Annotated in this window: 58 protein-coding genes and 1 tRNA gene (2 of these 59 only partly in view); 30 read left to right on the top strand and 29 right to left on the bottom strand. The window is 58.0% G+C overall.

Features of this window, described 5'->3' with window-relative positions; all coding sequences use genetic code 11:
- Window positions 1–746: the 3' portion of a DegQ family serine endoprotease gene (locus tag BLV67_RS09445; protein ID WP_065929115.1), read on the top strand. Its footprint begins 694 nt before the window's first position; the window shows 746 of its 1440 coding nt (coding positions 695–1440); the start codon falls outside the window, past its left edge; it ends in the stop codon at window positions 744–746.
- Window positions 747–813: 67 nt separating this feature from the next.
- On the opposite strand, the gene BLV67_RS09440 is transcribed toward BLV67_RS09445, so the two are convergent.
- Window positions 814–2247 (bottom strand): M48 family metalloprotease, encoded by a 1434-nt coding sequence (locus BLV67_RS09440; protein WP_069788546.1) that lies wholly within the window; start codon window positions 2245–2247, stop codon window positions 814–816.
- Between the two features lie 95 nt (window positions 2248–2342).
- Here BLV67_RS09440 and BLV67_RS09435 point away from each other — a divergent pair, with 95 nt between their 5' ends.
- Window positions 2343–2582, top strand: a complete 240-nt coding sequence (locus BLV67_RS09435) for a sulfurtransferase TusA family protein (protein ID WP_010212198.1) — start codon at window positions 2343–2345, stop codon at window positions 2580–2582.
- A gap of 30 nt (window positions 2583–2612) precedes the next feature.
- Complete coding sequence (locus BLV67_RS09430; RefSeq protein WP_017137334.1) at window positions 2613–3683, top strand: AI-2E family transporter; 1071 nt, start codon at window positions 2613–2615, stop codon at window positions 3681–3683.
- Between the two features lie 38 nt (window positions 3684–3721).
- Here the strand turns inward: BLV67_RS09430 and BLV67_RS09425 are convergent, their stop codons facing one another.
- Window positions 3722–4195, bottom strand: coding sequence for a peroxiredoxin (locus BLV67_RS09425; RefSeq protein WP_069788547.1), 474 nt, complete (start codon window positions 4193–4195; stop codon window positions 3722–3724).
- A gap of 10 nt (window positions 4196–4205) precedes the next feature.
- On the bottom strand, window positions 4206–4766 hold the full coding sequence (locus BLV67_RS09420) for a glycine cleavage system transcriptional repressor (protein ID WP_074854443.1): 561 nt from the start codon (window positions 4764–4766) through the stop codon (window positions 4206–4208).
- A gap of 273 nt (window positions 4767–5039) precedes the next feature.
- Between BLV67_RS09420 and dapA the strand changes: the two genes are divergently transcribed.
- The 5 genes from dapA (at window position 5040) to BLV67_RS09395 (ending at window position 8728) form a co-directional block, all read left to right on the top strand.
- A complete protein-coding gene (gene dapA / locus BLV67_RS09415) occupies window positions 5040–5918 on the top strand; it encodes a 4-hydroxy-tetrahydrodipicolinate synthase (RefSeq protein ID WP_056857365.1) in 879 nt (292 codons plus the stop codon).
- A 17-nt stretch (window positions 5919–5935) separates the two neighbouring features.
- Window positions 5936–7051: an outer membrane protein assembly factor BamC gene (bamC, locus tag BLV67_RS09410; RefSeq protein ID WP_065929118.1), complete on the top strand. Its 1116-nt coding sequence runs from the start codon at window positions 5936–5938 to the stop codon at window positions 7049–7051.
- A gap of 4 nt (window positions 7052–7055) precedes the next feature.
- Window positions 7056–7814, top strand: a complete 759-nt coding sequence (locus BLV67_RS09405; RefSeq protein ID WP_069788548.1) for an MBL fold metallo-hydrolase — start codon at window positions 7056–7058, stop codon at window positions 7812–7814.
- Between the two features lie 27 nt (window positions 7815–7841).
- Window positions 7842–8555: a phosphoribosylaminoimidazolesuccinocarboxamide synthase gene (gene purC, locus BLV67_RS09400; RefSeq protein WP_065929120.1), complete on the top strand. Its 714-nt coding sequence runs from the start codon at window positions 7842–7844 to the stop codon at window positions 8553–8555.
- An 83-nt stretch (window positions 8556–8638) separates the two neighbouring features.
- Window positions 8639–8728, top strand: a tRNA-Ser gene (locus BLV67_RS09395).
- Between the two features lie 190 nt (window positions 8729–8918).
- Here BLV67_RS09395 and BLV67_RS09390 read toward each other — a convergent pair.
- From BLV67_RS09390 to BLV67_RS09380, 3 genes are all read right to left on the bottom strand, one after another.
- A complete protein-coding gene (locus BLV67_RS09390) occupies window positions 8919–10415 on the bottom strand; it encodes a hypothetical protein (RefSeq protein ID WP_069788549.1) in 1497 nt (498 codons plus the stop codon).
- Window positions 10412–14434: an NACHT domain-containing protein gene (locus tag BLV67_RS09385; RefSeq protein ID WP_141722777.1), complete on the bottom strand. Its 4023-nt coding sequence runs from the start codon at window positions 14432–14434 to the stop codon at window positions 10412–10414. The genes BLV67_RS09390 and BLV67_RS09385 overlap by 4 nt, the downstream gene beginning before the upstream one ends.
- 1480 nt (window positions 14435–15914) lie before the next feature.
- Entirely contained in the window at window positions 15915–16166 is a 252-nt protein-coding gene (locus BLV67_RS09380) for a helix-turn-helix domain-containing protein (RefSeq protein ID WP_069788550.1), read from the bottom strand.
- A 110-nt stretch (window positions 16167–16276) separates the two neighbouring features.
- On the opposite strand from BLV67_RS09380, the gene BLV67_RS09375 reads away from it, so the two are divergent.
- Window positions 16277–16582, top strand: coding sequence for a hypothetical protein (locus BLV67_RS09375; RefSeq protein ID WP_069788551.1), 306 nt, complete (start codon window positions 16277–16279; stop codon window positions 16580–16582).
- 327 nt (window positions 16583–16909) lie between these two features.
- The gene (locus BLV67_RS09370; RefSeq protein ID WP_069788552.1) at window positions 16910–17806 is read left to right on the top strand and encodes a helix-turn-helix transcriptional regulator; all 897 of its coding nucleotides are present in this window, start codon (window positions 16910–16912) and stop codon (window positions 17804–17806) included.
- 946 nt (window positions 17807–18752) lie between these two features.
- Here the strand turns inward: BLV67_RS09370 and BLV67_RS09360 are convergent.
- Together BLV67_RS09360 and BLV67_RS09355 are read right to left on the bottom strand one after the other, a co-directional pair.
- The gene (locus BLV67_RS09360; RefSeq protein ID WP_069788554.1) at window positions 18753–19160 is read right to left on the bottom strand and encodes a hypothetical protein; all 408 of its coding nucleotides are present in this window, start codon (window positions 19158–19160) and stop codon (window positions 18753–18755) included.
- A gap of 325 nt (window positions 19161–19485) precedes the next feature.
- Complete coding sequence (locus BLV67_RS09355; protein ID WP_069788555.1) at window positions 19486–20010, bottom strand: RIP homotypic interaction motif-containing protein; 525 nt, start codon at window positions 20008–20010, stop codon at window positions 19486–19488.
- A gap of 205 nt (window positions 20011–20215) precedes the next feature.
- Between BLV67_RS09355 and BLV67_RS09350 the strand changes: the two genes are divergently transcribed.
- Entirely contained in the window at window positions 20216–20758 is a 543-nt protein-coding gene (locus BLV67_RS09350; RefSeq protein ID WP_069788556.1) for a recombinase family protein, read from the top strand.
- Window positions 20759–21030: 272 nt separating this feature from the next.
- Here the strand turns inward: BLV67_RS09350 and BLV67_RS09345 are convergent, their stop codons facing one another.
- The gene (locus tag BLV67_RS09345) at window positions 21031–21834 is read right to left on the bottom strand and encodes a HEPN domain-containing protein (protein WP_069788557.1); all 804 of its coding nucleotides are present in this window, start codon (window positions 21832–21834) and stop codon (window positions 21031–21033) included.
- A 117-nt stretch (window positions 21835–21951) separates the two neighbouring features.
- Here BLV67_RS09345 and BLV67_RS09340 point away from each other — a divergent pair, with 117 nt between their 5' ends.
- Window positions 21952–22500: a helix-turn-helix domain-containing protein gene (locus tag BLV67_RS09340; RefSeq protein WP_069788558.1), complete on the top strand. Its 549-nt coding sequence runs from the start codon at window positions 21952–21954 to the stop codon at window positions 22498–22500.
- 95 nt (window positions 22501–22595) lie between these two features.
- On the opposite strand, the gene BLV67_RS09335 is transcribed toward BLV67_RS09340, so the two are convergent.
- Window positions 22596–24059, bottom strand: a complete 1464-nt coding sequence (locus tag BLV67_RS09335) for a site-specific integrase (RefSeq protein WP_069788559.1) — start codon at window positions 24057–24059, stop codon at window positions 22596–22598.
- A gap of 239 nt (window positions 24060–24298) precedes the next feature.
- Between BLV67_RS09335 and mntA the strand changes: the two genes are divergently transcribed.
- On the top strand, window positions 24299–24694 hold the full coding sequence (mntA, locus tag BLV67_RS09330; protein ID WP_069788560.1) for a type VII toxin-antitoxin system MntA family adenylyltransferase antitoxin: 396 nt from the start codon (window positions 24299–24301) through the stop codon (window positions 24692–24694).
- A complete protein-coding gene (gene hepT / locus BLV67_RS09325; protein WP_069788561.1) occupies window positions 24684–25133 on the top strand; it encodes a type VII toxin-antitoxin system HepT family RNase toxin in 450 nt (149 codons plus the stop codon). Before mntA ends, hepT begins: the two co-directional genes overlap by 11 nt.
- Before the next feature lie 69 nt (window positions 25134–25202).
- Here hepT and BLV67_RS09320 read toward each other — a convergent pair whose 3' ends face one another.
- Entirely contained in the window at window positions 25203–25490 is a 288-nt protein-coding gene (locus BLV67_RS09320; protein WP_069788562.1) for a type II toxin-antitoxin system RelE family toxin, read from the bottom strand.
- Window positions 25480–25719, bottom strand: coding sequence for a type II toxin-antitoxin system RelB/DinJ family antitoxin (locus BLV67_RS09315; protein WP_069788748.1), 240 nt, complete (start codon window positions 25717–25719; stop codon window positions 25480–25482). The genes BLV67_RS09320 and BLV67_RS09315 overlap by 11 nt, the downstream gene beginning before the upstream one ends.
- Before the next feature lie 528 nt (window positions 25720–26247).
- Here BLV67_RS09315 and BLV67_RS09310 point away from each other — a divergent pair.
- The gene (locus BLV67_RS09310; protein ID WP_069788563.1) at window positions 26248–26514 is read left to right on the top strand and encodes a DUF6124 family protein; all 267 of its coding nucleotides are present in this window, start codon (window positions 26248–26250) and stop codon (window positions 26512–26514) included.
- Window positions 26515–26588: 74 nt separating this feature from the next.
- On the opposite strand, the gene BLV67_RS09305 is transcribed toward BLV67_RS09310, so the two are convergent.
- Together BLV67_RS09305 and BLV67_RS09300 are read right to left on the bottom strand one after the other, a co-directional pair.
- Entirely contained in the window at window positions 26589–27815 is a 1227-nt protein-coding gene (locus BLV67_RS09305; protein WP_069788564.1) for an MFS transporter, read from the bottom strand.
- A gap of 384 nt (window positions 27816–28199) precedes the next feature.
- Window positions 28200–29072, bottom strand: coding sequence for a DUF6216 family protein (locus tag BLV67_RS09300; protein WP_069788565.1), 873 nt, complete (start codon window positions 29070–29072; stop codon window positions 28200–28202).
- A gap of 274 nt (window positions 29073–29346) precedes the next feature.
- Here BLV67_RS09300 and BLV67_RS09295 point away from each other — a divergent pair, with 274 nt between their 5' ends.
- From BLV67_RS09295 to BLV67_RS09275, 5 genes are all read left to right on the top strand, one after another.
- Entirely contained in the window at window positions 29347–29601 is a 255-nt protein-coding gene (locus BLV67_RS09295; protein ID WP_065929127.1) for a hypothetical protein, read from the top strand.
- Window positions 29602–29744: 143 nt separating this feature from the next.
- Entirely contained in the window at window positions 29745–30296 is a 552-nt protein-coding gene (locus BLV67_RS09290) for a cytochrome b (RefSeq protein ID WP_069788566.1), read from the top strand.
- 40 nt (window positions 30297–30336) lie between these two features.
- A complete protein-coding gene (locus BLV67_RS09285; protein WP_069788567.1) occupies window positions 30337–30888 on the top strand; it encodes a tetratricopeptide repeat protein in 552 nt (183 codons plus the stop codon).
- A gap of 60 nt (window positions 30889–30948) precedes the next feature.
- Window positions 30949–31446: an RNA polymerase sigma factor gene (locus tag BLV67_RS09280; protein ID WP_065929130.1), complete on the top strand. Its 498-nt coding sequence runs from the start codon at window positions 30949–30951 to the stop codon at window positions 31444–31446.
- Complete coding sequence (locus BLV67_RS09275; RefSeq protein ID WP_069788568.1) at window positions 31443–32210, top strand: anti-sigma factor family protein; 768 nt, start codon at window positions 31443–31445, stop codon at window positions 32208–32210. The genes BLV67_RS09280 and BLV67_RS09275 overlap by 4 nt, the downstream gene beginning before the upstream one ends.
- 374 nt (window positions 32211–32584) lie before the next feature.
- Here the strand turns inward: BLV67_RS09275 and BLV67_RS09265 are convergent, their stop codons facing one another.
- The 4 genes from BLV67_RS09265 to BLV67_RS09250 all read right to left on the bottom strand — a co-directional run bounded on the left by BLV67_RS09265 (window position 32585) and on the right by BLV67_RS09250 (window position 34621).
- On the bottom strand, window positions 32585–32794 hold the full coding sequence (locus BLV67_RS09265) for a cold-shock protein (protein ID WP_065929133.1): 210 nt from the start codon (window positions 32792–32794) through the stop codon (window positions 32585–32587).
- Window positions 32795–32964: 170 nt separating this feature from the next.
- Window positions 32965–33843: an SMP-30/gluconolactonase/LRE family protein gene (locus BLV67_RS09260; RefSeq protein ID WP_069788749.1), complete on the bottom strand. Its 879-nt coding sequence runs from the start codon at window positions 33841–33843 to the stop codon at window positions 32965–32967.
- Window positions 33844–33893: 50 nt separating this feature from the next.
- Complete coding sequence (locus tag BLV67_RS09255) at window positions 33894–34208, bottom strand: type II toxin-antitoxin system RelE/ParE family toxin (protein ID WP_065929134.1); 315 nt, start codon at window positions 34206–34208, stop codon at window positions 33894–33896.
- Window positions 34205–34621: a ribbon-helix-helix domain-containing protein gene (locus BLV67_RS09250; RefSeq protein ID WP_083269449.1), complete on the bottom strand. Its 417-nt coding sequence runs from the start codon at window positions 34619–34621 to the stop codon at window positions 34205–34207. Before BLV67_RS09250 ends, BLV67_RS09255 begins: the two co-directional genes overlap by 4 nt.
- Before the next feature lie 209 nt (window positions 34622–34830).
- On the opposite strand from BLV67_RS09250, the gene BLV67_RS09245 reads away from it, so the two are divergent.
- A complete protein-coding gene (locus BLV67_RS09245) occupies window positions 34831–35733 on the top strand; it encodes a LysR family transcriptional regulator (RefSeq protein WP_065929290.1) in 903 nt (300 codons plus the stop codon).
- Here BLV67_RS09245 and BLV67_RS09240 read toward each other — a convergent pair.
- Together BLV67_RS09240 and tcuC are read right to left on the bottom strand one after the other, a co-directional pair.
- On the bottom strand, window positions 35725–36483 hold the full coding sequence (locus tag BLV67_RS09240) for a substrate-binding domain-containing protein (RefSeq protein ID WP_065929135.1): 759 nt from the start codon (window positions 36481–36483) through the stop codon (window positions 35725–35727). The two genes, BLV67_RS09245 and BLV67_RS09240, sit on opposite strands and share 9 nt — an antisense overlap.
- Complete coding sequence (gene tcuC / locus BLV67_RS09235) at window positions 36483–37787, bottom strand: MFS transporter (RefSeq protein ID WP_065929136.1); 1305 nt, start codon at window positions 37785–37787, stop codon at window positions 36483–36485. The genes BLV67_RS09240 and tcuC overlap by 1 nt, the downstream gene beginning before the upstream one ends.
- Window positions 37788–37984: 197 nt before the next feature.
- Between tcuC and BLV67_RS32925 the strand changes: the two genes are divergently transcribed.
- Window positions 37985–38131 (top strand): hypothetical protein, encoded by a 147-nt coding sequence (locus BLV67_RS32925; RefSeq protein ID WP_017137360.1) that lies wholly within the window; start codon window positions 37985–37987, stop codon window positions 38129–38131.
- Window positions 38132–38254: 123 nt separating this feature from the next.
- Here BLV67_RS32925 and BLV67_RS09230 read toward each other — a convergent pair whose 3' ends face one another.
- Window positions 38255–38647 (bottom strand): VOC family protein, encoded by a 393-nt coding sequence (locus BLV67_RS09230; protein WP_069788569.1) that lies wholly within the window; start codon window positions 38645–38647, stop codon window positions 38255–38257.
- A gap of 221 nt (window positions 38648–38868) precedes the next feature.
- Between BLV67_RS09230 and BLV67_RS09225 the strand changes: the two genes are divergently transcribed.
- Both BLV67_RS09225 and BLV67_RS09220 read left to right on the top strand, forming a co-directional pair.
- Complete coding sequence (locus BLV67_RS09225; RefSeq protein ID WP_065929138.1) at window positions 38869–39804, top strand: LysR substrate-binding domain-containing protein; 936 nt, start codon at window positions 38869–38871, stop codon at window positions 39802–39804.
- 163 nt (window positions 39805–39967) lie between these two features.
- Window positions 39968–40330 (top strand): 5-carboxymethyl-2-hydroxymuconate Delta-isomerase, encoded by a 363-nt coding sequence (locus tag BLV67_RS09220; protein ID WP_058419580.1) that lies wholly within the window; start codon window positions 39968–39970, stop codon window positions 40328–40330.
- Window positions 40331–40333: 3 nt separating this feature from the next.
- Here the strand turns inward: BLV67_RS09220 and BLV67_RS09215 are convergent, their stop codons facing one another.
- The 3 genes from BLV67_RS09215 to BLV67_RS09205 all read right to left on the bottom strand — a co-directional run bounded on the left by BLV67_RS09215 (window position 40334) and on the right by BLV67_RS09205 (window position 44600).
- Window positions 40334–41269, bottom strand: coding sequence for a LysR family transcriptional regulator (locus BLV67_RS09215; protein WP_069788570.1), 936 nt, complete (start codon window positions 41267–41269; stop codon window positions 40334–40336).
- Window positions 41270–41535: 266 nt separating this feature from the next.
- Window positions 41536–42978 (bottom strand): aldehyde dehydrogenase family protein, encoded by a 1443-nt coding sequence (locus tag BLV67_RS09210; protein WP_069788571.1) that lies wholly within the window; start codon window positions 42976–42978, stop codon window positions 41536–41538.
- Window positions 42975–44600: a 5-guanidino-2-oxopentanoate decarboxylase gene (locus BLV67_RS09205; protein WP_069788572.1), complete on the bottom strand. Its 1626-nt coding sequence runs from the start codon at window positions 44598–44600 to the stop codon at window positions 42975–42977. Before BLV67_RS09205 ends, BLV67_RS09210 begins: the two co-directional genes overlap by 4 nt.
- A gap of 110 nt (window positions 44601–44710) precedes the next feature.
- Between BLV67_RS09205 and BLV67_RS09200 the strand changes: the two genes are divergently transcribed.
- Window positions 44711–45580: a LysR substrate-binding domain-containing protein gene (locus tag BLV67_RS09200; RefSeq protein WP_069788573.1), complete on the top strand. Its 870-nt coding sequence runs from the start codon at window positions 44711–44713 to the stop codon at window positions 45578–45580.
- 114 nt (window positions 45581–45694) lie between these two features.
- On the opposite strand, the gene BLV67_RS09195 is transcribed toward BLV67_RS09200, so the two are convergent.
- Window positions 45695–46309 carry an NAD(P)-dependent oxidoreductase gene (locus tag BLV67_RS09195; protein WP_058419585.1) on the bottom strand — a complete coding sequence of 205 codons (615 nt, stop codon included), beginning with the start codon at window positions 46307–46309 and terminating at the stop codon, window positions 45695–45697.
- Between the two features lie 34 nt (window positions 46310–46343).
- Window positions 46344–47210 carry an MBL fold metallo-hydrolase gene (locus tag BLV67_RS09190; protein WP_069788574.1) on the bottom strand — a complete coding sequence of 289 codons (867 nt, stop codon included), beginning with the start codon at window positions 47208–47210 and terminating at the stop codon, window positions 46344–46346.
- A gap of 104 nt (window positions 47211–47314) precedes the next feature.
- Between BLV67_RS09190 and BLV67_RS09185 the strand changes: the two genes are divergently transcribed.
- Together BLV67_RS09185 and BLV67_RS32920 are read left to right on the top strand one after the other, a co-directional pair.
- Entirely contained in the window at window positions 47315–48220 is a 906-nt protein-coding gene (locus BLV67_RS09185; RefSeq protein ID WP_056857325.1) for a LysR family transcriptional regulator, read from the top strand.
- A gap of 99 nt (window positions 48221–48319) precedes the next feature.
- Entirely contained in the window at window positions 48320–48496 is a 177-nt protein-coding gene (locus BLV67_RS32920) for a hypothetical protein (protein WP_017137373.1), read from the top strand.
- A 78-nt stretch (window positions 48497–48574) separates the two neighbouring features.
- Here the strand turns inward: BLV67_RS32920 and BLV67_RS09180 are convergent, their stop codons facing one another.
- Complete coding sequence (locus tag BLV67_RS09180) at window positions 48575–49450, bottom strand: helix-turn-helix domain-containing protein (protein ID WP_065929145.1); 876 nt, start codon at window positions 49448–49450, stop codon at window positions 48575–48577.
- Between the two features lie 181 nt (window positions 49451–49631).
- On the opposite strand from BLV67_RS09180, the gene pobA reads away from it, so the two are divergent.
- The gene (gene pobA, locus BLV67_RS09175; RefSeq protein ID WP_065929146.1) at window positions 49632–50825 is read left to right on the top strand and encodes a 4-hydroxybenzoate 3-monooxygenase; all 1194 of its coding nucleotides are present in this window, start codon (window positions 49632–49634) and stop codon (window positions 50823–50825) included.
- 67 nt (window positions 50826–50892) lie between these two features.
- The gene (locus BLV67_RS09170) at window positions 50893–52419 is read left to right on the top strand and encodes an MDR family MFS transporter (protein WP_069788575.1); all 1527 of its coding nucleotides are present in this window, start codon (window positions 50893–50895) and stop codon (window positions 52417–52419) included.
- Between the two features lie 132 nt (window positions 52420–52551).
- Here BLV67_RS09170 and BLV67_RS09165 read toward each other — a convergent pair whose 3' ends face one another.
- Both BLV67_RS09165 and BLV67_RS09160 read right to left on the bottom strand, forming a co-directional pair.
- The gene (locus BLV67_RS09165; RefSeq protein WP_069788576.1) at window positions 52552–53388 is read right to left on the bottom strand and encodes a cache domain-containing protein; all 837 of its coding nucleotides are present in this window, start codon (window positions 53386–53388) and stop codon (window positions 52552–52554) included.
- A gap of 50 nt (window positions 53389–53438) precedes the next feature.
- Window positions 53439–54203, bottom strand: coding sequence for a transporter substrate-binding domain-containing protein (locus BLV67_RS09160; RefSeq protein WP_069788577.1), 765 nt, complete (start codon window positions 54201–54203; stop codon window positions 53439–53441).
- Window positions 54204–54559: 356 nt separating this feature from the next.
- Between BLV67_RS09160 and BLV67_RS09155 the strand changes: the two genes are divergently transcribed.
- Window positions 54560–55574: the 5' portion of a glutamine synthetase family protein gene (locus BLV67_RS09155; protein ID WP_069788578.1), read on the top strand. The gene runs 356 nt beyond the window's last position; only the first 1015 of its 1371 coding nucleotides appear in the window; the start codon lies at window positions 54560–54562; its stop codon lies beyond the right edge, outside the window.

Raw genomic sequence — 55574 nt, 5'->3', positions numbered from 1 at the left:
TGGGGATCAACTCGCAGATCTACACCCGCTCCGGTGGCTTCATGGGCGTGTCCTTTGCCATCCCGATCGACGTGGCCATGGACGTTTCCAACCAGCTCAAAAGTGGTGGCAAAGTCAGCCGTGGCTGGTTGGGTGTGGTGATCCAGGAAGTGAACAAAGACCTGGCTGAATCGTTCGGCCTCGACAAGCCGGCCGGTGCCCTGGTCGCGCAGATCCAGGACGACGGCCCTGCTGCCAAAGGCGGCCTGCAAGTGGGCGATGTGATCCTGAGCATGAATGGCCAGCCGATCATCATGTCCGCCGACCTGCCACATCTGGTGGGTGCCTTGAAAGCCGGCAGCAAAGCCAAGCTGGAAGTGATTCGTGACGGCAAGCGCCAGACCGTTGAGCTGACCGTCGGCGCGATCCCGGAAGAGGGTGCAACCCTGGATGCGTTGGGCAACGCCAAACCCGGCGCTGAACGCAGCAGCAATCGCTTGGGCATTGCCGTGGTTGAATTGACCGACGAGCAGAAGAAGAGTTTCGACCTCAAGAGCGGTGTTGTTATCAAAGAAGTCCAGGACGGCCCGGCCGCCCTGATCGGCCTGCAGCCGGGCGACGTGATCACCCACCTGAACAACCAGGCGATCAACTCCACCAAGGAGTTCACCGACATCGCCAAAGCGTTGCCGAAGAATCGCTCGGTGTCGATGCGCGTGCTGCGTCAGGGGCGTGCAAGTTTCATCACCTTCAAGCTGGCCGAGTAATCCGCTAGTTCAATAAAAAGCCCCGCTGTCGGTTAACGAAAGCGGGGCTTTTTTGTGGGCGATGGTTTTAGCTCATCATCCCTTTCACCAGGCGTTCCTGTTCGATCAGCTCACGCTGGCGCGCGTCGATGCGCGAGGACAGTGGGAAGTTGTTGCCGGCCCGACGCTTGGCAAAGTCCAGTTGCTGAATAGCCTGCTTGAAGTCACCCACCAGTGCAAAGTACTCGGCACGCGCCTGATGCAGGCCAATGATATTGCCGGACAGGCCGCGAGTCTCTGCCACCTGGTACCACACATCCGGATCATCGGGGCGCGACTTGAGCAACCCGTCCAAGGCTTTTTCAGCATCGGCCGTACGGTTCTGCTTGAGCAGCACATCAATGCGTATCTGATTCAGCGGGTAGCTGCCGGGGTACTGGGCCAGCATCCGATCAGTACGTTGCTGGGCATCCGGCAGGTGGTTGCTGTCGATATCCAGCTCGATCTGCGCCAGGTTGTAAGTAATGTCGTTGGGCGCCTTGGCCAGCAGCGGCTGCAAGCTTTCCCGCGCCTCTTTGAACTGGGTACCCTTGATCTGCGCGATGGCCAGCCCATAACGCGCTATATCGTTTTTCGGGTTCTCGTCCAATTGCGCCTGGAAGCGCTTGGCGGCCAGCCCCGGCGTGTCTTCGTATTGCAACTGCACCCGTGCGCGAATCAACTGGTAGCGCAAGCTGTCTTCCTTGCCGCCCTGCTTGGCTTGCTCGGCACGGTTGCGGGTATCGGCGATCCGCGATTCGGTCACCGGGTGAGTCAGCAAAAATTCCGGTGGCTTGGCATCGAAACGGTATTGGCGCATCAAACGTTCGAACATGGTCGGCATGGAGCGTGGGTCGTAACCGGCTTTTTCCAGATTAAGAATGCCGATGCGGTCAGCCTCTTGTTCGTTCTGGCGTGAAAACCTGCGCTGCTCCTGGATCGCTGCCGCCTGGCTGCCCGCAATTGCGGCAATGCCGGCATCGCCCGCACCCGCTGCCGCCGCGATAATGCCGCCGAGCAGGGCGGCCATCATCGGGATCTGCATGCGCGACTGCGCTTCCACACCTCGCGCAAAGTGGCGTTGGGACAAGTGAGCCAATTCGTGAGCGAGTACCGAGGCATATTCGCCTTCGGTCTGGGCATTCAGAAACAGGCCACCGTTTACCCCGACAATCCCGCCGGGTGCGGCAAAGGCGTTGAGTTGCGGGCTGTCGATGAGGATGAACTCCAGGCGCCGGTCATTCACCTGGCTGGTCTCCACCAGCGTGTACACGCTGGTTTCGACGTAATCCTTGAGCTGCGGGTCATTTAGCTGCGAGACCTGGCCCCGCAGGTAGGCCAGCCATGCGCGGCCCAGTTGGAATTCCTGTTGCGGCGAGACAATGGCAGAACTGGCGTCGCCGAGTGACGGCAGGTCGTCAGCGAAGGCCGGGGAGGCCAGCAGGCAAGCCAGCGTCAGCAGGGTAGGGCGCAAAAAAGTCATGCACAAAGCCTTTCGACAAAGAGCTTACTGTAGCCGGACACTGAGCTTCGGACCAGATATTCTAAGCAGCCCAAACGCATGCCTGGAGCAAACCGATGACCGACGCTGTAGCCTTTGACGCCGAACTCGATGCCAGTGGCCTCAATTGCCCGCTGCCCCTGCTCAAGGCCAAGCTGGAACTCAACCGCTTGGCCAGCGGTGCCGTGCTCAAGGTGATCGCCACGGACGCGGGCTCCCAGCGGGATTTTCGCACCTTTGCCAAACTGGCCGGGCACACCCTGCTGCACGAAGAAGATGCCGCCGGTGTGTACCGTTACTGGTTGCGCAAGGCCTGAACTGTTCGCCCCACCACCCGAGGTTGATTGATGTTCAAAGTGTTACGAGACTGGATTCAGCGCTATTTTTCCGATGAAGAAGCGGTGGTGCTGGCCGTCCTGCTGTTTCTGGCCTTTACCGCCGTGCTCACCTTGGGCGGCATGCTGGCGCCGGTACTGGCGGGCATGGTGCTGGCGTACCTGATGCAAGGCCTGGTCACTACCCTGGAGCGTCTGCGTTTGCCTGGCGGTGTGGCGGTTGGGCTGGTGTTTGCCCTGTTCATGGGGCTGTTGGTGGTGTTTATCGTCGTGGTGCTGCCATTGCTGTGGCATCAGTTGATCACCTTGTTCAACGAGTTGCCGGGCATGCTCGCCAAGTGGCAATCGCTGTTGCTGCTGTTGCCGGAGCGTTATCCGCACCTGGTGTCGGATGAGCAGGTGTTGCAGGCCATTGAAGTGGCGCGCGGCGAAATCGGAAAATTCGGGCAATGGGCGCTGACTTTTTCCCTGTCCAGCCTGCCGCTCCTGGTCAACATCATGATCTACCTTGTGCTGGTGCCGATCCTGGTGTTTTTCTTCCTCAAGGACCGCGCAATGATCGGCCGCTGGGTCAGCGGCTATCTGCCGCGTGAACGGGCGCTGATCACCCGAGTGGCCGAAGAAATGAACCGGCAGATTGCCAATTATATTCGCGGCAAAGTCATTGAGATTGTGATTTGTGGCGGCGTGACCTACATCGCGTTTGTCGCGCTCGGGCTGAACTACGCGGCGCTGCTGGCCTTGCTGGTGGGCGTATCGGTGGTGGTGCCGTATGTGGGCGCGGTGGTGGTGACCGTGCCGGTGATGTTGATCGCGTTGTTCCAGTGGGGCTGGAGCGATCAGTTCATCTACCTGATGGCGGTGTACGGGATTATCCAGACCCTGGATGGCAACGTATTGGTGCCGCTGCTGTTCTCTGAGGCCGTCAACCTGCACCCGGTGGCGATTATCTGCGCGGTGCTGTTGTTTGGAGGGCTATGGGGGTTTTGGGGTGTGTTTTTTGCAATCCCGCTGGCGACGCTGTTCAAGGCCGTGCTGGATGCGTGGCCGCGGCAAGAACCGGTGGTGGCGCCTTTGTTGTAAACGCTTGGGGCGAACTAAAGGTTCGCCCCAATTATGCTTCAAACCTTATTCAATGCCTGCGCCGCCGTCAGCACCGCATCCACATGGCCCGGCACTTTCACACCACGCCATTCCTGACGCAGCACGCCATCCTTGTCGATCAGGAACGTGCTGCGGTCCACGCCCAGGTATTCCTTGCCGTACAGCTTCTTCAGCTTGATCACATCAAACAGCTGGCAAACCGCTTCATCCTTGTCGCTGATCAGCTCGAAGGGGAATTCCTGCTTGGCCTTGAAGTTCTCGTGGGACTTCACGCTGTCTCGCGACAGGCCAAACACTTCGGTGTTGGCGGCCTTGAACGCGGCGTAGTGGTCACGAAAACCCTGGCCTTCGGTTGTGCAACCCGGGGTGCTGTCCTTCGGGTAGAAGTAGATCACCACTTGTTTGCCCTTGAGGGCTGCCAGGCTGAACGTCTGGCCGCTGGTGGCCTGGGCTTCGAAATCGGCCACGGGTTTGTCGATGGCTACCGGCATAGGTACTTCCTTATATTGGGTTCTGTGGGCGCCATGGCTCGATCAGAGCGTCGAGGTTCAGGGCATCGGCGAAATCCAGGAACTGGTCACGCAGCCAACTGATCTGCACGCCGGCCGGCAAGGTCACGGTGAACGTGGCGTTGAGCATGGTGCCGCCGGTTTGCGGGGCCTGGTAGGTGTCGCAGGTGAGGTTTTCCAGCTCTACGTTGTGGTCGATGAAAAACTGGCACAGCTCATTGACGATGTCCGAGCGGTAGGCCGAGCTGACATACGCCACGTAAGGCAGGGCCTGCGGGCGGTTTTCCAGGGCGGCGCTGCGCACCACGTTGACGGTGAAGTTGTGCTTCTTGGCCAAGCCCGGCAGGCCGGTTTCGAGGCGCGCCAGGGCGTCCCAGCTGCCGGAGATCTGCAGCACCAACGCGCTGCACTCGCCGTGGCGGGTGAGGCGCGAGGTCACGACGGCGCAGCGGTTCTCATGGCTGGCGCGGCACAGGACGTTGGTCAGCTCCATGGGGTTGGCGCCGAGGGCACTGATAACAAGGAATTGTTCGCGAACTGTGGGGGTGGACATGCAGCCTTCCTAAAGCGATGAGCGGTCGATACCGTGTGGGCCGTATCGATCAAAGGATGAAGGGTAGCGAAAACCATCGCCAAGGGCTAGGAGGTGGCGTTTTCATTACGCGATCGGTCTGATTTCAGCGTGCTTCAAGCCGCGCTTTGGCCCAATGATGGCATTGCCCGTCGTTTAGTTGCCCCAGAACGCATCCTCAGGCGGTACTTCGCTTGTACAAGCATCTTGGCGCCAGTACCATTACGGCTCTCTTTTTCCGGCAGGAGCGGTTGCATGATTGCGGGCAGTATGGTGGCACTGGTCACACCCATGGATGCACAAGGTCATCTCGACTGGGACAGCCTTGGCAAACTGGTGGACTTCCACCTGCAAGAAGGCACCAACGCCATCGTGGCGGTCGGCACCACAGGTGAATCGGCCACCCTTGACGTGGAAGAACACATCCAGGTCATCGAATTCGTGGTCAAGCGCGTGGCGGGCCGCATTGCCGTAATCGCCGGCACAGGCGCCAACTCGACCCGTGAAGCGATCGAGCTGACCAGGAACGCCAAGAAAGCCGGCGCCGATGCCTGCCTGCTGGTAACCCCGTACTACAACAAGCCGACCCAGGAAGGCTTGTACCAGCATTTCAAGGCCATTGCCGAAGCCGTCGACATCCCGCAGATCCTCTACAACGTTCCTGGCCGCACGGCCTGCGACATGAAGGCCGAGACCGTAATTCGCCTGTCCACCGTGCCGAACATCATCGGCATCAAGGAAGCCACCGGCGACCTGCAGCGTGCCAAGGACATCCTGGCCGGCGTGAGCAGCGACTTCCTGGTGTATTCCGGTGACGACGCCACGGCGGTTGAGCTGATCCTGCTGGGTGGCAAAGGCAACATCTCGGTGACCGCCAACGTCGCGCCGCGCGCCATGAGCGACATGTGTGCTGCCGCCATCGCCGGTGACGCCGTAAAAGCCCGTGCGATCCACGAGCAACTGATGCCGCTCAACAAAACACTGTTTATCGAATCCAACCCTATCCCCGTGAAATGGGCGCTGTTTGAGATGGGCTTGATGCCGGACGGTATCCGTCTGCCGCTCACCCGGCTCAGCGAAGCCTGTCACGAACCGCTGCGACAGGCCCTGCGCCAGTCCGGCGTCCTGGTTTAATTGAGGAAGCACTACGCATGAAGCGATTGGCCGGACTTTCCGCACTTGCCTTGATTATCTCCAGCACCAGTGGCTGCGGTTGGGTATGGGGCCCGGAAGGTTACTTCCGTGACCGCGGCAGCGATTACCTGGAAGCACAAGCAACCAAACCGATGCAATTGCCGCCGGACGTCAACGTCGCCAAGCGCCTTGACCCGTTGCTGCCAATTCCGCGCAACGTCGCCGACGACACCACCAAGGGTGAGTACGTGGTGCCACGCCCGCAGCCGATCTCGGCCGTGGCGGACGCCAGCGACTACAGCCTGCAAAAGAGCGGCGACAACCGCTGGATCATGGCTCAGCGCCCTCCGGCTGAAGTCTGGCCGGTGGCGGTGCAGTTCTTCCAGGACAACGGTTTCAGCATTGATCAACAACGCCCGCAGACCGGTGAGTTCACCACGGCCTGGCAACACGGCAGCGAACTGTCCGCCAGCATGGCCAAGCGCCTGCAGGCGAGCGGTGTAGCGCCCGACAGCGAAGCCCGTGTGCGTGTGCGCATCGAGCCAGGCGTGCAGCGTAATACCAGTGAAGTCTACGTGGTCAGCGCCGAGCGTCCTGCCGGCAGCACTGCCAACGTCGACTTCACCCCGCGCTCGGTCAACATGGGTGTAGACGCCGCGTTGGTCGACGAGATGCTGGCCAGCATGAGCCGTATCTCCGAGAAGGGCGGTTCGGTTTCCCTGCTCGCCGCCGGTAACTTCGACACGCCTAACCGCGTCAGCCTCACCGAAGACGGCAGCGGCAACGTGGTGCTCACCCTGGGTGAAGACCTCGACCGTGCCTGGGCCAGTGTTGGCCGCGCGTTGGAGCAAGGTCCATGGCGCGTTGAAGACATCAACCGCAGCCTGGGCCTGTACTACATCAACGTAGCGGAAAAGGCCGAGAAGAAAGACGACGAACCAGGTTTCTTTGGCAAATTGTTCGGCAGCAAGCCGACCAAGGAAGAGATCGAAACCCGTGCCGAGCGCTACCAGGTTCGTTTGAGCAAGGTGGGCGAGAGCGTACAAGTGACCGTCGAGAAGAACATCAACACCGTTGCGCCGGCTGAAACAGCGCGCAAAGTGTTGGGCGTGATTCAGGACAACCTGGGCTGATCCGATGCGTTTTGCCGTTCTCGGCAGCGGTAGCCAAGGGAACGGCACGCTGGTCGCACATGACGACACGTATGTGCTGGTGGATTGTGGTTTCTCGTTAAAAGAAACCGAGCGGCGCCTGCTACGCCTGGGGGTTCACCCCTCGCAGCTGAGCGCAATTGTGGTGACCCACGAACATGCCGACCACGTGCATGGCGTGGGTTTGCTGTCTCGGCGCTACAATCTTCCGGTGTACCTGAGTCGCGGCACCTTGCGCGGGATGCGCAAACCCATAGAACCCGCCGGTTTCCTGGCCGGTGGCGAGACGCTGCAGGTCGGTGCGTTGAGCATCGACGTAGTTGCCGTAGCGCATGACGCCCAGGAGCCTACGCAGTATGTATTCAGTGGCGGTCAGCGGCGTTTCGGCGTGCTCACCGATCTGGGCTCCTACTGTTCCAAGGTGCTGGGCGGTTACCGTGACCTCGATGCCTTGATGATCGAGTCCAACCACTGCCGCGACCTGCTGGCACGAGGGCATTACCCCTACTTTCTCAAGCAGCGGGTAGGCGGCGAGCTGGGACATTTGAACAACCACCAGGCGGCGTACCTGGTGTATGAGTTGGGCTGGCAAGACTTGCAACACCTGGTCCTGGCCCACCTGAGCAGCAAGAACAACCTGCCTGCGCTTGCGCGGCAATGTTTTGTCGACACCCTCGGGTGCGACCCGGACTGGCTGCAACTGGCCGATCAAGATTCAGGGCTCGACTGGCGACACATCGCCTAGCCCACCATTTAGCAAGCGGAGCCCATCATGGAAAAACGTGAAGAACTCTACCGCGGCAAAGCCAAGTCGGTATACAAGACCGACGACGCCAACCGCCTGATCCTGCTGTTTCGCAACGACACCTCGGCGTTCGACGGCAAGCGCATCGAACAGCTCGATCGCAAGGGCATGGTGAACAACAAGTTCAACGCCTTCATCATGCAAAAGCTCGAAGCGGCCGGCGTTCCGACCCAATTCGACAAACTGCTGGGCGACAACGAGTGCCTGGTCAAGAAGCTCGACATGATCCCGGTCGAATGCGTCGTGCGTAACTACGCCGCCGGCAGCCTGGTCAAGCGCCTGGGCGTGGAAGAGGGCCTCAAGCTCAATCCTTACACGTTCGAGCTGTTCCTGAAGGACGACGCCAAGGGCGACCCGTTCATCAACGAATCCCACGTAGTGGCATTCGGCTGGGGCACCGCTGAGCAACTGGTACGCATGAAGGAGTTGTCCCTCAAGGTCAACGACGTGCTGAGCAAACTGTTCGACGACGCAGGCCTGTTGCTGGTCGACTTTAAACTCGAATTCGGCGTGTTCCACGACGGCACCATCGTCCTGGGCGACGAATTCAGCCCGGACGGCTGCCGCCTGTGGGACAAAGCCACCAAGAAGAAGATGGACAAAGACCGCTTCCGCCAAGGCCTCGGTGACGTCATCGAAGCCTACGAAGAAGTCGCCAATCGTCTCGGCGTACCGCTGTAATCGACGCAAGCATCTGATAGCACGGAAAAAAATCACTTTTTTGGTTTGCTTTCGCGAAACACACTGTTATGATGCGCGCCGTTGGAGAGATGCCAGAGTGGCCGAATGGGACGGATTCGAAATCCGTTGTACCTTCACCGGTACCTAGGGTTCGAATCCCTATCTCTCCGCCATACTTAGAAAAGCCCCGTAGATCAAGGTCTCGGGGCTTTTTGCATTTCAGAATTCTACGTAATGATTCTACGTAAAATACATCACCTGCAACGCCCTTTGTGGCTTCTTCTTGCGTCGATTGGCAACTGCAACACTTTTGCCGATGCTGCCACAGAAGTGGCCGCTAAGATCTAGAGAAGACAAACGTTTTTAAGCGATAGGGCATGGGAGTAGGTCACGGTCGGAATCCCAACAAATTCGGATGAAGGAGCACGAATGGCAGCACATGTGGGTCTCCAGCGGCAGTACATGACAGCGCTGAGCACGAATGCTCCGCAAGTCACCGTGCGAGCAGTGCCTGTCCTGCCCGTCCTCCGTGAAGGAAGCGATCAAGCAGGTCGATTGCAAATCTCCCTTCGCGACACCTGCGTTCCGCGCCGCCTTCCAATAGTGGAAATTGCACATGCTAGGCGTGGTTGCCCGATCACTCTTGTAAAACCAAGAGGTACCTGTAACTACGACGTACTCCGAAGGTGCTCCAGGTTCACCGGAGTGTATTACGAATGTTCTTCTCCCTCCGATGACTATTCGGGCAGCAGTTGAGCCGGGAAGTGGGGGGATCTCAGCGCTACTGTGTTGGCGGACTTGTGCTTGTGGGAAGCCGGGAAACTGATCTAAAGACCTCGGTATAAGGGGAAGGCCCAGCCTGGCTCTGAGGCGCTTCTCAAGATCGTTCCCTGCCTGCTCAAGAGTTGTAAGGAAATCCTCAATTCGCTCACTTCCTTTGGGTTCTTCTGCCCAGCGGTCCAAGTCCAGGATCGCGAACCACCTATTGCTGCTCTTGACTAGCATAGCCGGATAGACGGAGCGTGTTGGATACTTCTTGCGCTCTGCGCCTGTTGTCGCCGATGTTGCCACCATGACCGCTCGGTAGCAGTCTCCAATCTTGTCTGGAGGCAGAAATTCGAGTGCCTCCGGCACATCTAATGCGAGTGGGAGCGTATCAACCAGCCGGCTCCGGTGCAGCATCTCAAATAGTTCTACATGACGCAGTAGGATTTCGTCACCATTGGGAAAGCAATGCACGCGTTCTGTGATCGGTTGGCCAGGCGTGACGAAGCAAGCAATGGGCTCCTCAAAAACGATGACCCAATTTCCAGCGGTAATCACAACCCTACGAAGTGTTCTCCTACCGAATTCGTTCAGAGCAGAGACATAGCTATGCAAGTCTTTGAGGTATTCCGCCCATTCCGCAATAATGCCTGATCCCCTTTGAGACTTATCCTTGAGTGCGAACAGAGCTTCGCAGATGAGTGTCGCCATATTTTTCGCGTCAAGCTCAGAACCTCTCGCACGTCGAGGTTTTGGGATATCAAAACCTTTAGCCTCGACGATTAAAACCGGAGCTCTATCGGTCGGCGATACACCTAAATAGTCAAAATACAGACGATCGTTGTTTGCGCTATATGCTCTTGCCTCTTCAATGACTTGTCCCGGGTTATCCGGATTCCAGTCAAGCGCCCGCAAGAAGTGATCTATGAGGAAGCGTCGCGTCGGACGCTCCAGCATGGAGGCAGGCATCGACTCCGGCGCTACGCTCTCGGCAGTTGCGTACTGATTCCGGAGATACGCCTCTTCTCGCCGAAACTGCTGCATTCCCGTACGTAGCTTCTCGGCGAACGCGCCGGTTTCTGCGAGCAACTTCACCGTAGCAAATCCGGTAGCTCGTAGAGCAACTTGAGTGCTTCTGGCCACCCCGCGCTGGAAAACAGTTCAAGGACGCTCACGAGACGAGCGCGGCGACTCACATCATCAAATGCGGCCCGGTAGTCAGCGAGGTAGCGACGTACCAAGCGGACGACGGAATCGAGCGCCAGGCTTTCATAGTGATAGCCGTCACTGGCGGCGGGCCCGACCACCAGCGCGGCGACCTTGTCGAACACCAGATCGGGCGAAGCACCTGCAAGATGGTCATATAGCTCGACAAGGTGATAAGCGACAGCTGAGTTGCCGGATAGGGCTATTCGATCAAGAATGCCTTCATATTCGGCCAGGAAGTTGCGCATCACTCCTTCATCGCCAAGACCCGCACCGTTTCCGCCGGTCTTTCCGTTCTTGAATGCACCAGAACCGAAATAAAGCTGATTGCAACTATGCTCCATCAAGCGAAGACCGGCCTTGTATTGTCGCTCAGCAGCGATGCGTTGCGGCTCGGTACTACAATCATCCATCAGATCCAGCTTGGCTGCTCCCAAAGCATCGCCAGCCGAGTCAACGATGGCGCGCAATACTTCTCGGGCCCGACTCTGAATTTCGCTATCGCGGTCAGTAGCGTCGTTTTGATAACTGGTAAAGAGTGGGCCGCGAAGCCACGAAACCAATGGCCACAAAAAAGCGTCGGAGTCTTCGAGCGTCCGAACCCAATTCAGTATCCATCCATGAGCAATGTTTCTTCCACCTACTATCCACAAACGGGATGCCATGCTGGCGATCGCCTCATAGAAATCACCCTGCCGGCTTTCCTCTTCCTGCCGGTGGGGCAGCCTAGCGAGAATCCCGCTTATGAATTCTTCACAACGTTCAGGTGCTACTTCGGCAAGGCTGAAAAGAGGGCCACCGATAAAGAAACCTATCACTCCGATATCAATCTCTTCCGCTGCAACCTTCGCCGCCATCCTCCACATGTGATCGCGATCCACTTCCCACAGAGTGTTCAATGACTGCACAACTTGAAGGCGAACGGCTGGTGCGGGGTCATCAAGAGCGCGGATAAGCTGGTCTCGTAAGCTCTCCGCGTTTGAGCTACTGAAGGCGGCCAAGCTCATATAGCTTGATGCGACGTAAACGCGCACATCCCAGTTCCCCCAAGACATGAGGCCGGAGTCGTTGGAATTTCGTGCCTCGGGAAAGGGGTTGACTGCCATCCGATCCAAGATTGCGATGAGAGCGGTTAAGGACGGATGACCCAGTCGGATCTCGCTGTAGTGCTCCGACTGGACGATCTTCTCTACTGCATTGCTGACTGAGCCCCAACTGGCTTGAAGTACCCGCTCATGGGGCGGTGGCGCGGTCAACTGGTCGATTGTGGTTATGACAGTAGCGGTCAGCAACCAGAGTTCGGCGATTGACTCCGGCGTGTCCAACCCGTCGGCGTTGCGAATCAGCGCGTCTAAAGGACGCACAGTTCGCCTCAGCTCAGCGTCGGAGCCTTCATCTAAATCGACTCCATCCCCCTTGAGCAAGCTGTCAGTGAAGTCTTCCGATCTGCCCCAGCCCAGCTTCATCGTCATGTGGGGTCGATTGCCAGTTAGTAGTCCTTGTTGCTCCAGCTCAGTACGCAACTCCCTGAGAGGACTCTCGGCGAGGGACTCGTCCGTAAGGATGGAAAGAAAACGCGCTGCACGGGATTGCCAGATTCGACGTTCATTCTCGTCAGCGCTTCTTACGTTTTCCAGAAGCACAGCTTCGAAATTGCTCCTTTCGGAAACCGACCGCCTTGGAAATACCGCAGCGAGAAAGGTAACCGCATCCCTGACTACATCAATCAGTTCAAGCATGTCATTTGAGGTGGCAATTGGCCATAGCAGGTCGTCTGCCACTCCTGGGCGTTCAGCTGCTATACCAATGATCCGCGCCCAAACCGAAGCTGCGGCTGTCTCTGACATAATTGTATGGATTGAGGCTACAAAGTCTGCATCTGAACATTCCAGTAAAAACTTCACATAGCTGTCAAGTATCTCACTCCCTGGCTGTCCACCATTACGCTCACTGCTTTCTCGCCATTGCTGTAGGGATAGGCTGTCCTCCAAGATGAGCAGTGCATGGTCACCACCGATTGCCACTTTCCGCGGTTCCATAGATCGCAAGTACGAGCGACGATCTGCTGCCAACCCTAGCGTTGCCCGGTTGACGGCAAGGGTGCCGCTGCCGGGCTGATGTGCGAGAAATGACGGGAGAGCCTGTTGTAGGTGCCATCGCGCGTGTTCGTAGTCCTGCCGTTTGTTTGATCGCAATGGCATTATTCGACTGACACTGCCACCCATCCAACTGTCACCTTCTGCAGGCGCCGCACGGTCAAACAACACTTCATAGATTTCCACCGCGAACCCTGGGTCGCTCTTGAGGATGGTTAGAACGCCTTCTGCCAACCATGGCGCCTCTTCATGAGCGTGCTTTGTGAAACGAGGTTCCTGAAGAATGCGAGACAAGAGCTTTCTCGACGCTGTTATGTCGGAATTGAAAGATTTGGTCACCATACGAATAGCGCTCGAAGCAAGATTCGGGAGTGGGGGCTCGAATTGCCAGGCAAGCGAAAGCAATGCGCGCGCCGCTTCTCCAAACTTAAGTGCGAACGCTCGATCAGCGAAGTCACCGCGCTCACTGAGTGTGAATAACAAAAACCTTGCGGCGTCGGCATAGAGTCGGTGCGCCGAGAGTGCAGCCTGAACTGCCACTTCGGCCCAAGACAACATTGCCGAGGAGGACGGTGCGCCTTTGTCTGCAAGGCTCATGCCGACAAATCGCGAGAGCCTCGACAGGGCGGGGCCCATAATATCTGCCTCAATCTTGTCACGAAGAAGATCGCACAGACCTTGAGCATCGGCCGGAGACTCAACGTGTTCCGCCACGGTTCTAAGCGCAACGCTTGCAACAACTGGGTCTATGCCGTTAGCGCTGGTGATCGCTATAGTCAATGCCCAGGTGCTATAACGGCCTGGAGCGTCATCGCGCCAAACGCGCTCCATCGCGAATTTGAGCGAAGGCCCCAGCAGAAGCCCGATTGCCGGGTCTTCAGTGACCTGCGCCTGCAGTCTGTGTGTGTCGGTCCAGTCCAAGTAGAAGCGACCCGCGACATGATCGAAAAGAACGTGATGGGCAAAATGGACACGGTCGCCCGATGCCACAAGTACCCCACTCCGCAGAACGTCGTCGAGCGCCTCGTGCCCGATGTCGATCTTTCTGACGGTGAGGCGCCGACGGTCAATCATTGCCTTGACGGAAGCGGCAACTGCGGTTTGAAGTCGGCTCGACGACAACCGTTGATCCTCGTACTCCTCTAGTAACTCCGACTGCGTCGCAATGCTGCGGATGCTTGCGGCAGCCGTCCCTCCGTCGATCAACTCACTCGCAATTGATAGGTTGAAGACGTTCTTGAGTAGTTCACGCAAAGACGGCGGAGCATGACCTAACAGCTCACCAAGTTGCGTACTCCGCTCCGTCAGTCCAGCAAGCTCGTCATCGTTAAGACGTGGGATCTTGAAGTGTCTCACACTCTCCAGGCCTGGCTCCGCATAGTCTGTTGATGGTGGTGCCCCAACCATTGCCTCACGGAAACGCCTGCCGTTTCGCAAATCGAAAGTGCGGATTGACGCGAGCACTGACCATCTTTCGCCCAGCGTGCGTAATACATCCTCAATGAACCTGGCGAAGAGGCTTTCTGATGGGCCGCCCCGCGAAGCATCCAGTGCATCAATAATTAGGAGTCCGGGGCTGCTACCCGGCCAGTTATGCAGGACATCGAGAATAGGTGCTTCTAGGTCAAAAGTTGTTCGCAAAGTATCGAGTGTAGTCACGCCATACAGGTCATCTACCGATAGGAATACGGTCGGAAGCTCGCTACGCAGTCGCTCCTGCGCCAGTGCTACTAAAACTCCCGTTTTCCCCGCGCCGGGCTCTCCGATGACCAAAAGGCTTCCTTCCTCTGCAGCCGCCTTGAGTATCGGCATGCATCCTCGCGGAATCGCAACGCCTCCATCGATTGTCAAGCGGGAGTGCCGCTCCAGTCGAGCCACCTCCGTCTGCGTTCGCTTTGTCAGGCGCGCAATATCTGCGTCGAACATCGGCGCACACAGGTCCTCATGTCCAGCAGTGCGTAGCAGATGCAGAAGCCCCCCTTTGTCTGTTGGCGCGCCACTTCGTACAAGTCGGCGGACAATTCCGTTCAGGGTTTCTAAAGGCGCATTACCCGCCTCTTCTCCGCCAAACAAGCGCACTCCTAAAGTACGAGCGCATTCGCGGAGATCGCTACCAGTCTCGAAGGCGTCGAAGCGCACTATGTGCAACAGCATTGCAAAGCGAGCCAACTCTTCGTCCGGCACGACACCGCTGCACTGTACCGACCACTCTGCATTTGCGCGATCACGCAGAATGTCGAGTGCGGAACGCTGGCAATTACTTACACGGGCGTAGACCTCCGACCAAGTGCCGCCTGTGTCGAACATCCGACATGCGGATTCTAAATTGTTCAAGGAGGCCGGCGCGTCATTCGCAACCGCTAAGACGGCTGACGTTCGTGCGGGATCGACATAGGACGTGAGTGTCGTCTGGGAAACAACAAAGCGAACTAACTGGGAGATCGTCGATGCTAGGCCAGATTCGGAAGAGTTGGATAGTCTAGGTCGTGTCTTGCATTGGACAAGGATCACGCTGCCATCCGAGAGAGTTACCTCAATGTCGTCGAGTCCAGTGCCGGTTTCAAATTGGAGTTTGATAGGAAAAGCTCCCACTCCTAGGCCGAAGCGACGTCCAACAGGAGTGGCCGTCACAAGATGACTGGCGAACCACACACCAACTGCAGCACCGAAGTCCATTCCTGCTTGGGTTGCCCTGCCTCCAGCCGGTGGCGTAGTAGTTATCAATGCAGCTTCCTCCATTCCCTTTGGCAGCATCCTACAGTTGCGTCTTTCGAGTGACCAGATGTCCGACCCTAAAGTGGCCATCCGACCGAATAGATATGCTCATACTCTTCGACGTCGCGACCTGCACGAGGAACGCACGAGCTCGAAGGCTCAGCGAATCAGGAACGACGGCTGCTAACACCCTGTGGCAACCACTAGATGGTCAAGTCGATGGTGCTTAGGTCGTATGTGAAGATTGAATGATCGCTTTCAGACCAGAGGCTATGCCTGCTATTGGCCGATTGCAGCCTCTCGTGAGGGGCTGGGCGTCAACGTCTGGAAGTTGTGTTGGTACAAAAGTGGTACGCGGCTTTCAGGTCGGCTCTATAGGGCAAGGAATACGTGGACTACTGGATTAGTAGTTCCAATCCATCCTTGTACGTACCCAGATTAGACCTGTGGGTGGGCGGGAGAAAATTCGGTACTGCTCGTATACCTAGGCAATCGCTAAGGAAAGGTCGGCCGCGTAAGCCGAGCTATGAATGCGGTTTCCGCCATCGAGTGGGTACGTTTGGTCGTATGTGTAGCCTTATCCTTCCTCTGCCAGTAATTCTTCAAGCTCAATTGCCAGCTTCGTAAGCTTAACTCCAAGGACGTTGCACAAGTCGCGGACCTGTACTACATCCAGGCGGCGTGTCCCGCTTTCAACGTCGCTCATGAAAGATTGCGGGCGCCCCAGCGCTTTTGAGCACTGGACCTGGGTCAGACCTGCCTCGTCTCGGTATTTCTTCAGCAGTGACAGGAGTGCAGCGTGCTCACGTCTGTAGATCGTTTTAGGCATGGTCGTCAGCTATGGAGATTAGCTGCTCAACCTATATCTGCTTTTCAGATATCTGAATTTCAGATATTTTGTCCGCTCGACAATCCAGTGTTTATTAGGTGAGCACAGTCATGAACGAACGAATCTACGTGCTGAACGGCCAGAAGAAGACCACCAATCACATTCTGCATCTCCTCCTTTGCATACCTACAGCCGGGTTGTGGCTAGTGTTTTGGTTTCTTGTCGCCATGCAGAATAGTAGGCATAACAAAAGAATTGATAAGAAGATCGCTCGAATACTGGAGCACAAAGAATCTGGGAAGTCCGACGTGGAAGCGTACCAGGCTATTCGCAACGAGGATCAATACAAGAACAAAGCGTTGTTGATCATCATTATCGTGATCGTTTTCATTGTCTATCTAAACTCTCGTCACTGAGTGGCGTTGGCTAAGAAAGGGGGGGGAGTTGGATTTGTAAGCCTCTGCTGGCCTCTTAGTCGTCGCGTATGCTGTAAAACGAAGTTTGGGCTGTCTGGTAAGAGTAAGGCTCTCATATCGCACTACAGGAGCTTGAAAGTGTAAAGTTGCTTGACAGATATGGTCTTAAAATGCATATTAACCGCTTTCCAGAAAACCAGAACCGAACGATCTCGACTAGCCCCAGTGCAACGTGAGACGTCGATTTCCTGCCGTCTGGAATTTGACCAAACCAACCAACCGAGGCACTCGCCTATGAATTGAACTACTACACAGGAGCCGAACAGTATGCTTACGTTTACCCTTCGTTTGACCCCCGGCACAATCGCTGCCAACCAAGACGCTATTGCCCCAAGTCCCGATATTCGTTTAACGCTTGCCAATCATTCCACGACAGTTGTTGACGGGATAGTCTTCGACAGAGTTACGGGAGAAGTGCTAGGGCGGTATAACCTCTCGGAGTACGCTCCCGAACCGTTCGATTGTTCAACCCCATCGTACGAAGAGGCTACTGTGTTCGTAATGGACGAAGACGGAAGCCCTGTCGGCATTGCTATAGCGAACAAAAACGACAACAGATATACCCCAAGAATCGTTACACTGCCCACTACTTGTCTCCCTTTGAATGCAGAGAGAGCGGTCAGGAAAGGTCGTAATTCATCGATAGTACAGAACCCACTGTATGCAATCATGCGTGCAGTGAAAATCGAAGAAGTATGTACTCCTTGGCTGGACGATTACATTCATGGGGCAATCAATGTCGGCCCAGGAGTAATCAACGGCAAATACAGCGTCTCTCCTGCTGACGTCGCTATACTACTCCGTCAGCCAGAGATTTCAGTGGAAAGCGCCTCAGGCTGCCTACTGAACCATGATCACGAGCCGATGAGCATTCGGCAGATTCAACGTGTTGTCGAGGCGGCAAGAATTTCCTTGAGAGGAGTCGCACTGTACTTGGAACGCCACCCAGAAATACTTGCTAGGTTAGACTTGACGTTTGATTTCAACACGCTCTGGCCTAGTGCTTCGGCGGAAGTGAAGCCGCTAGGTCAAAGGGAACATTCGAAGCGCCAAGACGTAATGCGCATGCTGGGGCAAGGTGAAGGCATAAAAGCGATTGCCCGACAGACAGGTGTATCAAGGAATACTGTCCGAAAATGGAAAGAAGAACTTATGGCTGAATGAACCTGATTACTCACCCTTGATGGGAAGAGTATCAAGGGGGGGGCAGTAACTTGAATTAACGACAGATATATAAGGGAGCTATTCGCACAGTGCGGAGCACTACGGTGGACTCACGCGTGGATTGCCGTTAGTCGTATCGTCCCGATTCCGGATCAGCCCATCAGTAAATACATCCAGCATCACCACAACCCAAAAAGCTTTTGATCTGGATCTTGATACACCGAAGGTGATGGGCAACAGTTGTCAGCGAGCGCTGACGGAAAACTACTGAATGCGAACGCATTCGTTTATGCACGAAAAATCTAAGAGCAAGATCAAAGGCAAGAGCTGTTCTGTGGTGATTTCTTTATGTATGACTTCGGTTGGACTGGAAGTCCGGTGGCGATATGTCCACCGGAAGGTGGAGGCAATGGAGGTGAATCAACTTTACAGCTCGCGCTGTTACCACCCTTGTGCTTGGTGGGGCCATACGGTGACATATGAAGTGGAGTCGCCACCTTGGGAGCGGTAGCTAAGGTATCTAGGGAAACGTCCTAGGCCGGGGCCTACAGCATGACTTTCGTGGACAGTAAACCATCGTCCCGGTGATGCTTTTACAGCGGCGCTGTGGGTAGTCCTATACCCTTAGGGCAAGCGTCCATCACAGAGAAGATTTCAATGGTGCATTGCACGGCGATATCCCAGCTAAAGGAAGCTACGGCCCTCCAGCGCTTGAGGTTTGAAATGTCACTCCGCAAACAAGGCTGGCAGCGAGTAACTGGTTACTCAGTCTGGACTACCTCCTACCAAGATGAATTGAACCGGGCACCCATTGCCAAGAAAGTAGACCAAGCCTTGAGGCAGGCTGCTCACCACGCCAAATTGGCTACCATCGCTTACGTGGTGCAGATTGGTGATAGTCCGCTGATCCAAGTCTCGTAGGCCATACAGCGTGAGATGTAGACGGTTATGCAGCCTTGGGGCGAAAGCCCCGGTATATCCACCTTGTGGTGGTAAATACGCTGAAAATGACGAGGTTAGTGATTGCCCATATACCTAGAATGGTCCCAGCCCAACCTAGGCGCCTAACAGGCAATCGCTCTACTTCATCGCTGTATTCGATTGCCGTCTTCCTGTAGGTCATCACCGCATCATCTTTTTTCAAGTCGAGGCAGAGTGATGGTGGCGTTTCTGGTGCTAGCTTGTGGCCTTGATAGTAGAGGTTGCAGTCGCCCCAAAACTTTAGTCGTGCCTGATACCTGTCTTTGACCTCGGATTGGCTAGGGTAGGAATCCACCCCGCCTAGGGTAATCGCGGCAAGCAGGATTACTGCAACCGCAACCCACAGCCTTTGCCACCCGTTCAATCGTTCCATTCGCCAGTGCTCCTTGGTCATAGGCATGATTATCCATGCTGGCACCGTAACGTCATACCGTTTTGGAAACCTCTTGATAACCTGGACAAAACCCACTCGAAACCAGTGCGCGATGTGGGCGTTGTTTCTAAGATTGACTTTGTGGCACGTCTGAAGCCCTCTGTTTCCGTAGGGGGCAACGTTAATTTGCTTAGCTCGGGTCCATGCTGACGCCCAAATCGAGGTTTTCACACTAAAACGCCCGTTCTGAGCCGGAACCACCGTTTTCCTGCAAGGCCAAGGCGGCGATAGCCTCCGGCCCCGAAGGGCCGAAAGGGAGAAGTAATCAGCTCAGTAGGCCGAGAGCCACGGGAAGTGTTGCACCAACAGCGGCAGAAACTAGTGGGTGTGCAAGGAAGGCATTGAGCTTGTTCTTCGCTTCCTCTCGCTCTTCCTTAGGGGCGTCCGCGTTGTCTATTGAGGTAAGCACCTCTTTCAGGGCTACTTCAAGATTCTGGACGTTGTGGTCGCCAATCTGGATGCCGGTCGATCCGTGGATGTTGATGTTATTGGTGGTGACGGAAGGCTGCGGCTTGGGGAGGGCGGAATCCTTTGTAATTGTCAGCTCGTAATGGGGGTCAAAACGAGAGTGGGAGTGTCCACCGCTGTAGTATTCGAACTCGTTAATTGTGTAGACGAATTCCTGTCCGTGCACCTTGCGAACGATCTTGTCGCCTTCGGTGATTTCCAGCTCGACCTGGAAAAGCCTAAGGGGGGTGGTGCTGAAAGCACATGCGTACGGTCCGCGACGTTTTCCGTTGTGCTCAATGTAAACTAGGTCATTGCCTGGATCTTGTAACAAGAGATTCATCTAAATCATTCCTGCTGCGTATGTTAAATCGCCACCATAGCTTGATGAGGGTCAATGGATCAATTTTTAGATTGTATTCATTTGGGTATACCCTTGAGACCGCTCGTCGGTGAATACAAGGATAGTATTCAATAGGGTTTGTTTTTATTAATGAACACGGACATACTCAAACCTCTAGAGTTAAATGAATACAGAGGGGAGAGTAATGGCGAGCATCGGCTACATTCGAGTTTCATCCACCGACCAAAACACCGCTCGCCAGTTGGAAGGTGTTGCCCTGGACGAAGTGTTCACAGACAAGGTGTCAGCGGCCAACACTGACCGCCCCGAACTACAGGCAATGCTTCGCCATGTTCGCAAGGGCGACGTTCTCCACGTCCACAGCATCGACCGGCTAGCCCGCTCATTGGAAGACCTGCTAGCCCTTGTAAAGGGGCTCATTGGTAAGGGCGTGGCAGTCTCGTTTCACAAGGAACAACTTCACTTCACCGGCGAAGCCAACCCCATGCAGGAGCTAATGCTGGGTCTGCTGGGCAGTGTTGCTCAGTTCGAGCGTGCGTTGATTCGTGAGCGTCAGGCAGAGGGCATCGCCAAGGCAAAGGAGAAGGGTGTCTACAAGGGACGTGTTAAGTCTGTGGACGATGACGCTATCCGCAAGGCAATGGCAGAGGATGGGGCGAGCTTCCGCAAGGTGGCAAAGGCCCTTGGTGTCAGCTTGAGCACCGTTCAGCGGGCAATGAAAGCCTGACCGTAACGCCTACAGAGCCCGCCAGGAGCGGGCTTCGTTGCACCAGATACAAGTGACAGCACTCGGCTCAACGCCTGCCAGAAGCGAGCCCAGCGGCACCCAACACACGACTTATTTTCAGGAAGCAACAGCTTTCGATGACCGTCAGCGTCCACCGTTGAGCCGTTCCAGCAAATTTCTGGGGGGGGCTTGGTTATTTCCCCCCGCCACAAGCCAATCGCCCATTGAGTTGCGATCCTAGTTCAGCGGCGGGCAATAGATATGGCTGAAAATCACCTCTTCTTGGTAGCAGCTAACGTTTCAAAGGCTTCCAGTGCCCCGGCAGGCAATCTGATTAACTCGCTCACAGGGCGTGCGATTTCAGGATGAAGATACAGGGGCGAATTTATAGCGACAAAAGGGTTCAGCCCTGCACCAGGGGAAATAGGTTCATCATTGCCGAACATTGCATTACGCCAGACAAGGCCCTCATGGGCGGGTTTGCCTTCTTCTGCTAAAACTTTCTCCAGCAATCCATTAGGGATGTAGCCGTCAGTTGGAGCACCTTCAAGTCTTTCTCTAAGCTCCGCGAGGTTGGCTAGGAGTACAGACTCGTTTGGCGTGTCGTTGTAGTGCTTTATACCCAGCGGGACGCAATACTGTCGGAGTCGCCAAATGAGCGCGTCGAGCCCCGGCAGTTCGTCGTGAAGCAAGAAGACTGAGGATACTAAATACCTATCGCCCTCCGAGTCAGCTAGATGCTCGAAGACTTTTCGCTCCCGGTCGGGAAGCGAAATATCGAATCGCAACCGTTCATTTACGAGCCGCAAGCCCTTGTTGAGGTCATGTCCTACATTCTTGGAACTAACCCTGCCCAGCAGGAGCATGCACTTCAAATACTTCTCGACCGCCTGCAAACCGGACCAAATAGCTTGAGTCGGCAGACTGGCCCTGAGTGCGAGTCGTGCAGCTATATAATCGCCATCCCCTATATCCCTGAAGCTTCTGATAGCTAGATCGTTGATCCATGCGCTCTCTGTGGGTGTCTGATACCCGGCAACAAATTCGTCCAAGGTCCTTTTCATATTGGTGCCCATCTTCGCCTCGTGCTCGATACGGTTTCAGTCTGAGTATGCACACCTGACACGCTGTGCACCCGCGACTTTCGTAAATGCTATCCTCTCGCCACTAAATCAGGGATGGCGCGCGGACAAATGTCTATATGGACCTTCAGTTTAAAGAAATCTGTACTCCTCCCCATCGGCGGCATCGTCGCTACTTGGCTTCTGACTAAGATTCTTGATGCCTATCTCGACATAACGATTCTGGCAAACTTGTGGGGCTGGCTTGTCCAGCGTAGTGAGTGGCTTTTTCAGGAGGTTCCGATGCCCCTTTGGCTTTTGGTGTGTACGACCATCTCTGGTCTGAGCGTCATTGCCGCGCTTGCGTACGCACTGATGGAGCTACGGCGATCAGAGTGCGAAATTCACCGGCTGAGGCATCCAGTAGACACGCCCCTGAACGACCTTGAGCATATGGTATTGATGACGATTGCAGGCTTTCTGGAGAACAACATGCACGCTAGTAGAAGGGATCTTCAGGAGCGCGTCGGTACAACACCGTTACCAGTACAAGCTGCTCTAGATGTCCTGACCACACGCGGCCTTGTCGGTGATGAGCTGGCTGGTAACGCGGTTTATATTGGCCTCACCCCAGCAGGGCGAAGGTATGCGCTGCATCCGGATAATTTAAGACGGACTTAGTTGTTCTCTGCAAGCCTTCAGATGCTGGACGTTTTTATGCCTTCAAGGATTGTGTCGGCGGGTGGTTGTGAGCTGTAGGATTCAGTCAAGGGCAGCTAACTGCTTGGGATCGTGGGGAGCTTCTTGATCGCGGCAAGCTTCTGTTTGGGTGATGAGCCCTTGCTGTAAACGTCAAACGTCACCGTTCCCGATTCATGACCGGCTAGCTCTCTGATCAATCTGTCTGGCACATCTGCTCGCACTAACTGGGTGATCACCGTCGCACGAATCGAGTGGAATACGTGCGTACGCCCAAACCCATTGGCCGTTTTCAATCTGCCAAATGCCTTGCTAAGAGCGTCTGACCGAATGCCGTATTTGTTTTTGCTTTCGGACGGTATTAAGAATCCATCGGTAGAGGTGTCGGCAAGGCGAGCAACGAGCCTCTTTAGCTGCGGATGAATAGGGACCTGTCTGATTCCCGCGACAGTCTTTGAGTCCGTGATATCGAACATTGGCACGCTTTCGATAGTGATCAAGTTCTCCGTGCGAAGCTGGCATAACTCCTCGATTCTGCCGCCGCTGAGCGCTCCCAATAGGATCAAGTCTGCAAGTGTGTTTAGGCCCTGCTCCTTTGCCGCCGTATGAAGGGCGCCAATTTCTTCGATGGTGAAAGCTTTCCGTGCTGCTTCCTTCTTTGCCTTGCCCTTGACGGTGGGCAGGGTGTGCTTTTCGAACGGGTTAACTTGGCCTTTAAAGGTCTGTCGCCACTGCGGTTCATGCGTGCAAGCCCATTGCCAGAACTGGCTGCCAGCGAGCAGGTATTGCTGCTTGGTTTTGCTGCTTAGCGTCATACCTTGCAACCAAGTGCTAACTGCATCGAAGTCGAGAGGACTACCGGATTGTTGAAGATGGTCCGATAAGCTCAACAGCTTCGCTTCCTGCTGGTTTACCGTCTTGAGTGCCACGTGATGTTCAAGGCGGTATGTGCGGAATGCTGCCAGACGTGTCTTGGTGATAGGGGAGCGAGCTTTGTAACTGGTAGGGTCTTTGATCAGGACTGCCAGTTCGTCCTTCTGATCAGGGGTTAGGTTGTGACTTTCGGTCAATCGTCTTCCCACAAACCCCTTGAACAGGTCGGCTAGGTCATCCTCAAGTTTGATCATCCCCATTGGCTCACCCCTGCGGCGCTCAATCATCGCTTTAAGGGCTGCTACTACCTCCGGGTTTTCCATCGCCTGCTTCACCGCTTCGGGATCAGGCTCTGGCAGAGGTGGGATTTTCTCGCCGATTCTTTCCCGTTTGGCGCTAGTCGCCATTTGGTCAAGTTGCTCAACCATCATGGCTACGTTGTCTTGCCAGCCATCCTGCAACTGTTTGCCTTGCCGTGCGATTTTTATCTGACTTTTCCAAGCGTGAAGGATAGGTAGGCGACGGTATAGGGCTTCTTCTCTCGATCCCGTTTTCAACGATTGGGATAGCACCTTGCGACCGCCAAATGCTTCCCGCACGTCCTTGGGGACGTCCAGCCTTACGTGGTACGTGCCGCCTTGGAGTTCTAGGTTGTTTGCCTTTGCCATGATCATCTACCAGCGGCCAATTCTACGTAAAGATTCTACGTAGATTCACATGGAAAGCCTTGTGGTACAATGGTTGCTGGGTTTTTTCGTGGTGTGTGGCGAGTCCCTATCTCTCCGCCATTATTGAATAACGAAAAACCCCCGATAACTTAATTGTTGTTGGGGGTTTTTTGTTTGGGGCAGAAATGTCGAGGCGATTTCTGCTACGGTCATTCATCAGATGACACGTGGAGCGCAACATGAACGTTGAGCAAGTGTTGGCTCACTTATTGGCCGGTATTCCTGATCTGATCGCGGTTTATGTCTTTGGCAGTCAGGCGACAGGCGAGGCACATGCTGACAGCGATCTGGACTTGGCAGTGCTTGTTGCGGGCTCTGTGGATCCGCTGCTGTTGTGGCGGTTAGCTGGAGAGCTTGCTGACATTGTGGCGGTGCCCGTTGATTTACTCGACCTGCGGGCTGCGTCCACCGTCATGCAATATCAAGTCATAACAACAGGGCGCAGGCTCTGGAACAAGGACGGCCAGGCAGGTATTTTCGAGAGTTACATCCTCAGCGAAAAAACCGAGCTGGACACTGCAAGGGCAGGGTTGCTGGCCGATATCCAGAAGGAAGGAAAAGTGCATGGTCGATGATGTCCTCATCAACAAAGCGTCGAGCATTGAGCGTTGTGTCGCTCGCGCTCGCGAGGAATACGACAAGGACCCTGCCAGTTTCGCTACTGACTTCACCCGTCAGGATGCGGCGATTCTTAATATTCTGCGTGCGTGTGAGGCTGCTCTGGATATGGGACAGCATCTAATTCGACGTGAACGACTGGGTGTTCCTCAGGGCGCTCGAGACGTGTTTGAGTTGCTGTCACGAGGCGGTTGGGTCCAATCGTCTCTGTTGACCAACCTGAAAAATATGGTCGGTTTCCGCAATATCGCAGTGCATGAGTATCAAACGCTTCAGTTGCCGATCACTGTTGCAATCATCACTCAGCATTTAGGTGATTTTCTGGCGTTTAGCGCCTTTATCCTGACTAAGGATGCAGGGCAGTCAGCGATTGTCACAGATACTGGGTTCATTTGAACGAGCTTGACTTGGCCTCCGTGGGCTTTCTGTTCGAGCGCAATCTTGCGAAGGATGTCGGATCTACTGCTAGCTCAAACGCTCGCCCGCTTTACGATAAGCCTGTTCACGCTCCCGTTTATCAATGGCCACCACCACCACTGTGATTTCCTGATCGATCACTTGATAAATCAGCCTGTAACCACTGCTACGTAGCTTGATTTTGTAGCAGTCGGGCAGGTCATGCAGGCGATTGGCTTCAATGCGTGGGTTGTTCAGGATGGCCACCAGCTTCTTCTTGAGCTGCTGACGAATGGTGTCGCCGAGCTTTTGCCACTCCTTCAATGCACGCGCATCGAAATCAAGGCTATAGGTCATCTATAGAAACCTTTACCCGTTGAGGTGATGCCAATCGTTCCCGGACGGTGGCCATCAACTCTTCATCTTCCTCAGTCATCAGAACGGGCTTGAAAGGTAGCTGGCCGCGGTCCGCCACGTATTGCAGGGCCTGGCGCATCAGTTCGGAAGGTGTAACGCCGAGTTTTTCCAGTTCGCGATAGGCGCGCGCTTTCAGGTCGTCATCGATACGGATGCTTATAGTCGCCATGGGAAAGATGCTCGTGTAATGACAATGGTCATTACAGTGGACCAGGAAAGGCCTATTGGCAAGTTTGTCGGGACGTATGGCGTTCGCATACTCCCTTGTCAGCGCATCACAATGTCCATGTGTCATAGAAGCTCCTCAGTACACCAGCGATCTTTTTTAGGCTAGCCCAGGGGCTTGAGTGCACAAGCTTCATTTTGGGAACACTCGTTACTGGGCATTTCCATAAGCGTGATTACCCGTGGCGTTGGCTCTGCAGCTCCCTCACGAGCTTGCACTGGTTGAGGCAGGACGCTAACCTTCCGCCGTCGCCCTCATGGCGACCGGTTTTGACAGACCGATATACAGGTGTACGACCTCCATACGATTACAGGCCTTTTCTGCTGTGACGTCGTTTTATGGCGGCTGTGCGTGGGGCATCTTCGGGTGCGCCGGGTCCTGTATACCGGTCTGTCAACCCGCGCATAGCTGCCACCTGATTCTGTTTGACAGCAGAATGTGACAGCTCCCATTGCATACAGGAGCTACAAAATGAACACGACCAACCCTGATTCTGATTCCGAGTTTTCCCCTCGCAAAATCTTCCACGTAGGCGCCGACGTCGGCTCCGAAGAAGCCCTGGCCAACGCCTCCGAAATCCTCGCATCCGCCCTTCAAACCGCCTACCAATGCGCCGAAGACCCGGACAGCACGCAGTCACCCGTGATCATGGGCCTGGCGCAATTGATCGAGAACGCTCAGGCACTGGTGGACGCTGCACTTGAGCGTCATTTCCCAACGGATAAACCAGGCAACTAACCCAATACCCCTGAAACAAAAAAAGCCTGCCGAGCTCAATGCTCGGCAGGCTTTTTAGTGGTTGCCGAGTTGTATCAGCCAGGCTGCGCCGCCAAGCTATTACTCACATTACGCCCCAACACCAGCACGGTCACAAACCCAAGCCCCACCAGCGCCGTGGCCAGGCTCAAGAGCATTGCGCTGCCCATCTGGTCGACGATCCGGCCGCCAAAGAACGAACCCAAGGCGATGATCACCTGAAACAGGGCAACAAACAGCGGCATACCGCGTTCCACATCCTTAGGTGCAACCACAAACATCCAGATACTCGCGCAGGCCGGGAAGGCGCCGAAGGCGAAGCCCCAGAGTGCGATGAGCATCGCGGCGCCGGTCATGCCGGTGGCGAAGTGAGGGAACAACGCGGTGCTGGTGCCGATCATCAGCGCGACCAACAGCAGGGTGTGGCGCACGCTGCGGTTGGCGGCGAAACCGGCAAAGACGTTGCCCATCACGCCGGCCACGCCATACAGCAGCAACAGCGAACCGATGGTCGGGCCGTCGAAGCCGGAACTGTTTTTGAAGAACGGCGCGACATAGGTGTAGGCAGCAAAATGCGCCAGGCCGATCAGCAGCACGGCGATCAAGCCGACCCGCGCTTGTGGGTTGATAAACAAGGCCGGCAAGTCACGGATCTGGATGGCTTTTTCCGGAGTGAGCCTCGGCAGCAGGAACACCTGCGCCAGCAACACCGGCACGCCCACAATCGCGGTCACCAGGAAGGTCATGCGCCAGCCCATCAGTCCGCTGAGCCAGGTGCCGACGGGTACGCCCAGTACGGTGGCCAGGGTCACGCCCATCATGATGATCGAGGTGGCCTTCGCTACGCCCACGCCCTTGGGCGCCAGGCGGCCGCTTAGAGCAATCGCCGTGGCCCAGAAGCCGCCGATGCTGATGCCGAGCAGCACACGGCCGAACAGCAGCAGGCTGAAGTCGCTGGCGTAGGCCACTACCGAGTTGGCGATGATCATGATCAGCGTCAGGCCGATCAGCAGGTAACGACGGTCCATGCCACCAATGATCACCGACAGCAAAGGCGCGGCAAGGGCGGCCATGATGCCGGGCAGGGTCACCATCAGGCCGGCGTGACCGGCACTGATGCCCAGGTCGCTGGCGACGTCATTGAGCACGCCCACCGGCAGAAACTCACTGGTTACCAGGGCGAAAGCGCCTACGGCGACCGAGAGAATCGCCAGCCACTGCTGTTTGACACTTTGTTGATTATGTTCGGGGCGGCCGCTGTGGGCCTGGCTGGGGCTTGGCATGGTGTCGGTTCCAGAAGGAATGTCGCCTGAAGCCAGGCGAAGGGGAGGGAAAGTGGAGGCGATTATAGGAACCGGTGCTGGCAATCACACAGGCGCTCGTTTCGATAATAACCATCAGTGCAATCGATTCGACGCTCTGGGGCGGCCTTTATGGCCTGTGAGCCAGCTTGCTGTGGCGAATAGTCTTGAGGTGAGCACGCTTGTTGTGGCGAGCAGGCTTGCCCTGCGTTGGGCTGCGTAGCGGCCCTGAAACCTGCCGCCGCGATCTTCCTCCAGGCACTGGGCGCCTGGGATGGGGCGGCTTCGCCGCCCAACGCAGGGCAAGCCTGCTCGCCACAACGAGCCTGTTTGCCACACCAAACCGGCTCGCCACAGTGACAGTGTTTACGGTTGAGCGGCGGTCTCTGCGGGCGTATGGGTGCTCTGCGCGGTCATCTGGTCATGGAGTTTGCGGGCCACACCCAAACGCGAGAGCTTGGTCAAGATACAAAAAACCGCAAATATCGACAGGCAGGCGATGAACAGTAAAAAGCCTTTTTGCTCTTTCAATCCAGTCTTTACGTTTTCAACGTAGGTGGGCGAAAGAAACAGCATGCAAATAGTATTGATGGTGCCTTCGGAGAAGTCCTCGTTATAAAACTTTTCCAGTGCCGTCGGTGATTTGCATTCGTCGACAGACAGCGTTTCACTGGGCAAGAAATGGAATTTGGCGTTGTTTTCCGACAGATAGAAAGACGGCACATCCGCGGCTTTTTTCAACGACACCATCAGGTAGCTGGAGTTAGCCAATGGCGGCGTAATGCTGATAATCGCCAGGAAGAAGATGCCCAACCCCAAAAACCCATTACGTTTGAAGGGTGTGATCATTGCCTCTTTAAGCGATAACTGAGTGAAGTCTTTCCAGTCAATGTACTTTCTGATCCTGGCCACATCGTTGTAACTGAAGTTGTTGTCAGTGATCCATTTATCCGCCTGCCGCGCGTGTTCCAGGTTTTGCGCGGGGATATTGAATTCGAACCGATAATATTCAACTTCGCGCAGGTCTTTGCGGGTGGCTTCATATTTTGGGTTTTCAAACGTGGTCGAGCCACCGAAGAACCGCCACATCAAGTCACGCAGAAATATCAGCGAGCCCGAGCGTGAGTAGATATATAAAACCAGCGCACATATTGCCAGGCCACTGAGCAGCCCGACGATGGCGGCGTAGTTTTGGAATGTCCATGTGACGATATTGTCGTTGAGTGCAGGTTGGGACATGCAGGGTCATCCTTGAAGGGTTAGTAGAGCGGCGCGCAGGCGAAGTTGCCGTGACCGGCCGGGCGGAAATCTAATAAAAACAAGGCGACTTTTCAAATATTATCATTGTGTGAATATCGATCTGGGCGGGTACTACATAGCACTGGAATCTTTCTTACATCTTTTAAAAACAAAGGCTACAGCCAGTTCGTTGCGAACGGATATTTAACTCACTATCTTCTGACGACGAGTCGTTCACTCGTAGGGTTTCCCTCAAACGCAAAGGAAATGCACCATGAGCAAAAACACAAAAAAGACCTCCAGCACGATGGCGACGTTGGCCGCCGAAACCTTGAATAATCCAAACGCCTCGGCCATCGCCAAAAGCCTGGCCGCGTCGGCGCTGTCCCAGACCGGTACGGATAAGCAGACGAGCGCACACATGGAGGAGAAAGCCGGCAAAGCCCTTCAAAGCGATAAATACAGTGAGGACACCAAGTCCCTGGCGGCATCGGTCCTCTCTCAAGCCAACAAAGAGCGTGGCAGCTGAATCATAAACACCGCATAAAAACGCCCCGTCGCTGAATCAGCGGCGGGGCTTCTTCGTTTCCCGATCAGTAAAAATTATTCGTCCCTCACCGAATAACTTTCGCCACTGCGGTGTTCACTCCACAGACCACCCAGGAAACGTCCATGAACACAGCATCCGATCGCTATGACCGCCTCACTCGCAGCTTCCACTGGCTGACCGCCGCCGTTGTGATTTTCATGTTTGCCAGTGCGCATATCTGGGAAAACCTGGAGAAGGGCACGCCGCTGCGCAAGGGCCTGCAATCGGTGCATATTTCGTTAGGTATCGCCATGGCGCTGCTGGTTGTCGCGCGGATTCTGTGGCGTGTGTTCGGCGGCACTCGGCCCAGGGCCGACAGTCACCCAGCGCTTAACCTGCTGGCGAAATTGGCACATGGTTGCCTGTACCTGTTGCTGGTGTCGCAGATGGTGTTGGGCTTTTTGTTTCGCTGGGCTCAAGGTGAGCCCTTCAATTTTTTCGGACTGTTTGCCGTGCCCGCGCCTTTTGTGATCGATCATGCCTGGCGGGACACCTTGGGCGGCCTGCATAACAATGTGGCCTGGGCGATCATCATGCTGGCGGGCGTGCATGCCATTGCTGCGCTTTGGCATCACTACGTGCTGGGTGACAGCACCTTGCGCCGCATGTTGCCGGGCGCACGCAATGCGCTTTAACAGTGATGTTTCCTCCCTATTGTTACGGAGTAAGACAACCATGAAGACCCGCCAAGCACACCCCGTCACCTACCGCACCGCGCTGTTCTTCGGCGCTTGCCTGGCCGCCGCTTTGCTCGCAGGCCAGGCCCACGCCTCCGGCGATGAGTCGGCCCCGCCCAAGCCCAACTGCCCCAAAGGCCAGGTCTGGGACACCAAGACCGGCAAGTGCGTGCTGCAAACCAGCAAGGCCACCTCTGATGCCGACCGCACCGATTACGCCTATCGCTTGGCCAAGGACGGGCGCTTCGATGAGGCGCTGAGCTTGCTCGACACCCTGCAAAATCCCAACACCGCCAAGGCCCTCAACTATCGCGGCTACGCCACGCGCAAGCTGGGGCGCACCGATGAAGGCATCGGTTATTACCTGAAGTCGGTCGAACTTGACCCTGACTATGCACAGGTTCGCGAGTACCTGGGTGAGGCCTATGTGATCAAGGGCCGGGTCGACCTGGCGCAAGAGCAACTGGTAAAAATCAAAGCCTTGTGCAGTACCACCTGCGAAGAATACGAAGACCTGGCCGCAGCCATCGCCGCAGCGCCACAGGCTTGAACGCCGTGAACCGGTCCGCAGGAGGCAGCCATCGTTCGGGACGCTGAGTTTCGCCGCGAGTTGGGCCAGTTGTTGCCACGGTTATGGCGATACGGGTGGGTGTTGTCGCGACAAAAGCACCTGGCCGAAGACCTGGTGCAAGCCACCTGCGTCAGGGCCTTGGAGCGTGCCGGGCAATTTGTGGCCGGCACGCGCCTGGATCGTTGGTTGCTGGCGATCATGCATTCGATCTGGCTCAACGAACTGCGCTCGCAACGGGTGCGCCAGGGGCAGGGGTTTGTCGATGCCGAACAGGCATTGTCGTTTGATGGTGAAAGCCAGGCACAGGAGCAAATCCTCGCTGCGCAGGTGATCAAGCGCGTTAACGGCTTGCCCGAAGCGCAGCGTGAAACGGTGTTTCTGGCGTATGTCGAAGGGCTTTCATACAAGGAAATTGCCGAAATCCTGCAGATACCTATCGGCACGGTGATGAGCCGGCTGGCCGCTGCTCGCATTAAGCTTGCCGAAGCCGCCTCCCCGACAGCCCAGCAGGATAAAGCCAACGGAGAACGGCGATGAGCCATACCGATACACCGTCCGATGAGCAGCTAGTGGCTTATCTGGATGGCGAACTGAGCACCGACCACCATCAACGGATCGCCGACCAGGCCAGCGTTGACCCGGCGCTTGCCGCACACCTGGACACATTGCGCTGCGCCGACTTGCCGTTCAAGGCTGCCTTCGACACGGTGCTGGAACACGCCCCGACCGAGCGCCTGCGCGCCATGCTCAACGCCTTGCCACCGGCACCGCCCCAAGCCTGGAGCCGTCGGCGTTTTCTTGCCGTGGCCGCGAGCTTCGCGGTGGCCGGCGTGGCGGCCGATCGCCTGTTCATGGGGTGGCAGCGTGCTGAATCCGGCCAGGGCTGGCGAGCCTCGGTGGCCGAATACATGGCCTTGTACACGCCACAGACTCTGGAAAACCTCAGCTTGGATCCGGCCTCTCACACGGCCCAGTTGACCTCTGTGGGCGCACAATTGGGTGTGTCGTTATCGCCTGAGTCCGTGAGCCTGCCCGGCGCCGAATTCCGACGGGCGCAGATCCTCGACTATGACGGCGTGTTGATCGGCCAACTCACCTACCTCGATCCACGCCACGGCCCTTTGGCACTGTGCATTACCGCCAGTAAAAAGGGCCTGCAGCCGCTGGCCAGCGAGCAGCGCCGAGGCCTGAACGTGGTGTATTGGGCCAATCCTGCCCATGCTTTCATGCTGATTGGGCGAAACCCCGTGGAGGATTTGCAGCACATGGCCAGTGGCGTCGAACGGCGCTTGCTGGCCTGATCTCAGTGAGTCGTCGTTTGCCTGGAGACGCTGCTCAGTAGTGCGCAGGCGTTTTTTCGTAGCCCGCAGGTGTGGGCGCGCTAATTCAGCGTGGGTTCCTCCACACTCTCGATATTGGCTGCCACCCACTCTCCGTCAGGCCCTCTTACCAGGTCATAGGTGACACTTTGCCCCTCTCGCAACACCAACCCACTCTGGCGAGAGGGGGTGTGCGAAAGAAGATGTCCTGTTCATCATAGGCAACTGCGCGGTGATGGGGTGCACTGCGGGTGACGTTGGCAGTCTGTGGAATCTTTGTGGGCATGGCCGTCCTCCTGTTTCAGTGCAGTGCGTTATCTGTTTCGGGCGGGTTATGGCTGTATGCAAATCGCCATTCAAATCACTTGAACCTCTTCGGCTTGCATGCCTTTTTTTCTCCTGATGGCAACAAAAGTGACTTGTTGTCCTTCTTTTAATGTCTTGATACCGCCCGCTTGAGTAGTGCTGAAATCAACGAGAAGGTCGTCTCCACTCTGCGGTGTGATAAATCCAAAGTGCTTTTCGTCGTTGAACCACTTCACTGTTCCAGTTTGTCTATCGCCCATTTTATCTATCCCTCCAATCCAAAATTGCCCGCTTAAAGCCACCGATTTACCGGTAGCCGTATCTATAAGAAAAGGCCCAAACCGACTTCGAGTCAACGCTCTGCGGGACCAGCGGTACTGTCATTCCTGACAGGTTTATGGACTTCAAAATGGGCACATACTGCGAGGTTTTAGGGCGACACTGTGCGTACCGCCGGCGTCAGTTCCAGCACCCGATTGCGCCCACCTTCGGCCAGCAAGTAAGTGCCTCGATCCGTCGGCACAATCGACTGCGGCGCTTTGAGAAACGACAAAATCGTCTGTTGCTGCCCCTGCTTATCAATCAGCAACAACCTGGCACGGTGCGTCGAATCCTCATTCACCCACAGCCCTCGCTCATCGCACATCAAGAACGTCGGTTTGTTCAACCCCGACAGCAACACCGGATCGCTGCCGTCATCGGTCAGCTCGCGCACCACGCCTTTTTTCTTTTCGGTGTAGAGCATTCGGCCATCGGTGCAACGGGTGATGGATTCGCCTTCGTGCAGCTTGTCGCGTATGACCGTCAGCGACTGGTCACCCCAGCGATAACGCAATAGCCGCCCGTTGTCCTTGCGGTCTTCGATGGCGTAGAGGTCGTCGCCCTCAACCCACAGGCCTTGCACGTTTTCGCCGCGAAACAGCTCGCTAACCACACCATCCTTGAGAAAGCTGACCGGGGCGTTGCCGGTTTCCTGGCTGAAGACCCAGCCGCCGTGGGTGGCGAACATGCCGTCGGGTTTGGACAGGTTGCCGACTACCACATCGCGTCGCCCATCGGGATGGATACGCACGATGCTGCCTTTGGCATCATTGAGTTCCTGGCTGATCATCAGCGAGCCATCCGGCATGGGCATCAATGAAGCGGCTTTGGGCACGTCACGGTGCACGGTTTGCACGCTCCAGCCGGTCGCGGCGCTGACGGGGTAGAAACTTTGCCAGGCGAAGAATCCCAGGGTGGCGACGACCAGCAAGCCGGTCAGGCTTAACCCCCAGAGCAAAGGTCGACGCGGATTTGGGGTGTCAGTCATTTTTTCTTCCTTGTTTTTGGGCACGCCGTCGGTGGGCGTGAGGCTTGCTCTCATCCGTGATTCTGAAATTGGGCAGCATAATCCTGGCCGCCGTAAAACACGCCCAGGATTGACACGGTTTCAGTCTCGGCGGCCCCGCTGAATGCGATGGCGGTGGTGTGCCGGTAATGGATGATGCGCAAGGCAGGCAGCAGGTCGTTACGGCATTTACCGCGCAATGGAGACACGCTAAGGCTGTCGCAGTAGCTGATGATGTTGTCGACAAAACGTGCTGCAACGTCGGGGGCTTCGGTTTTGCTGATGTAGTCTTCGAGGGCTTCGAGTTGGGTTAATGCCTTTGGTGCAAAGGCGACCGAATAACTCACGGTTGTTCAGTACCGGTTCGCCGGCGCTTGGCTGCCATGTGGTCGCGAACCTGCTCGGTGGAGAGCGCTCGGCCAGGGGCTGCATCGAGAGCGGCTGCGGCAGGGATCACCTGGTCGCGCAACCAGTCTTCCATGGCACGGTCACGGGCCATCAGCGCTCTGAGGCCGTCGCGTATCACTTCACTTTCGCTCGCGTATTCACCGCAAGTGACCTTGGCTTTGACCAGGGCGGCCATTTCGAGTGGCAAGGTAATGCTCATTTGCTGGGTCGAGCGCATGTCGAAGCCCGCAGATAGTGGGTAGGATTCAATCCTACTTGACCATTGGCGTGTTGCAAGGAGCAACTGACCGATGTCGGTGTCGGGCGTCTCATCGTCGATCCAAAACAGGTAGGGGTTCTGGCAGGTTTCCATGGGCGTTTCTCTCTCCTTTGAGTAACTCAGGACGCAAGTATTGACGCTTTTTCGCGACTGCGTGGCGCCACTCGGCCAATAACGCACTGATATGTATGACTTCATATTTGTAGTAGGGTTATTAACGCAACCCGCCCCCGCCACGCATGGCGCCTTACCACCGGCCGTACGATAATGCCCCCCAAATCGACCACACTGGCCCATCCCCCGTGATCATCAACTTCGACCTCAACGACCTCCAAGCCTTCCGCGCCGTGGTAGACAAGGGCAGTTTTCGCGGCGCCGCCGAGGCCATCCGCATCTCGCAGCCGGCCCTCAGCCGACGTATCGAAAAGCTCGAATCCGCCCTCGACGTCAAGCTGTTCGAGCGCACCACGCGGCGGGTCAGCCTGACCATGGTCGGGCGTGCGTTCCTGCCTCAGGTGGAGCGCATTCTCGACGACCTCGACATCGCCTTGATGGGGATCAGCAACGTCGCCTCCACGCGCATGGGCAACGTCACCATCGCCTGTGTGCCGTCCACCGCGTATTACTTCATGCCCCACGTGATCTCCGAATTCCACAAGCTGTACCCGAAGATTCGCCTGCGCGTACTGGATGCCAGTGCGGGCGAGGTGTGCAATGCGGTGGAAAGCGGCGAGGCGGATTTCGGCGTGAGTTTCAGCGGCAGCCTGGCCGATGAGGTGGAGTTCGAGTTGCTGTTCCAGGAGCGCTATGTGCTGGCCTGCCGCCGTGACCATCTATTGGCCGAACGCGACAGCGTGAGCTGGGCCGAGGCCTACGAGCACGACTACATCACCGTGGACAAAACCTCGGGCAACCGCTTCCTGCTGGACCAGGCGTTGCGCGGCGTGCGGGTGAAAAAACCGAGTATCTGCGAGACCCATCACGTGACCACCATGATCGGGCTGGTGGAGGCGGGGCTGGGCGTGGCGATGGTGCCGTCGATTGCGATGCCGGCGTGCGAACACCCTATTCTGGTGAGTGTGCCGCTGATCGAGCCGCAGGTGATGCGCCATGTGGGCTTGATAAAACGCCGCGGGCGGACATTGCCGCCAGCGGCGCTGGAGTTGGAGCGGTTGGTGCGCGAGATGCCGTTTCGGTCAGTGTGACACCGAGTCCAGGCCGGTGGATTGCACCACCGGTTGCGCTTCGGGCGAGGCCAGGAATTGCAACAATGCCTTGGCCTGCGCCGGGTGTTCGGCGTTGACCGGGATGCCCGCCGCAAAACGCGTCACCGATTGCACGTCTTCCGGGATCTTGCCCACGTACGTCACGCCCGGCACCGGCAACAATTCCGCCACCTGTTGCAGGCCCACCTCGTAATCACCCTTGGCGACCTTTTCGGCCACCGGGGTGCGCTCGACCATCGTGCCCTTGGCGGGCATGCCGAGTTTCTTGAACAGCTCCTTCTCGACATACACACCGCTGGCGCTGTCCGAATACGCCACGGACTTGGCTTTGCTCAGCACTGCCTTCAGCTCGGCATCGGTGCCGATCGCCGGTTTGGCCGCACCTTCTTTGACGACCAGGCCGATGCGCGAATCCGCCAGTTCCACGCGGGACGCAGGGTCGACCTTGCCTTGTTTGATCAAGTCGTCCAGGGCATAGCCGACCATGATCACCACGTCGGCGTGTTCGCCACGGGCCAGGCGGTTAGGGATCGCTTCCGGCGCCTTGCCCATCGACGGGCCGAGGATGGTGTCCAGGGTGTCGCCGCTGTGCTGGGCATATTGCGGGCCGAGCAGTTTATAGGCGGCGGTGAAACCGCCGGAGGTCATCACCTTGAGCTGTTCGGCCTGGGCCGTCAGTGCCAGGGCACCGAGGGCCAGGGCCGTCAGGGTTTTCAATAGCATCCTCATTACACCGCCCCCTGCATGACCTGGCCGCGCGTGTTGGCACGACGGTACAGCGCCAGGGTCGAGCACAGCGCGCATGCCGCGGCAAACATCATCCAATAGGCCGGCGAGGCTTTGTCTTCGGTGATGTGAATGAACCACGTGGAGATCGCCGGTGTGAAGCCACCGAAGACCGCCGTTGCCAGGCTATAGGCCAGGGAGAAGCCCGCCACGCGCACTTCCACCGGCATGATTTCGGTCAGCGCCGGGATCATCGCGCCGTTGTACATGCCGTACAGGAACGAGAACCACAGCAGGGTTTCGAGCATATGCGCAAAACTCGGTGCGTTGACCACGAACGACAGCGCCGGGTAGGCGGTGATCACGGTCAGGGCGGTCATTGCGACCAGCACCGGCTTGCGGCCAAAGCGGTCGCTCAGGGTGCCGCCGATCGGCAGCCAGACAAAGTTCGACACGGCTACCAGCAAGGTCACCAGCAGGGCGTCGGAGGTGCTCAAGTGCAGCACGGTCTTGCCGAAGGTCGGCGCGTACACCGTGATCAGGTAGAACGCGGTGGTGGTCATGGCCACCATCAGCATGCCGCCGATCACCACGCTCCAGTTTTTCACCAGGGTTGCCAGCACTTCGCGCATGGTCGGGCGATGCTTGCGGTTGGCGAATTCTTCGGTTTCCTGCAAGTTGCGACGCAGCACGAAGATGAACGGGATGATCACGCAGCCGAGGGCGAACGGAATGCGCCAGCCCCAATCGGCCACGACCGACGGTTCCATCCACACATTCAGGCCGTAGCCCAGTGCGGCGGCCACCACGATGGAGATCTGTTGGCTGCCCGACTGCCAGCTGGTGTAGAAGCCTTTGCGGCCCGGCGTGGCCATTTCAGACAGGTACACCGACACGCCGCCCAGTTCTGCGCCAGCCGAGAAGCCTTGCAGCAGGCGGCCCAGCAGCACCAGCAACGGTGCCCACAGGCCAATGGTCTGATAGCCCGGCACGAGCACGATCAGCAGCGTACCGCTGGCCATGATCGACAGGGTCACGATCAAGCCTTTGCGACGACCGACGTCATCGATATAGGCACCCAGGATAATTGCGCCCAGAGGCCGCATCAGGAAGCCTGCACCGAACACGGCGAAGGTCATCATTAATGACGCAAACTCATTAGCGGCGGGGAAGAACGCGGCAGCGATGTAGGTGGCGTAGAAGCCGAACAGAAAGAAGTCGAACTGTTCGAGGAAGTTGCCCGAAGTAACGCGGAATACCGCACCCACTTTCGAGCGGGCAGAGTCGGGCCGGGAAGGGCTAGTCATGGTTTTGTGTCTCCAGCGTTCTTTTTAAAGTGCTTGTTTCGCTTAAGACCGCGGATAGTGGCTGACACATTTAGAAATGATAAGTGAGTAATTTGGATGGATTGATGCGTATTGGCTATCAATCGCCGCGTCCGCCAAAATCTCGCGGCTGTTCTATGCTTCAGAAGTGACCAATTTCTTATGGAAGGGAGGTGCGTATGGGTGACGAGCACAAACGTCAGGACGAGCCGGAGCACGAGCAGGCCCGGCGGCAGCGCGAAGAAGACAAGCCGCAGACCTGGAAACATCCGGACGACGGCACCGAGCTGTCCGAGCGCGATCAGGAGCGGCCGCTCAAACCCTGATTAAAAGCGTACTCGGTCCAAATGTGGGAGCGGGCTTGCTCGCGAATTCGGTGTGTCAGCCACTGAAGTGTTGACTGATACACCGTATTCGCGAGCAAGCCCGCTCCCACATGAGATCTGTGTTCAGCCCACGATCGGCGTACACAACTCCACCAGCGTGCCATCCGGGCAGCGCACATACGACACCACTTGCCCCCAGGGCTTGGTGCTCGGTGGCGACAGCTCCTTCGCACCGTGTAACAGCGCCTTGGCATGGGCGACGAATACATCCTCGGTGACAAACCCCACTTCCATCCCCAGCGGCTGTCTAGAGGTGTGCGCCTCGACGTGCCCGCCGTCGAAGTTCATTTCGCCCAGTTCATGCGCAGTGAACGACAGCGTAGTGTCACCCGTTTCCAGCTCGCCATAAGTGCCGGATTCATGCAGGAAACGGCGACTGAAACCGAAGGCTGTTTCAAAGAAAGCCAGTGACGCGGCAACGTCAGGCACATAGATGATGGTGTAGGCGAATTTCAAGACAGGCACTCCTTGCTGAAAAGTAACCGGTCAAGGCACCAGCACGGCGACAGGCAAACCCACGCTATGGCTAAGCCAATAATGACCAGCACGATGGCGATCCTTTGACCTTCAAGCGCTGATTTATAGTCCCAAAGGCGCCGGATGAACAGTGTTCACATAGACGCAGCCCGCCGGGCTTTCTAAACTGCGGCTTGTCTTGGGGAAAGGGGCAGGCGCCGATGAATCGCAATGAATTACGCAAGGCCGACATCAACCTGATGGTGGTCTTCGAAGCACTGATGCTCGAGCGCAATGTGACGCGGGTGGCAGAGAAACTGTTTCTCGGCCAGCCAACCATCAGTTCGGCCCTCAACCGCTTGCGCACCTTGTTCAACGACCCGCTGTTTATTCGCGTCGGTCACCGCATGGAGCCCACCGCGCGGGCCGAAGAGATCATCCAGCACTTGTCGCCGGCCCTGGACTCATTGTCGTCGGCCTTGAGCCTGACCCATGATTTCGACCCGACCCAAAGCACCATGACCTTCCGCATCGGCCTGTCCGATGACGTCGAATTCGGCCTGCTGCCGCCGCTGTTGCGGGCCTTGCGCCAGGAAGCGCCGTTGGTGGTGTTCGTGGTGCAGCACGTCGATTACTGGCGCATCCCCGACCTGCTGGCTTCCGGCGATATCACCGTGGGCATCACCCAGACCCGCGGCCTGCCGGCCAATGCCAAGCGCAAGTTGTTGCGGCATATCCGCCCCTGCCTGTTGCGTGCCGATGCCTCGGACACACCGCTGACCCTCGATGAATATTGCGCGCGCCCTCATGTGCTGGTGTCTCACACCGCCAACGTGTCCGGGTTTGCCGATGAGTGGCTGGCCGAGATTGGTCGCAAGCGCCACGTGGTGCTGTCGGTGCCGCAATACAGTGCATTGCCGGCACTGCTCGCCGGCACCGACATGATCGCCAGCCTGCCGGATTACACCGCCCATGCCATGGCCGCCGGCGGCAATCTGTTCTGTGAGCCGTTCCCGTTCGAAACCCCGACCCTGGACCTGTCCATGGTCTGGCTCAGCCACGTCGACACCGACCCTGCCGAACGCTGGATGCGTTCACGGCTGGAGGCGTTCATGAGTGAGCGCGACAGCTTGCCGGTCCTCACGGAAAAATCTTGAGATAAGCCTTCAAGGCGCTGTGTCCCGGGGTGTTAGTGATCGTGGCGTTCCGGGAAAATCCTTCGCTGCGAGGGCTGATCGAAATTTCAAATTGAAATCGGTCTGACTTCGTTCAACTGCATGCTATATGTAGGTTTCTTTTCAAGCCCACTCGGAGCTTTTCATGCCGCACCTGCACCTGGAATACACCGCCAACCTGACCGGCCTTGCCGTCGAGAAAACCCTGCTGCGCCTGAACAACGTGCTGATGGCGTCCGGGCAGTTCGGTTCAGAGTTCGATATCAAGAGCCGTGCAATCAAGGTCGAGAGTTTCCAGGTGGGCACCTCCCTCAGCCCGCGCGGTTTTATTGCGCTAAAGCTCTCGCTGCTCAGCGGGCGCTCACCGCAGGTCAAGCAGCAGTTGTCGGAAAGCCTGTTGGCGGCCCTGCAGGACGCCGCTGAGTGGCCGGCCGATTTGCAGGTTCAACTCAGTGTCCAGTTGCTGGACATGGATCGTGATTCCTACAGCAAAGTCGCAATCGGCTAAGGGTTACAACAAGCTCTGATCGGCGCACACCTTGACGATCTGCTCCCGAAACCAGGTATTGGCGCTGTCCTGGCCACTGGCTTCATTCCACTGCATGTCCAGGGTAAAACCCGGCAACCCGTTCGGCGCTTCGCAATGGCCGAACACGGTGGCCGGGGCCAGCAGCTTTTGCACGCGACGCGGCAGGGTGACGATAAAGTCGGTGCCGCTGATCATCTTCAAGGCGGCGCTGTAGCTGTTGGCACGCGCAATCACCTGGCGCTTGTAAGCCTGGCGTGCCAGCCAGCCGTCAATCAGGTTGGTGTCGCAAGTCCAGGGCGTGGGGAACACGTGGCGTCGTTCGACAAACGATTGCAAGCTAAAAGCCGGCTCGCGCGGGCTCGAACGTTTATCGAACACGCACACCAAATCGTCTTCCAACAGCATCTGGGTCTTGAAGTCTTTGTGGGTGCTGTGAAGGTGCGGGCCGAAACAGATCACCAGGTCGAGGCGGCCTTCACGCAGGTCATTGGCAGGCATCTCGGTTTCAAGTTTTTGCACATTGACGCTCACCGGCAAGTCGGCTCGGTCGAAGTGCTTCAACAGGCGCGGCAAAATCAACTGATCGAAATATTCCGGGGCACAGACATTGAAGGTCACCGCCTGTTGCGTCGGGTCGAAGGCCTGGCTGCCGGCATGGCACAGGTTGATACTTTCCAGAATCTTCTGCACGTGCCCGTACATGGTGGTGGCCTTGTACGTCGGGCGCATGCCGGCCCGCGTGTTGATAAACAGCTCATCCTCAAAACTGGTGCGCAGCTTCTTCAGGCTGTAGCTCACGGTTGACTGGCTCACGAACAGCGTCTCGGACACCTCGGTAACGCTGCTCTGGTCATAGACGGCGATAAACACCATCAAGTCCTGCATATCAAGCTTTCTGAGCAAGTTACTGTTTAGCATCGGTTTCGTCCGTAAACCCTTTGTACCGAACTCAGTACAAGACTGGCAAAAGCTTAACGGAACGGTCGTACCAATAGAAAGCGCTGTAGGGCGTTTCTATGTTTGGTGTGGGACATAAAATGTTGGCAATACGACGTCAGTGGATATGTCGGCTGTAATGCTTTGGGTTCAAGCGTGTGACGATCAGCACAGTGACCACCAGGCCACAGCAGGTCGAGGGGTTGCGGGCTGAAGATGACTGATCGTTCCCACAGGGGACCGTGGTGTCAGCTGGCGCGAATCACATGCTTGATCTCCTGAAACGCCGCCAACCCCCACGGCCCCAGTTCGCGGCCGATACTGCTCTGCTTGTAGCCGCCCCACGCCGTCTGCGGGAAGATCACTTGCGGTGCGTTGATCCACACCAGGCCCGCCTGCAAGGCATTGGCCACGCGTTCGGCGGTGTCGATGTTGGCGCTCACCACGCTGGCGACCAGGCCGAAGTCGCTGTCGTTGGCCAGGGCGATGGCCTCGGCCTCGGTGGCAAAACGTCGTACGCACAGCACCGGACCAAAGATCTCTTCGTTCCACAAGGCGCTGCCCGGCGGCACGTCGGTAAACACCGTCGGGCGAATGAAAAAGCCTTTTTCCAGGCCCTCCGGGCGAGCGCCGCCGCACAACAACCGCGCGCCCTCATCGATGCCGCGCTGGATATGCCCCAGCACCCGCTGATACTGCGCACGGTTGATCAGCGCGCCCATCTCTACATCCTTGGCAAACGGGTCCGCCACGCGAATCCCTTCAGCCCGTGCCTGCAAACGCTGCAGGAATTCATCCGCCAGGTTGTCGGCCACCAACACGCGACTGGTGGCCGAACAGATCTGCCCCGCGTTGAAAAAGCCACCGCCACAGGCCAGTTCCACTGCCAGGTCGAGGTCTGCATCGGCCAGCACCAGCAACGAGGATTTGCCGCCCAGCCCCAGGCTCACACCCTTAATGGTTTCGGCGGCGCGCTGCATCACCTGCACGCCCACCGCATTGCTGCCGGTAAAGGAAATTTTCGCCACGCGACGGTCCGCAGCCAGTGGCGCACCGACCGCCAGCCCCGTGCCACACACCAGGTTAAACACCCCTGTCGGGAAGCCGGCCTCGGCAATAATCCGCGCCAATCGCAACTCCGCCAGGGGCGTGACTTCCGACGGCTTGAGCACCACGCAGCAACCGGCCGCCAATGCGGGGGCAAGCTTCCAGGCGGTGGTCACCATCGGGAAATTCCACGGCACAATCAGGCCCACCACGCCGCAGGGTTCGCGGCGCAGGCGTGCGCTGAAATCGTCGCCGGGCAGGGCCACCGGGCTGTCTTGTCCTGCGTCCATCGCATCGCAGATACCCGCGTAGTACTCGAAGGTGGCGATCACGTCATCCACATCGATACCCGCTTCAAACAGCGGCTTGCCGTTGTTGCTCGACTGCAACTGCATCAGCTGTTCACGCTGCTTACTCACACCATGGGCGACCTTGCGCAGCAGGGCGCCGCGATCACGGCCGCTGCTGTTCGACCAATCGACAAAAGCCGCGCTGGCCGCGTCGACCGCCAATTGCACTGCCGAGGCATCGCCCACGCTGACGTGGGCCAGGGTCGCTTCGGTGGCCGGGTTGATCACCTCCAGCACTTCATGGCCTGCGCGCCATTGGCCATTGATAAACACACCGTTCAAGACTGCGCTCATACCGCCACCGCCTGCATCCAAAGCCCTTGGTTGATTTCAATCAGTGTCGGCCCCTGGCGATCTGCGGCGGCGCGCAACGCGCCGCGCAAGGGCTCGATGCCCTGGATACTTTCCGCAGCGCAACCCAAGGCCTTGGCGACGCCGATAAAGTCCGGGGTGTAGATGTCCACACCGACCGGCTCGATGGCGCGGTTGAGCATGTATTTCTTGATCTCTTCATAGCCCTGGTTATTCCACAGCAGCACGATGACCGGCACCTGCGCCTCTACCGCGCTGGCCAGTTCCGGCAGGGAAAATTGCAGGCCGCCGTCGCCGATCAGGCACACCACCGGCTGGCCGTCACCTCGGCCCAGCCAGGCACCGATGGCGGCGGGCAGGGCGTAACCCAAGGTGCCGTAGCCGGTGGACGAGTTGAACCAGCGGCGTGGGTGGTCAAGGTTCAGGGTCAGGTTGCCGCTGTACACCGGCTGGGTGGAGTCGCCCACCAGCACGGCGTTGGGCAGCGCTTGCAGCACGGTGTTGAGGAACAGGGTTTGTGCGCGGGTGGCCGCGTCCCAGGTGGGCGTCAAGTCGGCCCACAAGCGGGCTACTCGTTGGCTGCCCCAGCTACTGTCGCGTGCAGCCAGCGGCGTGTTATTCAATTCGGTAAGCAAGGCTTCGGCGGCCATCTGCGCATCGGCCACCAGTGCCACGTGCGGCGGGTAATTGCGTACGGTCTGGTCGGCGTCGATGTCGACCCGCAACAGTGCGCCGGGGATCAGGAAGCCACCGGCGAAGGTCACGTCGTAGTCGGTTTCCGCCAGTTCTGTGCCGATGGCCAGCACCACGTCGGCTTCTGCGACCAGCGCACGGGTGGCGACCAGGGTTTGCGTCGAGCCGATCAGCAGCGGGTGCGTTGATGGCAACATGCCTTTGGCATTGATGGTCAGTGCCACCGGCGCGCCGAGGGTTTCAGCCAGGCGCGTCAGCTCTGGCGCGGCATCGATGGCACCGCCACCGGCCAGAATCAGCGGGCGCTTGGCCACGGCGAGCAACTGGCTCATCTGCTTGACCGCCGACGGCGCTGCGCCTGCGCGGGCGACGCTGACCGGCAGGCTGGTGAGCAATGCATCGGCATTTTCCACCAGCACATCCAGCGGGATCTCGATATGCACCGGGCGCGGTCGCCCGGCTTGGAACACTGCGAATGCCCGCGCCAGCACGCCCGGCAGTTCAGCCGCCGACATCAAGGTATGGGAGAACGCCGCCACGCCGGCGATCATCGCGCTCTGGTTCGGCAGCTCATGCAATTTGCCGCGCCCGCCGCCCAATTGGCTGCGCGACTGCACGCTGGAAATCACCAGCATCGGGATCGAGTCGGCGTAGGCCTGGGCCATGGCGGTGGTGATGTTGGTCATGCCTGGGCCGGTGATGATGAAACATACGCCGGGTTTGCCGCGGGTGCGTGCATACCCGTCGGCCATGAAACCGGCGCCCTGTTCGTGACGCGGTGTGACATGGCGGATGCCGGAACGCGCCAGGCCCCGATACAGCTCCACGGTGTGCACACCGGGAATGCCGAACACCTGGTCCACGCCGTAGCTCTCCAGGAGGTTGACCAATACTTCGCCGCAGGTCGCCATAGGTGTCGCTCTTGTTATGGATTCGAGGCGCTATTGGAGCGGCTGGCCCATAGCGGCAACAATCGATAAAAAGTCATACTAGCCATGTTTCCACGTCATGGCTTACCCCAATGAAACGCCTTCCGCCACTGCCCGCGCTGCACACGTTTTGGGTCACCGCCCAGTGCTGCAATTTCACCCGCGCCGCCGAACAACTGCACATCACCCAAGGCGCGGTGAGCCGTCAGATTGCCGGGCTGGAAAGCCATCTGGGTTACGCCCTGTTTCAGCGCCAGGCGCGCGGCTTGAGCCTGACCGAAGAAGGCCGCGAATGGTCGTTGCGTGCCCAGCAAGTATTCGGCCTGATCGGTGATGCGGTGGAGCAGATCGGCAGCCGCCGCGCGACCCTGCAACTCAAGGCCTCCACCTGCGTGATGCGCTGGTTGCTGCCGCGCCTGATGCAGTGGCAAAAGGAGCGCCCGGATGTGCCGGTTGAGCTGACTACCACCGTGGCCTACACCGTGGACTTTCGTCGCGAGCAATTTGACGCGGCGGTGATTTATGCACCCATCGCCGAGCAGTCGGCCGAGGCACGGCACCTGTTTGATGAGCAACTCACACCCGTCTGCGCACCGGCGTTGCTCGGCGGTCTGCACACCCCGGCAGACCTGCAACAACAGGTGCTGCTGCACCCCACGCGGGACGAGCGGGATTGGGCATTGTGGTTAAAGGCGGCGAATACGCGGCTGAGCAACCTGGCTACGGGGCATCATTTCGAAACGCTGGACCTGGCCATGACGGTAGCGTCCCAGGGCTCGGGTGTGGCGATAGGCGACAGTGCGTTGATGGGTGAGGATGTGAAAGCCGGGCGATTGGCGACGCCGTTTGAACTGCGGGTGCCGACGGGAATGGGCTATTACCTGGTGTACCCGCCGGGGACTGAGCCTTCGGCTGGATTGGAGGCGTTGATGGCGTGGCTGGTGAGCGAGGCCCACCGATGATCGTTCCCACGCTCTGCGTGGGAATGCCTCTGGTGACGCTCTGCGTCACGCTTCGGGACGCGGAGCGTCCGGGGCTGCATGCCCACGCAGAGCGTGGGGACGATCATTACAGGGTCAGTAACCGACGGTGAAGCGTTGACGCGAGTGCTTCGGTGTTTCCACTTCGTCGATCAGGGCGATGGCGAAGTCGGCAAAACTGATCCAGCTACGGCCTTCGGCGCTCACCAGCAGGTCATCCTGGCCCAGACGGAATTTGCCGGTGCGCTCGGTTTCAACAAACTCTGCCGACGGTGACAGGAAGGTCCAATCCAGTTCTTTTTCCTGACGCAGCACGTCGAGAAACTCGGCACCGGCGCTGGCTTCGGCTTTGTATTCAGCCGGGAAACCCTCGCTGTCGATCACGCGGCTGCCACCTGGCAACAATAACGAGCCCGCACCACCCACCACCAGCAGGCGTTTCACACCGGCCTTTTTAACCGGGCCGATCACAGCGCTGGCGGGCAGGGTGGCGAAGTGCGCCGCACTGATCACCACGTCGTGGCCGCTCACCGCTTGCTGCAAGGCAGCCGCATCAAGAGCGTCGACTTTTTTAACGCTAAGGCCAGGGCGTGCAGCCAGCGTGTCGGTGTTACGCGCAATGGCCGTAACGGTATGCCCACGACGCAGCGCTTCTTCCAGCAGTTGGCTGCCGGCACGGCCGGTGGCACCAATGATTGCAATCTTGCTCATGACGTTCTCCAGTACGTTAGGGTTTAAAAACCATTCACCACTTCATTTCGCCCTTGGCAACTTTGGCACCCAGTTCCAGGCTGCTTTCGTCTTCAAGGTTGGGGTAGCGCTTTTTCATCGCCGCGATCAGTGCAGCGGAGTCCTTGGCCTTGGCGGTCTCGCTATCGAAGGCCTTGATGTAGTCGGCGGTAAAGGCCACGGACTGCACGGTCGGTGTGCCCAGGTAGTGGCCCGGGATCACGGTGGTGGGCTTGAGGTCCTGGATACGTTGCAAGGTGGCCAGCCAGTCGGTGTGGGATTTGGCGGTTTGCGTGTCGGCCATCCACACGTGGGTGTTTTCAAACACCACGACGCCACCGACGACCGCCTTGATCGACGGGATCCACACAAAGGTGCGCTCCGGCTGCGGACCGTACAGGCCGATCACTTCCAGGCTTTTGCCTTCCAGCGTCAAGGTATGGCCCTGCAACACCTGCGGGATCACGGCTTTGCTTGGCTTGTCGGCGCCGAGTTTCGGGCTCCAGAATGCGATTTTTTGCTCGACGGTGGCCTTGATATGGTCCACCACCGGCTGGGTCGCCAGCACTTTGGCGTCGGGGAACGCGGCGGTCAGGGTGTCGAGGCCGAAGTAGAAGTCCGGGTCGCCGTCGCTGACGTAGATGGTGGTGAGGTGTTTGCCGCTGCTGCGGATTTTCTGCACCAGTTGCTCGGCTTGGGCCTTGCCGAATTGGGCGTTGACCAGGATGAGGTCTTTTTCACCGCTGACCAGCACCGAGCTGACCGGCATCATGGCCGAGGTGCCTGGGTTGTAGGCGTCCAGCTTCAGGTCGGCAGCCGCAGCATGGGCAGCGAACGCCAGAGCGGCCGAAGCCAGGGCAAATCGTTTAAGTACCGAGATCATGTGCAGCTCCAGCAGCAGGTAAGTGATGCACAGAGCTTAGTTGCACCAAACACAACAAAAAATGCGATGCTTGGACATAGTTTGTTTCTAAAAGCGTGCAAATCATGGATCGTCTTCAAGCAATGCGGGTGTTTGTCACGGTAGTTGACCTGGGCAGCCAGTCCGCCGCCGCCGATCAGTTGGACCTGTCGCGGCCGGTGGTCTCGCGCTATCTGGCTGAACTTGAGGATTGGGTCGGAGCGCGCCTGATGCATCGCACTACGCGCAAGCTCAGCCTCACTGCCGCCGGCAGTGAAACCCTGCCGCGCTGTCGGCAAATGCTCGAGCTGTGCAATGACATGCAGGCGGCCGTCAGTGAGCCGGATGAAGCGCCGCGCGGCCAGTTGCGCCTGAGTGTCAGCAGCTCATTCGGCCAGGCGCAGTTGGCGGAGGCCGTGGCCGAATTCGTCAAGCGCTTCCCGTTGGTCAGCATCGACCTGCAGATGCTCGACCGCACAGTGAACCTGGTGGATGAGCGCATCGATCTGGCCATCCGCACCAGCTTTGAACTGGACCCCAACCTGATCGCACGCAAGCTCACGCTGTGCCGTTCGGTGATCTGCGCGTCACCGGCGTACCTGCTGGAACACCCGCAGCCTCGGCAAGTCCACGACTTGGCCGAGCACAACTGCCTGACCCACTCCTATTTCGGCAAAAGCCTGTGGCACTTCACCGAGAACGGCGAGCCGGTGTCGGTGGCGGTTCAGGGCAATATCACCGCCAACGAGGCCACCACACTGTTGCGTGTGACGCTGGCGGGCGCGGGTGTGGCGCGTTTGCCCAGTTATCAGGCGGGGGACTACATCCGCAGTGGCGAATTGACCCGGCTGTTGCCCGAAGCCGAGCCGCAGCAAATGAACGTCTATGCCGTGTATGCCTCGCGTAAACACATGCCGTTGGCGCTGCGCAGCCTGCTGGATTTTCTGGTGCTGCGGTTCCCGGAAGAGCCGGTGTGGGATATCGGTCTGTAAAGCCGACATAAAGATGTTGAATGACGCCCAATAATGGCAACTCGCCCTGACTGACCTATGCTTTAAACAGCACCGAGTCGATCTATTCAGAGGTGTGCCATGACCCTAAAAATTAGAAAGTACCTGATGATTTTCATCCTGTGCGCATTGGCCACCGCGCTGTACGGCACGGCTGCCTACCGGGTTGAACAGACCCGCATGCAGCCGACCTTCGCGATCAGCTGCCACCAGGATCTGTGTGTGCCGCGTACCGGCAGTTTCAGCGCGCTCAGATGATCGTTCCCACGCTCCCCGTGGGATGATCGTTCCCACGCTCCGCGTGGGAATGCAGCCCAGGACGCTCCGCGTCCCGCGTCAATCGGCCTTCAGCTGCTCGCGAAACGCCTTGGGCGAAAACCCCACCCGACGACGGAACAGCCGTGAGAAGTTGGTCGGGTCGGAAAACCCCAACACCTCCGACATCTCATTGATGGTCATGCTGGTATAGGTCAGCAGGCGCTTGGCCTCCAGCAGCTGGCGGTCATGCATGATCTGCAAGGCAGGCTGTCCACCCAGTTCCCGACACGTGCCGTTCAGGTGTGAGACCGAGATACCCAGCTTGTGGGCCAGGTCTTCAATCTTCGGGTGCTCGCGGTAATGCTGCTCGACCAACTGCGTGAAGCGCCGGAAATATTCACGCCCGCGTGGCGCGCGCGGATGGCGGCGCTGGATCGCCTGGCGGCTGATCCACACCAGCAGCACGCTGACCAGGGCGTGCATCATCATGTCGCGGGCCGGTTGTTCATCGGCGTATTCGTCCTGCAGGCGCGCGAACAGGCTGTTGAGATAGTCGCTGTCCTTGCCGGCCGGGTAGTTGCCCAGGGCTTGCAAACCGTCCACCGTTGCGCCCAGCTGGGTCTGCAAATGGCTGACCAGCGGCGCGGCCAGCGTCACGATAAAACCTTCCACATCTTCAGAAAACCGAAACCCGTGCACACACAAAGGCGGCAACACCTGCAAGGTGGCTTCGCTGAGTGTGGTGCGCTGGCCTTCGATTTCCAGCTGTGCCTGGCCCCTGTGTACGTACAGCAACTGGCACAGATCCGCGTGCCGGTGGGGTTGGATTTCCCACTGGTATTCCCGGCTCCGTCGGGAAATGGTTTCACAGTGCAACAAATCCGGGGTCGGCCATTGCTGGCTTTCTCCGTAAAGCTTGAAGACCGGAATCGCGGTACTGGCAGTTTTGGTCATGGTTTAAATCCGATACTCAGGATAGTGGTGCGGTAATCGCCCCAATTGGCAAAAAGCGCAGGCTTTGTCTCAGTTTTCACCTTCTTATGGCGGCCACTCAAGTGAAAAATGATCAGCAACAAGATGAATGACAACTCTTTCACCCTATCCGTTCGGGTGAAGCTTGCGGGCCATAAAAATAATGAAAACGCTAAAAACCCAAGTCGCCATTATTGGCGCCGGTCCCTCCGGATTGCTGCTCGGTCAACTGCTGCACAACGCCGGTATCCAGACCCTGATTCTAGAGCGCCAGAGCGCCGATTACGTGCAAGGCCGCATCCGCGCCGGGGTGCTGGAGCAAGGCATGGTCGACCTGCTGCGCGAGGCGGGCGTGAGCCGACGCATGGACGCCGAAGGCCTGGTGCATGACGGCTTTGAGTTGGCGCTTAATGGCCAACTGACCCATATCGACCTCAAGGGCTTGACCGGCGGCCAGTCGGTGATGATCTACGGCCAGACCGAGGTCACCCGCGACTTGATGGCCGCCCGCGAGGCTGCCGGCGCCGTCACGCTGTACGAAGCACGCGACGTGCAGCCCCATGACCTTAAAACTGATCGGCCCTGGCTCACCTTCGAACATGCCGGCGAAACCTTTCGCCTGGACTGCGACTACATCGCCGGGTGCGACGGTTTCCACGGGGTGGCGCGCCAGGCGATTCCGGCTGAGGCGTTGCAGGTGTTCGAACGCGTCTATCCGTTCGGCTGGCTGGGCATCCTCGCCGATACGCCGCCGGTGCATGATGAACTGGTGTATGCCAAACATCCGCGTGGCTTTGCGTTATGCAGCATGCGCTCGCCGACGCGCAGCCGTTATTACCTGCAGGTGCCGGTCGATGAGCCGCTGGATGATTGGTCGGATGAGCGTTTCTGGGCCGAGCTCAAAACCCGCCTGCCCAGCCGGTTGGCCGAGCAACTGGTGACCGGGCCGTCGATCGAGAAAAGCATCGCGCCGCTGCGCAGCTTCGTAGTGGAGCCGATGCAGTACGGGCGCCTGTTCCTGCTTGGCGACGCCGCGCATATCGTGCCGCCCACCGGTGCCAAAGGCTTGAACCTGGCGGCCAGTGATGTGAGCACGCTGTTTCGCATCATGCTCAAGGTGTACCGCGAGGGCCGCGTGGACCTGCTGGAAAAATATTCGGCCATCTGCCTGCGCCGGGTGTGGAAAGCCGAGCGGTTTTCCTGGTGGATGACCTCGATGTTGCACCAGTTCCCGCAAGCCGACGGCTTCAGCCAGCGCATTGCGCAGAGCGAGCTGGAGTATTTCATCCACTCACAGGCGGGGCGCCAGACCATCGCAGAAAATTACGTCGGGCTTCCTTACGAAGCTATCGAGTAGCCTGCTATCGTATCCGGCATTCCCGCAGGCCCTTCCTTGCCTGCGGGCCTTGCTCGAAGGTTCTGCCGTGACTCGCCTCAACCCACCCGCTCAGCCTACTCAACCCGCTCCCGCCGTTCGCAGTGTGCTCGCCGCCTTGATGCTGGCAATTTTTCTGGGCGCTCTGGACCAGACCATTGTCGCGGTGTCGATGCCGGCGATTTCCGCGCAGTTTCATGATGTAAACCTGCTGGCCTGGGTGATCTCCGGCTACATGGTGGCGATGACCGTGGCCGTGCCGATCTACGGCAAGCTCGGCGACTTGTATGGGCGTCGGCCGATGATGTTGATCGGCATGGGTGTGTTCACCCTGGCCTCGTTGTTCTGCGGCATGGCGCAAAGCATGGAGCAGTTGGTGCTGGCGCGGATTCTCCAGGGCATCGGCGCCGGCGGCATGATCTCGGTCAGCCAGGCGATCATCGGCGACATCATCCCGCCCCGCGAGCGTGGGCGTTACCAGGGCTATTTCAGCAGCATGTACGCGGTGGCCAGTGTGGCGGGGCCGGTGCTGGGCGGGTACATGACCGAATACCTGTCGTGGCGCTGGGTGTTTTTGATCAACCTGCCGCTGGGCGCCGGCGCCTGGTATGTGGCGCACCGCACACTGGTGGGCCTGCCGGTGCCGCAGCGCAAGCCGATCATCGATTACCTCGGCACGGTGCTGATGATCATCGGCCTGACCGCCTTGTTGCTGGGCATTACCGAAATCGGCCAGGGCCATCATTGGCGTGACGAGCAAGTGCTGGGGCTGCTGGCCTGCGCGCTGGTGGCCTTGACGGCGTTCGTGTGGCACGAACGTCGGGCGCGCGAGCCGTTGTTGCCGATGCACCTGTTTGCCAACCGCAGCGCGGTGCTGTGCTGGTGCACGATTTTTTTCACCAGTTTCCAGGCGATTTCCCTGACGGTGTTGATGCCGCTGCGTTATCAGACAGTGACCGGCTCGGGGGCAGACAGCGCCGCCTTGCATTTACTGCCGTTGGCCATGGGCTTGCCGATGGGTGCCTATTTCGCCGGACGCATGACCTCGGTGACCGGGCGTTATAAACCGATGATTCTGACCGGCGCATGCTTGAGCCCGCTGGCGATTCTCGGTATGGCCTACAGCGCGCCGCAGGCCGTGGCCCTAACGGCGGTGTTTATGCTGCTGTGCGGGATTGCGGCGGGGATGCAGTTTCCGACGTCCCTGGTGGGCACGCAGAACTCGGTGGAACAGCGCGACATTGGCGTGGCCACCAGCACCACTAACCTGTTCCGTTCGTTGGGCGGGGCGGTGGGTGTGGCGTGCATGTCGGCGCTGCTGCTGGCGTTGTTGCAGGATTCCAGCTTCGCGCATTTGGCCAGCGGCGCGCTGGGGGCTGAAGGCAGTTCCGGCAACGTGTTGCTCGACGGCCTCAACGCCGCACCTGGGCCTGCACAGGATGCCTTGCGCGGAGAACTGGCGGTGACGTTCCGGCATTTGCTGATGGTGAGTGCGGCGGTGTCGTTGCTGGGGTTGGCGGCGGCGATTGCGATGCCCAATCGTGTGCTGCGTGGCCGTGAAGACAAAGCGAAATAACTGACATAACAGAAATCCAAATGTGGGAGCGGGCTTGCTCGCGAATGCGGTGATTCAGTTGAAGCATCTTTGACTGACACGCCGCATTCGCGAGCAAGCCCGCTCCCACAATGGATTGTGTTCCAATTCAACTCAGGGGCTGTAGTACCCAACCGCCACCATGAAATGCCCGGCCTTGCGCACGTACGCATGCTTGTTCTCAACCTTGTCGGTCACCGGGTTCTTCCAGCGGTACTTGTATTCCCCCTGATCCTGTTCGGCCATCAGCTTAAGAATCGGCTCACCCACCGGCTTGCCATCCGGGTCCTTGATCTTGCGAAAATCGGTATTGATCAGTCGCAGGTTGGTGCCGTGCGCCACATAGCGCCCGGTGTTCAGGTCGACCACAAACACATACAGATCATCCTGCAGAAAGCCGCCCTGCAATGAATTGATCGCCTTGAGCGTGCCGGCTTCGTCCTTGTTCAGCGCATTCACTGCCTTGTTGCGTAACGCCCGGGCCTGTTCCGGCGTGGCCCGTGGCAGGTAGTAACCCACCGCCAGGATGCGCTCGCCCACGCGCTGATAAAACACATGCTTGTGCTCAACCTTGCCGTCGTTCCAGTTCTGCCAGCGATAGTCGGCTTGTTGGATGCCCTGGCCTTCGGGCACGGCCAGCGCCTGTTTAAATGAGGCTTGCAGGTCTGGCCCGAGCACTTCGGACACATCGCGGCCGATCAAGGCCGAGGAGGGCCCGCCGCTGGCCAGCAACACACCCTTGGTATCAACCACGAACACGTAGCGGTCGTGGTCGATAAACTCACCTTGGCGGCTGAACGCGGCGAACGCCTTGTCGCCGTTGCTTTGAAAGTAGGTGACGGCCTTTTCCAGCAACGCCTTGGCGGCCTGGGCGTCCTCTTCCTGGGTGGCCGCGTGCACCTGACTGAAACCCAACAGCAGCAGCCAGGTGAGTCGCAAGAGTCCCTTCATTATCCATCCCTCATTATTGTTGATGTGACCACAGCGTAGACGGCTCCGGCTCAGGGCGCCGCCAGCCATTGATTGACGATGCCGTCATATACCCCAGTGGCCATGCTCAGGTGCAGCCACTGGTCGACATAGCTTTTCCACGCCACATCATCGCGGGGCAGCAAAAAGGCTTTTTCGCTGTATTGCATCTGCCGCTCGGGGTTGACCGCACACAGCCCAGGCTTCTGTTTTTGCTGGAAGCGCGCTTCGCTGGCGTCGGTGATCATCACGTCGGCCTTGCCCGCCAGCAGTTCGTCGAAAATCGTCACGTTGTCGTGCAGGCGGATTTGCGCCTTGGCCAGGTGGGCGCGGGCAAACACCTCGTTGGTGCCGCCCGCCGGCTCGATCACGCGTACCTGCGGCTGGTTGATCTGCTCGACGCTCTGGTAGCGCTGGACATCGGCGCAACGCACCAGCGGGATCTTGCCGTCTACTCCAAGAGGCTGGCTGAAGAAGGCTTTTTTCTGACGTTCCAACGACACCGAAATACCGCCCACCGCAATATCGCAGCGTTGGGCGAGGAAGTCCGGCATCAGGGTTTTCCAGGTGGTGGGCACCCACTGGATGGTGGCGTTGAGGCTCTTGGCCAGGGACTCGGCCATGGCGATATCAATGCCTTCGTAGCGCCCATCGGCACGCAACGACGTGTAGGGCTTGTAGTCGCCGGTGGTGCAGACGCTGAGGGTGCCGGTTTGCAGCACCTCGTCCAGGCGTGAATCGGCCAGGGCGTGGGGGGCCACGCTTGCCAGTAAACAGAAGGCCAGGGGAGCTTTCATGCGGTCGAATCCTTGGGGCATGCTCGGGTCGCCATTATTTCCAGCTATACGCGGGGATGGCAATTGTTTAGCCAGGCCGCAACCAAACTCCGTCAACCCGCAATTGAACAACCTTTGCACGCGTGTGACGCTGCCGGGCATCTACCTCACTGTGAATCTCCCATGGACGGCTCTCCCGACACTCACCTCGCGACACTGCCGTCCGCGCTGGCCTTCTGGGCCTTGTTCCACTGCCGACACGCGCGCCCACCGGATACCGTTCTCTTGCGTTGACTGCCCCATGGATGACGCACACCTATGCGCATCTGCCCGGCGGCGCCTGTGCGCCTGCCTGACGCAAACGTATGAGAGTTCCCATGAGTGTTTTTGCCAGCCTGCAAGAAGCCCGGTCTTTTCTTGAACAGCACCCGGACATCGAAATGTTCGAGCTGTTTATTCTCGATAACAACGGCGTACCGCGGGGCAAGTTGCTGCACCGTGATGAGCTGTTGGCGGTGTATGAAAGTGGCCGCCCGTTGCCCAGCACCATCCTGGGCCTGACGATTAACGGCGACGACGTGGAAAACTCCGGGCTGGTGTGGGAAGTCGGCGATATCGACTGCCGCGCCTACCCGGTCAGCGGCAGCTTGCAGCGCATGCCGTGGCGCCTGATCCCGACCGCCGCCGTGCAAGTCAGCATGCACCCCACTGAAGGCTTGCCGGCCAGCGTGGCAGACCCTCGGCATGTGTTGGCCAAGGTGATCGACGGGCTCAAGGCCGACGGTTACTACCCGGTGATGGCGGCGGAGTTGGAGTTTTACCTGCTCGACCAGAAACCCGACAGCAACGGCCGACCGCAACCGGCACGGGATGTTGACGGCAATCGCCCACGCTCCACCCAGGTGTACGGCCTGCGTGAACTGGAGCAGATCGAGCCGTTCCTGGCCGACCTCTACAGCGCTTGCAAGCTGCAAGGCATTCCGGCGCGCACGGCGATTTCCGAATACGCGCCGGGCCAGGTGGAAATCACCCTGGAACATCGCGCCGATGCCCTGCAAGCCATGGACGAAGCGGTGCGCTACAAGCGCCTGGTCAAGGGCGTGGCGCATAAGCACGGGATGACCGCCTGCTTTATGGCCAAGCCATTCGATGACCTGGCGGGCACCGGCATGCACATGCATGTGAGCCTGGCGGATGCCCAGGGCAATAACCTGTTTGCCAGTGAGGCCGCCGATGGCACGCCGCTGCTGCGCCAGGCGGTGGGCGGCATGCTCAGTACTTTGCTCGATTCGCTGCTGATGTTTTGCCCGAATGCCAACTCCTACCGGCGTTTCCAGACCAACAGCTATGCGCCGCTGGCGGCCACCTGGGGCGTGGATAACCGCACCGTCA

The sequence above is a fragment of the Pseudomonas salomonii genome (assembly GCF_900107155.1).
Taxonomy (GTDB): domain Bacteria; phylum Pseudomonadota; class Gammaproteobacteria; order Pseudomonadales; family Pseudomonadaceae; genus Aquipseudomonas; species Aquipseudomonas salomonii.
The sequence above is the reverse complement of the archived record's forward strand: the minus strand, read 5'-3'. Positions and strand labels throughout refer to the sequence as shown.

Coding starts and splice junctions, on each gene's coding strand:
- BLV67_RS09440 (WP_069788546.1), bottom strand. CDS start 2,247: ATGACTTTTTTGCGCCCTACCCTGCTGACGCTGGCTTGCCTGCTGGCC.
- BLV67_RS09435 (WP_010212198.1), top strand. CDS start 2,343: ATGACCGACGCTGTAGCCTTTGACGCCGAACTCGATGCCAGTGGCCTC.
- BLV67_RS09430 (WP_017137334.1), top strand. CDS start 2,613: ATGTTCAAAGTGTTACGAGACTGGATTCAGCGCTATTTTTCCGATGAA.
- BLV67_RS09425 (WP_069788547.1), bottom strand. CDS start 4,195: ATGCCGGTAGCCATCGACAAACCCGTGGCCGATTTCGAAGCCCAGGCC.
- BLV67_RS09420 (WP_074854443.1), bottom strand. CDS start 4,766: ATGTCCACCCCCACAGTTCGCGAACAATTCCTTGTTATCAGTGCCCTC.
- dapA (WP_056857365.1), top strand. CDS start 5,040: ATGATTGCGGGCAGTATGGTGGCACTGGTCACACCCATGGATGCACAA.
- bamC (WP_065929118.1), top strand. CDS start 5,936: ATGAAGCGATTGGCCGGACTTTCCGCACTTGCCTTGATTATCTCCAGC.
- BLV67_RS09405 (WP_069788548.1), top strand. CDS start 7,056: ATGCGTTTTGCCGTTCTCGGCAGCGGTAGCCAAGGGAACGGCACGCTG.
- purC (WP_065929120.1), top strand. CDS start 7,842: ATGGAAAAACGTGAAGAACTCTACCGCGGCAAAGCCAAGTCGGTATAC.
- BLV67_RS09385 (WP_141722777.1), bottom strand. CDS start 14,434: ATGCCGATACTCAAGGCGGCTGCAGAGGAAGGAAGCCTTTTGGTCATC.
- BLV67_RS09380 (WP_069788550.1), bottom strand. CDS start 16,166: ATGCCTAAAACGATCTACAGACGTGAGCACGCTGCACTCCTGTCACTG.
- BLV67_RS09375 (WP_069788551.1), top strand. CDS start 16,277: ATGAACGAACGAATCTACGTGCTGAACGGCCAGAAGAAGACCACCAAT.
- BLV67_RS09370 (WP_069788552.1), top strand. CDS start 16,910: ATGCTTACGTTTACCCTTCGTTTGACCCCCGGCACAATCGCTGCCAAC.
- BLV67_RS09360 (WP_069788554.1), bottom strand. CDS start 19,160: ATGGAACGATTGAACGGGTGGCAAAGGCTGTGGGTTGCGGTTGCAGTA.
- BLV67_RS09355 (WP_069788555.1), bottom strand. CDS start 20,010: ATGAATCTCTTGTTACAAGATCCAGGCAATGACCTAGTTTACATTGAG.
- BLV67_RS09350 (WP_069788556.1), top strand. CDS start 20,216: ATGGCGAGCATCGGCTACATTCGAGTTTCATCCACCGACCAAAACACC.
- BLV67_RS09345 (WP_069788557.1), bottom strand. CDS start 21,834: ATGGGCACCAATATGAAAAGGACCTTGGACGAATTTGTTGCCGGGTAT.
- BLV67_RS09340 (WP_069788558.1), top strand. CDS start 21,952: ATGTCTATATGGACCTTCAGTTTAAAGAAATCTGTACTCCTCCCCATC.
- BLV67_RS09335 (WP_069788559.1), bottom strand. CDS start 24,059: ATGGCAAAGGCAAACAACCTAGAACTCCAAGGCGGCACGTACCACGTA.
- mntA (WP_069788560.1), top strand. CDS start 24,299: ATGAACGTTGAGCAAGTGTTGGCTCACTTATTGGCCGGTATTCCTGAT.
- hepT (WP_069788561.1), top strand. CDS start 24,684: ATGGTCGATGATGTCCTCATCAACAAAGCGTCGAGCATTGAGCGTTGT.
- BLV67_RS09320 (WP_069788562.1), bottom strand. CDS start 25,490: ATGACCTATAGCCTTGATTTCGATGCGCGTGCATTGAAGGAGTGGCAA.
- BLV67_RS09315 (WP_069788748.1), bottom strand. CDS start 25,719: ATGGCGACTATAAGCATCCGTATCGATGACGACCTGAAAGCGCGCGCC.
- BLV67_RS09310 (WP_069788563.1), top strand. CDS start 26,248: ATGAACACGACCAACCCTGATTCTGATTCCGAGTTTTCCCCTCGCAAA.
- BLV67_RS09305 (WP_069788564.1), bottom strand. CDS start 27,815: ATGCCAAGCCCCAGCCAGGCCCACAGCGGCCGCCCCGAACATAATCAA.
- BLV67_RS09300 (WP_069788565.1), bottom strand. CDS start 29,072: ATGTCCCAACCTGCACTCAACGACAATATCGTCACATGGACATTCCAA.
- BLV67_RS09295 (WP_065929127.1), top strand. CDS start 29,347: ATGAGCAAAAACACAAAAAAGACCTCCAGCACGATGGCGACGTTGGCC.
- BLV67_RS09290 (WP_069788566.1), top strand. CDS start 29,745: ATGAACACAGCATCCGATCGCTATGACCGCCTCACTCGCAGCTTCCAC.
- BLV67_RS09285 (WP_069788567.1), top strand. CDS start 30,337: ATGAAGACCCGCCAAGCACACCCCGTCACCTACCGCACCGCGCTGTTC.
- BLV67_RS09275 (WP_069788568.1), top strand. CDS start 31,443: ATGAGCCATACCGATACACCGTCCGATGAGCAGCTAGTGGCTTATCTG.
- BLV67_RS09265 (WP_065929133.1), bottom strand. CDS start 32,794: ATGGGCGATAGACAAACTGGAACAGTGAAGTGGTTCAACGACGAAAAG.
- BLV67_RS09260 (WP_069788749.1), bottom strand. CDS start 33,843: ATGACTGACACCCCAAATCCGCGTCGACCTTTGCTCTGGGGGTTAAGC.
- BLV67_RS09250 (WP_083269449.1), bottom strand. CDS start 34,621: ATGGAAACCTGCCAGAACCCCTACCTGTTTTGGATCGACGATGAGACG.
- BLV67_RS09240 (WP_065929135.1), bottom strand. CDS start 36,483: ATGAGGATGCTATTGAAAACCCTGACGGCCCTGGCCCTCGGTGCCCTG.
- tcuC (WP_065929136.1), bottom strand. CDS start 37,787: ATGACTAGCCCTTCCCGGCCCGACTCTGCCCGCTCGAAAGTGGGTGCG.
- BLV67_RS32925 (WP_017137360.1), top strand. CDS start 37,985: ATGGGTGACGAGCACAAACGTCAGGACGAGCCGGAGCACGAGCAGGCC.
- BLV67_RS09225 (WP_065929138.1), top strand. CDS start 38,869: ATGAATCGCAATGAATTACGCAAGGCCGACATCAACCTGATGGTGGTC.
- BLV67_RS09220 (WP_058419580.1), top strand. CDS start 39,968: ATGCCGCACCTGCACCTGGAATACACCGCCAACCTGACCGGCCTTGCC.
- BLV67_RS09215 (WP_069788570.1), bottom strand. CDS start 41,269: ATGCTAAACAGTAACTTGCTCAGAAAGCTTGATATGCAGGACTTGATG.
- BLV67_RS09210 (WP_069788571.1), bottom strand. CDS start 42,978: ATGAGCGCAGTCTTGAACGGTGTGTTTATCAATGGCCAATGGCGCGCA.
- BLV67_RS09205 (WP_069788572.1), bottom strand. CDS start 44,600: ATGGCGACCTGCGGCGAAGTATTGGTCAACCTCCTGGAGAGCTACGGC.
- BLV67_RS09200 (WP_069788573.1), top strand. CDS start 44,711: ATGAAACGCCTTCCGCCACTGCCCGCGCTGCACACGTTTTGGGTCACC.
- BLV67_RS09195 (WP_058419585.1), bottom strand. CDS start 46,309: ATGAGCAAGATTGCAATCATTGGTGCCACCGGCCGTGCCGGCAGCCAA.
- BLV67_RS09190 (WP_069788574.1), bottom strand. CDS start 47,210: ATGATCTCGGTACTTAAACGATTTGCCCTGGCTTCGGCCGCTCTGGCG.
- BLV67_RS09185 (WP_056857325.1), top strand. CDS start 47,315: ATGGATCGTCTTCAAGCAATGCGGGTGTTTGTCACGGTAGTTGACCTG.
- BLV67_RS32920 (WP_017137373.1), top strand. CDS start 48,320: ATGACCCTAAAAATTAGAAAGTACCTGATGATTTTCATCCTGTGCGCA.
- BLV67_RS09180 (WP_065929145.1), bottom strand. CDS start 49,450: ATGACCAAAACTGCCAGTACCGCGATTCCGGTCTTCAAGCTTTACGGA.
- pobA (WP_065929146.1), top strand. CDS start 49,632: ATGAAAACGCTAAAAACCCAAGTCGCCATTATTGGCGCCGGTCCCTCC.
- BLV67_RS09165 (WP_069788576.1), bottom strand. CDS start 53,388: ATGAAGGGACTCTTGCGACTCACCTGGCTGCTGCTGTTGGGTTTCAGT.
- BLV67_RS09160 (WP_069788577.1), bottom strand. CDS start 54,203: ATGAAAGCTCCCCTGGCCTTCTGTTTACTGGCAAGCGTGGCCCCCCAC.